Raw genomic sequence first — 57,671 nt, 5'->3', positions numbered from 1 at the left:
GCCGGCGGTCGACCGGCCCGACCCCGCCCGCCGGGTACGGCCACCGGGGCAGCAGGCTCGGCCGCGCCCCGGCCAGCTCGTCCCGCCAGAACCGCCGATGCGACGTGGACCGCGCGGCGGCCCGCTCGGCGGCGACGAAGTGCCGGTACTCCGTCCGGGGCGGCGACAGCTCGACCCCGCCGGCGCGGTCCGCTCCCGCGTAGTCGGCCAGGATCTCGGTCAGCAGGGTGGCGTCACACCAGCCGTCGAGCCCGAAGCTGCTCACCGTGAACCGGAACGCGCTGCCGAGGTCGTGCGCGGTGAACCTGACCAGGGGTCCGGTCGTCACCGCGAACGGCCGGTGAAGTTCGGCCCGAAGCCACCGGTCGACCGCGCTGCGGCGGGCCGGCTCGGGCAGTTCGGCCAGGTCGACCAGTTCCAGCGCGGGTGGCAGGTCCGCGTGCACGAGTTGGATCGGCTCCGGATAGGAGGTGAGGTCGAAGCTGGAGCGCAGGTAGGCGTGCCGGGCGACGGCGGCGCGTACCGCCCGGTCCAGCCCGACCCGGTCCAGCGGCGCCTGGACGGCCAGGCTGGTCAGGTACACCTCGTAGCCGGGATTCCGGTCGAGCTGGGACAGCAGGGCCCGCTGCCCCATCGAGACCGGGTACGCGTCGACCACTCCCGGCCGGTGCGCCGCCTCGGGGCAGAGGGCGAAGGCCGGCACCTCCGGTTCGGCCGCGACGGCGGCGTCCGCGTCGTCGACCAGCGCGGCCAGCGCCCGGATCGTCCGGTACCGCAGCAGGTCGGTGACGCTGACCGCCAGTCCCGCCTCCCGGGCGGCGCCGACCAGCCGGACGGCGACGATCGAGTCACCGCCGGCCGCGAAGAAGTCGTGGTCGATCCCCACCTCCGGCACGCCGAGTTGGGCCCGCCACAGCGCCGCGAGCCGGATCTCGGTCGCGGTTGCCGGTGGGCTCGGCACGGCCGGGAGGTCCGGTCCGGTCGGCACCGGAAGCGCCCGGCGGTCGAGTTTTCCGCTCGGGGTCGTCGGCAGGCGGTCCAGCAGCACCACCCGGGCCGGCACCAGATGGGCCGGCAGCACCTCCCGCAGCTGGTCCCGCAGTCCGGTGGCGTCGAGGGTGCCGGCCGGGGCCGCGTAGCCGGTGATGGTGAGGTGCCCGTCCGGGCCCGGGTGGGCGATCGCCACCGCGTCCCGTACGCCCGGCTGCCGGCGCAGCACCTCGGCGATCTCACCCGGTTCGACGCGGTTGCCGCCGATCTTGACCTGCTCGTCGGTCCGGCCGACGAACTCGAGCACGCCGTCGGGCCGGACCCGGGCCCGGTCACCGCTGCGGTAGAAGCGTGCGCCCGGCTCCGCCCACGGCGCCGGCCCGAACCGCTGCGCGGTCAGCCCCGGCCGGTTCAGGTAGCCACGGGCCAGGCACACCCCGCCCAGGTACAGCTCGCCGGGCACCCGGACCGGCGCCGGGCGGCGCCGCTCGTCCAGCACCCGGCAGGCCACGTTGGCGATCGGCCGGCCGATCGGGACCGGGCCGCCCGGGTCCGGGACGCACCGCCAGGCCGTCACGTCCACGGCCGCCTCGGTCGGCCCGTACAGGTTCTCCAGCTCGACCCCGAGCACCTCGACGGCGCGGGTCGCCAGCGACGCCGGCAGCACCTCGCCGCTGCACACCACCCGGCGCAACCCGGCCGCCGCGTCGGGCTCGGCGGCGGCCTCGGCGACGAACGGCGCCAGCATCGTCGGTACGAAGTGTGCGGTGTGCACCCGTTCGGCCGCCACCAGCCGCAGCAGGTAGCGCGGATCGCGGTGCCGTCCGGGCGCGGCCAGCACCAGGCAACCGCCGGTGGCCAGCGGCCAGAAGACCTCCCAGAGGGAGACGTCGAACGTGACAGGCGTCTTGTGCAGCACCCGGTCCCCGGGCGCCAGCCGGTACGCCTCCTGCATCCACCGGATCCGGTTGACGATGCCCTCGTGCGGCACCACCACGCCCTTCGGCACCCCGGTCGACCCCGAGGTGTAGAGCAGGTACGCCGCCTGCCCGGGATGCACCGCCGCCGGAGCCGCCGTACCACCCGCCCGGTCGAGCAGGTCCTCGACGAGCAACACGGATCCGCCGAGCCCGTCGAACCGCCCGCGCAGCCGCCGTTCGCTCAGGAGCAGCCGGGCGCCGCTGTCGGCGAGCATCGCCGCCAGCCGTACCCGGGGCTCGGTCGGGTCGAGCGGCAGCAGCGCGCAGCCCGCGTAGAGCACCCCGAGATAGCCGACGACCAGCTCGGCCCCGCGCTCGGCGAGTATCGCGACCGGCTCGTCGGGGCGGGCGCCCCGACGGCGCAGTTGCGCCGCGAGCCGGGACGCCGACCGGTGCAGCGCCCGGTAGCTGAGCTGGCGGCCGCTCGCCGGGTCGGTCACCGCCACCGCGTCCGGCCAGCGCCGCGCGGCGGCGGCGACCAGGTCGTGCAGCCCGTCGCGCCGGCCGTCCGGTCGGGACGGGCCGGCGGCCAGGGCGAGCAGCCGGCGCCGCTGGGCCGGGTCCGTCAGCTCGGCGTCGCCGACCGGGGCGGTCGGGCGCGCCGCCACCGCCGCCAGCAGCCGGGCGAGACCGTCGGCGAGCGTCGCCACGGTACGCCCGGTCAGCACGTCCTGCCGGTACTCCCAGACCCCGACCAGTTCGCCGCCGATCTCGGCCATGCTCAACGAGAGGTCGAACTGCGCCCACCGGCGAGGGACCGGCCGGATTTCGGCCCGGAACCCGTCGACGTCCAGCCGCCCGGGCACCCCGAGGGCCATCGCCCGGAACCCGTCCCCGCCGGCACCGTACTCCTGGTGCAGGGTGAACAGCGTCCGTACCGGCGCGGGCACCGCCCCGCTTCCGGCCCGCTGGTCGGCGACCATCTGGGCGTACGGATAGTCGCCGTGCTGCACGGCCTCCCGGAGCAGCCGGGCGGTGTCCTGAAGGAACCCGGTGAACGGCTGGGCAGCCCGGTAGCGCGACCGCAGCGGTACGAGATTCACCAGATAGCCCACGGTGTCGGCGAGTTCCGGGGCGTCCCGGGCGGCCAGCAGCGTGCCGAGCACCGCGTCCGGTTGGCCGGTGAACCGGTGCAGCATCAGCCGATATCCCGCGAGCAGGGTGCTGAACAGGGTCGACCGGTGCGCCGCCGAGAGTGCCCGCAGCCGGGCGGTCAGCTCGGCGGGCAACCGGAACTCGTGCGTGCCGCCGGCAAAGCCGACCCTGGCGGGGATCTGCCCGGCGGGGATCTGCCCGGCGGGGGCTGGGGGGTCGGTCGGCAGGTCCAGCCCGGAGGGGGCCTCGGCCAGGGCCCGCAGCCAGTGCCGCCGGCTCTCGGGATAGCGGGCGGCGGCGGTCAGCGCGCGCTCGGCCGCCAACTGCCGGGCCTGCCCTGTCCCGACCGGTGCGGTCGTCGCCTCCGGGCCGTCCTCGGCACAGCCGTCGACCAGCTCCCGGACCACCAGCACCATCGACCAGAAGTCGGCCACCAGATGGTGCGCGACCACCAGCAGCACCTGCTCGGCCGGGCCGCGGCGGAACAGGGTCAACCGGACCGGCAACTCCTCGGTCAGCTCGAACGGTCGTTCCGCCTCCGCCGCCAGCCGGGCCTCGAACCGCTCCTCGGGCAGCGCCGTGGCGTCCACCCGGAGCAGCGCCGGTCCGGCCGGGACGACGGCGCAGCGCGGTTCCCCGTCGCGCAGCGCGAACCGGGTACGCAGCGCCGGTTGGCGACGGACCAGCCGGGTCACCGCCCGGTCGAGCCGCTCCGCCGGTACGCCGGTGATGGTCAGCGCCCGGGCCAGGTGGTACGCGGCGGCGGTCGGCGCGAGTTGCTGCTCGAACCAGATCGCCTGCTGCCGCAGGGTGAGCGGGAGCCACTGCGGGGTGGCCGGGTCGGTGCCGTCCACGTGCACGCCACCCGGCGAGCGGTTCTCGGCCACCGGTCCGGCCGGCGACCAGTCGTCCAGTCCGGCCGGCGGGTCGTCCAGTCCCCCCGGCGGGTCGTCCAGTCCGGCCGGCGACAGGTCGTCCGGTCCGGAGCGCACGTCCGCCAGCTCGGCCACGATCCACCGCGCCAGGTCCTCGGCGGTGGCGGCGCCGAGCAGCCAGGTCAGCCCGGGATCCACCGCGTATCCGCGCCGGACGGCGTGCCGCAGTTCCAGGGCGACCAACGAGTTGACGCCCAGCTCCACCAGCGGCCGGCCGGGGTGCGGGGCGGCGGTGGGCGGATCGGACCCGAGCCGGCCGACGACCGCGTCGAGCAGTGCCTCCGCCAGCCGCTCGATCGCCGCCGGCCGGCCCAGTCGACGCAGCTCCTCCGCTCCGGGCAGCGCGGGCAGCGTGGCCAGCCGGTCCAGCGCGATCTTGCGGTAGACCGGCAACCCGCCCGACCGGTACGCGTCCCGGCAGGCCTGCCGGCGCACCTTTCCGCTGGTCGTCTTCGGAGTACCGCCCCGGCGCAGCAGCACCAGCGTGTGCGGCACGATGCCGTGTTCCCGGAGTACCCGCGCGCGCACCGCGCCGGCTATCGCGGCCGGGTCGGCCCGGTCACCGTAGCCGCGCAGCTCGCAGCAGAGCACCACCCGCTCGGCGCCGTCGGTGTCGACGGCGAAGGCCACCACGCTGGCCGGCCGGACCGCCGGATGGGCGCGTTCGACAGTCTGCTCAAGATCCTGCGGGTAGTGGTTCTGGCCGTGCACCACGAGCATGTCCTTGTGGCGACCGGTCACGTACAGCTCGCCGTCGAGCAGGCAGCCGAGGTCGCCGGTACGCAGGTAGCGGGTGCCGGATCCGGCCAGCCGGGCGCCGAAGGTCGCCGCCGACTCGGCCGGCGCCGCCCAGTAGCCCTGGGCCACCCCGCCGCCGGCGACCCAGATCTCGCCGACCGCACCGTCCGGGCAGGGCTGCCCGGTCGCCGGATCCACGATCCGGATCTCGGTCCGCAGCCCGGGCCGTCCGCAGGCCACCAGCGGTACGGCCGGACCCGCGGCGGGGGCGACCACGCCGGCCCGGAGCCGCCCGGCGTCCACCTGCCGGACCCGGGGCGGCTCGTCGCGGAGCGGTCCGGTGACCAGCAGCGTCGCCTCGGCCAGCCCGAAGCAGGGAAAGTGCGCCTCCTCGGCGAAGCCGTACCGGCCGAACGTCTCGGCGAACCGGTGCAGCGACTCCGCGCGTACCGGTTCGGCGGCGTTGAACGCGACCCGCCAGGACCGCAGGTCCAACCCGGCCCGATCCTCCTCGGTGCTGTTCGCGACGCAGAGGTCGTACGCGAAGTTGGGGCCGCCACTGGTGTGCGCCCGGTACCGGGACACCGCCCGCAGCCAGCGCACCGGCCGTTGCAGGAAGGCCATCGGCGGCATGAGTACCGACAGCGACCCGAGGAAGAGCGGCTGCATGATGTTGGCTACCAGGCCCATGTCGTGGAAGAGCGGCTGCCAGCCGACGAAGGCCGAGTCCCGGTCGTGGCCACAGGCGGCGGCAATCAGCCGCTCGTTCTCGACGATGTTGCGGTGGCTGACCATCACCCCCCGGGGAGTGCGGGTGGATCCCGAGGTGTACTGGAGGAACGCGAGGTCGTCCAGGTCCGTGCCGGGGTCGGTCCAGTCCTCGGCAGCCTCGTCGGGCACGGCGGTGACGTCGATCGGGGGCAGCCCGGCCAGCTCGGCCGGTTCGGTCTGCGACGGCGGTGCCAGCACGGCGGCCGGAGCGCAGTCGGCGCGGATGGTTCGCAACCGGGTCCGGCCCGGCCCGGCACCGGGCGCGTCGCAGGGCACCGCGACGGCACCGGCGTACAGGCAGCCGAGGAACGCCTGCACGTACGCCAGGCCCGACGGGTACGCGATCAGGACCCGCTCACCCGCGAGCCGGCGCTGCCGGAGTACCGCCGCGATGGCCCGGGACCGTACGTCGAGTTCGGCGAAGCTGCACCGGTCGCGTTCCGTCTCGCCGTCGGGCAGGAAGACGTACGCCGGTCGCTCCGGTGTGCCGGCGGCATGCTCCCGGGCGATCCGTACGATCGTCCGGTCGGCTGCTATCGACGGCCCCATGCGTCCTCCTCGGCCGTTCCGGTCACCTCGGCGAGTGCGCTGCGGATCGCCTCGTCTTCCCGCCGCGCCACCAGCTCGTCCACCGTCGCCGCCAGGGAGGCGATGTCCAGCGCCTGGTAGATCCGGCGGACCGGGGTGTCCACCCGGAACGTCTCGACGATCCGGGCGTGGAACTGGGTCACCAGCAGGGAGTCGCCGCCCAGGTCGAAGAGGTTGTCCCGGACCCCGATCACGTCGACCGAGGGGAATCCGAGCAGTTCGGCCAGGATCGTCGCGAGGATCCGCTCGGTCTCGGTGCCGGGCCGGTCCCGCCCGGTCCCCTCCGGCGCGGGCAGCGCACGTCCGGCCAGTTCGGCCCGGTCGACCTTGCCGTGCCGGGTCAGCGGCAGCGCGTCGAGCAGCACCAGCCGGGCCGGCACCATGTACCGGGGAAGCCGCTCCGCCAGGTACCGCCGCAGGCCCGGCTCGTCGAGGTCGGGGCCGCCGGCGTCCGGCACGACGTACCCGGTCAGGTGGGTACGCCGGGCGGAGCCGGACAGCACCACGGTTGCCGCCCGTACCCCGGGATGGGTGGTCAGGGCGGCCTCGATCTCACCCGGCTCGATCCGGTAGCCCCGCAGCTTGACCTGGTCGTCGATCCGCCCCAGATAGCGCAGCTCACCACCGGGCAGTTGCCGGCCGCGGTCGCCGGAGCGGTAGTGCCGGACCCCGGGTACCGCACCCGGACCGGCCGGGACGAAGCGGTCGGCGGTCAGCCCCGGACGCCGGTGGTAGCCCCGGGCGAGCCCGACCCCGCCGACGAAGAGTTCCCCGCTGCCGCCGTCGGGCAGCGGCTCCCCCCGGCGGCCGCGGACCCGCACCGACTGGCCGGGCAGCGGCCGGCCGATCGGGCTGCCCGGCGCGCCGCCCGGCCGGTCCGCCGCCGCGACGTCCGACGGGTCGAGCCGGCGGAACGTGGCGTGCACGGTCGTCTCGGTGATCCCGTACAGATTCGCCAGCACCGGCCGGCCCGGTGCGGTCGCGGTGAACCAGCCGGCGAGCTGGCCGACGTCGCAGTTCTCCCCGGCGAGCAGCACGGCATGCAGTCCGCCGGTCGCGCCCGCGGCCAGCGCGACCGGGGCGAGCTGGCCGAAGGCGGCCGGGGTCTGGCTGAGCATCGTCACCCGCTCGGCGACGAGGTACCGCCACAGCTCGTCGGGGGTACGCGCGCTGCCGGCCGGGGCGACGACGAGCCGGTCCCCGGCGGTGAGTGCGCTCCACATCTCGAAGACGGCGACGTCGAAGGTCGGTGCGTGGGTCATGGACCAGGTCCGCGCCGCCGTGGACGCCGGCAGCGCCGAACGGACTCCGGCGAGTACGCCGGTGAGGTTGGCGTGGGTGACGACGACCGCCTTCGGCATTCCGGTGCTGCCGGAGGTGAAGATGGCGTAGGCGACGTTGGCCGGGCTGACCGGTGGGCCGGGCCGGGGTGGCGCCGGGGCTGTCCAGCGGGCTGGCTCGGCGGCGGGTAGCTGGTCGACGTCGGGTCCGAGCAGGCCGGGTCGGGTCACCGCGACGCGTATCCCGGCGTCGCCGCAGATCCGGTTGCGCCGCTCGGCGGGCTCGCCCGGGTCGATCGGAACGTAGCCGGCACCGGCCTTGACGATGGCGAGCGCCGCGACGACCAGGTCGAGCGACGGTTCCAGACAGAGACCGACGAGGGACTCGGGCCCGACGCCCCGGGCCCGCAGTGCCCGGGCCAGCCGGCCGGCGCGGACGTCCAGGGCTCGGTAGCTGAGCTGGTCGCCCCGGCAGGTGACGGCGATCGCGTCCGGTTGCCGGGCGGCGACCCGCGCGACGAGTTGGTGCAGACAGCCTGGCACGGCCGGGTCGGCGCCGGACCCGGGGATCGGCGCCCCGGCGCCGGTCCCCGTCCCGGCGCGCGCAGCGCCCGACGTCGCGCCGTCGGCGGACTCCGGACCGGCCGACTCCGGACCGGCCGACTCCGGACCGGCGGCGTTCTCGGGCGACTGTCCCGGGCTGGTCGGCGCCGGCAGGGCGGGCCGGGCGGGGGCGTCGGTGAGCACCGTCGCGGTCAGCTCGACGATCCGGGCCGCCAGCACGGGCGCCAGCCGCCCGGGGTCGTACTCCAGCTCCAGGTCGAGGCCGTCGTCGGCCGGGGTCGCGGTCAGGGCCAGCGCGAACTTGGGCATCACCGGCGTCGACGGCGCCACCGTGACGTGCAGCTCCGGCAGCCGGATCCGGGGTGCCGGGGTGTTCTGCAGGGTGAAGGCCACCGCGAAGAGCGGGTTGTCGCTGAGCGTACGTTCCGGCCGGAGCGCCTCGACGAGCCGCTCGGTCGGCACCTCCCGGTCGTCCAGGGCCGCCCGTACCACCTCGTGTACCCGCTCGACCAGCTCGCCGAAGCTCGGCCGCCCGCCCAGTCCGAGCCGCAGCGGCAGCATCGTCGCGAAGGGACCGATCAGCGGTTCCAGTTCGAGTCGTCCCCGTCCGGCGACGGCGGTACCGACCACGATCTCGGGCTGCCCGCCGACCGCGTGCAGCGCCCAGGCGAAGCCGCTGAGCAGCACGGTGAAGAGGGTCGTACGCCGCTGCCGTGCCGTCTCGATGAGCCGGTGCACGGCCGGCCCGGCCAGCGTCAACCGGGCCGTCCGGACCGGCACCGCCGCCGTGTCGGGCGCGGCCGACGCCAGCAGATCGAGACCGAACCGGGCGCCGTCCAGCCGCCGTGTCCAGCGCCGTACCGCCGCGTCCTGGGCCGACCGGTGCGCCGGCTCCCGCTGCCATGCGGCGAAGTCGGCGTACTGGATCGGCAGTTCGGGCAGTCGGTGCGGTACGCCGCCGAGCAGCGCGGTGTAGACCTCGCTCAGTTCACCGAACAGCACCCCGAGCGACCAGCCGTCGCTGGCGATGTGGTGCCGGGTGACCAGCAGGACGTGCCGGTCCCCGCCGAGCCGCGCCAGCAGGGCCCGCAGCACCGGCCCGGCGGCCAGGTCGAACGGGCGCCGGGCCTCGGCGACGGTGAGTTCGTCCAGCGCCCGCTGCCGGACGTCCTCGGGCAGCGCGCCGAGGTCGACCAGTGGCAGCACCGCGCCGGCCACGGACTCGACCACCGGATACGGCCGACCCCGCCGGGTGCGGTAGCGGGTCCGCAGTACCTCGTGCCGGCGCAGCACTTCGGAGAGCGCCAGCCGCAGCGCCGCCGGACGCAGCGGTCCGGCCAGCTCCACCCGGATCGGCAGGTTGTACGCGTTGTCGCCCGGCCGCAGCACCGCCTGCAACCACAACCGCTCCTGAGCGTACGACAGCGCCGTCGGCGGCGCGTCGAGCCGGGGTATGCCGGCACCGGCCCGCAACGCCGCGAGCAGCTCGGGTTTGCGGGCCCGCAGCTCGGTGACGAGTTCCTCGGTGAGCACTCCGGGCGGGGCGGTGCAGCGCAGTTCGTCGCCCTCGGGCACCAACGTCACCTGCCGGCGGCGCAGGTCCGACAGGAGTTCGTCGATCGGTCCGGCGGTCACAGCACCACCTCCTCGCGACCGGTGGCGAGCGGCGGCCGGGACCGCTCCAGCAGCTCCGCCAGCCCGGCGAGGGTCGGGTTGTCGAACACCCGGGCGACGGAGAGTTCGACGCCGTACTCGGCGCGCAGCATCGAGAGCAGCCGTAGTGCGAGCAGCGAGTCGCCGCCCAACTCGAAGAAGTCGTCGGTGGGTGCCACGTGCGCCACGCCGAGCAGCGTCGACCAGAACCCGGCGAGGGTGCGCTGTACCGGGGTGGCCGGACCGGGGCGGCCCTTCCCGCCGTCGCCGTTCCCACCGTCGCGGGCCGCGCCGGGGCTCACCCGGAGCCGGTTGACGGCGGCGAGGTGGTCGGCGGTGCTGAACGCCTCGTGCCGGACGAGCAGCTCGGCAAGGTCCTGTGTGGAGACCACCGCGCGCGGGACCGGCCCGTGCGCCAGGATCCGGGCGAACACCTCGGTCCCCTCCGAGCGGGTGATCCCACCGAGCAGGTCGTCGGCGGGGCCGAACCCGGCCGCCGGATCCGGGCTTCCGGCGGCGTACCGCTGCCCGAGCCGGCGCTGGGCCTCCGCCCACATGCCCTCGTCCAGCCAGTCGCTCCAGGCGATCGCGACTGTCCGGCCGGGGCGGCGGGCGGACCGGTACTCGGCGAAGGCGTTCAGGAAGTCGTTGCCGGCGACGTAGCCGACCTCACCGAACTTCAGTTTGTGCAGCACGCTGCCGATGGACGAGCAGAGCACGAAGAAGTCCAGCGGACGGTCGCCGAGCACCTCGTCCAGCACCAGCGCACCCCGGGTCTTCGCGGCGGTCGCCGCGTCGGTGTCGGCCGTGCTCCGGCGCTGGATCATGCCCGCGGTGTCCGGGACACCGGCCGCGTGCACGACGCCGGTCAGCGGGCCGAACCGCTGTTCCGCCCGGGCCACGACGTCACGCATCCGGGCCGGGTCGGTCAGGTCGGCCTGGCGCACCATCACCCCGGCCCCGCCGGCGCGCAGCGCCAGCAGCCGGCGGACCAGCCGGCCCGTCGGGTCGGCGGCCGACGTCCGGTACGACTCCCACTCCGACTCTGGCGGCACCGGTCGCCGGGCGGTGAGCACCACCGACCCGCCCGACCGGCCCAGCCACTCCGCCAGGGCGGAACCGATGCCGCCGAGACCGCCGCAGACCAGGTACGTGCCGTCGGGGCGGGGCGCCAGGGCCGGACCGGCCGGCGGTACGTCCAGCGGGTACGGCTGGTAGTCGGGGGCGAAGCGACGCCGTCCCCGGTACGCCACCACTGTCGACTCCCGCGCGCCGAGCAGTTCGTCGACGATCCGGCCGGCCGCCTCGGACGGATCGTCCCGGGTCGGGTCCTCGGCGGCGAGGATGTCCGAGGACGGCACCGCCGACGGCAGGTCCAGAGCGGTGCAGGCGATCCAGGGGTATTCCCGGGGGATCACCTTCACCGCCGAGGCGACCGTGGCGTGCTCCGGATGGGTGCAGTCGTCCCCGAGTACGTCCTGCGTCCCCGTGGTCACCGCGACCATCCGTACCGGCCGGTGGTCCTGCTGCCCGCCCAACGCCCGGGCCAGTCGGAGCAGGCAGTGCAGGCCGTACGCCTCGGCCTCGCCGATGGTGGCCGACCCGGCGGCCGCGCCCCGGTCGGTGGACTCCTCCAACGCCCAGAGATGGACGACGAGCCGTACCGGGCTGCCGGCCTCGGCCAGTTCGCGGACCAGGTCGTGGTACCGCTGTCCGGCGCCCGGATCCAGCACCCGCGCGCCGTGCGGACCGGGTGCCGCGCGGACCGCCCGCAGCACCGGAACTCCCCGCCGGGTCAGCAGGCGGGCCACCTCGGTGCCCAGCGGTCCGTCCGAGAGCAGCAGGCAACCGCCCCGCTCCGCCGGGGGCTGCGGACGGACGGGCGGAACCTGTCGCCAGCCCGGCTGGTAGCACCAGGTGGCCAGGTCGGCGCGCTTGGCGGGCCAGCCGCCCGGGCCGGGCACAGGGGCCGGCTCGGTTGCCGGTCCGTCCGTCGCGCGGCCCGCCCGCTGCCCGAGGAGCAGCGCGGCGTCACGCGGCCCGCGTTCCGGCACCACCACCTCGGTCGCCTGGAAGCCCTCCCCGGCAAGCAGGTCCCGCCAGCGGTCGGCGTCGAGCAGCGGTCCGTCCCGCCGGTCGTCGGTGTAGGTCCACCAGTCGGCGGCGAGGCCCCAGACGAGCGGGAGCCACGGGTCAGCCGCGGTGGTCTCGATCAGCGCGAGGATCCCGCCGGGTGCGAGCAGCGATCGCAGGTGGCTGAGGCTGCGCCGGACGTCGGGGGTCGCGTGTACCACGTCCAGGCCGCAGACCAGGTCGTAGCGGTGCCCGGCGAGGCCCTGCTCCGCCGGGTCCCGGTCGATGTCGAACAGCCGGGCCCGGAAGCCGGCCAGACCCCGGCGGCGGGCCTCGGCGGCGAGGCCGTCGGTGAACGAGCGGGAGATGTCCGAGGCGTGGTAGACGAGCCGGTCCGGACCGAGACGGGTGGCCATGGCCCGGGTGAGGGCCCCTTCCCCGGCACCCACCTCCAGTACCCGGATCGGTCGGTCCAACCGGTCCGCGAGCCGGTCCAGCAGGGTCCCGGCGGTCGCGACCAGGCCACCGATCGCGCGGTGTTCGACGGTCCGTTCGGTCAGCGCCGTCCTGAGCAGGTCGGCCCGGCCGTCCGGATAGAGCAGCCGGAGGGCCTCGCCCGGTTCGGTGAGACCCCGGGGATAACCCGTCACACAGTGCCGCAGCAGTTCGACGAGGCCGGCGAAGCCGGGATGCTCGGCCGCCAGCCGGGCCGCCGAGGCGTCGACGGTGGAGCGGTCGACGGCGCCGAGTTCCGGCGGCGGCCGGAAGGTGACCTCCGGGCCGTTCCGCGCCAGCACGCCCTGCCGGGCGAGCAGGCCCAGCAGGTGGTCGACGAGCCGTCGGAACTGCGGCAGCACACCGAGCCGGCGCCGTATCCCGGCGACGGTGTGCCGCTGGCCGGGGCGGGTGTCCACGCCACCGGTACCGAGGTACCAGAGGGTCAGCTCGGCACAGAAGCGGTCGAGTCCGGCGCGCAGCCCGGGGTGCTCGTCGATCGCGGCCGGCGGCTCGGCGGTGGCCAGCTCGGCCCGGGTCCCGGCGGCCAGCTCGGGCAGCGGCGCGAACGGTACCGGTTCGGCCGGTGGCTCGACCCAGTGTCGCCGCCGGTCCAGCCGTCCGCCCGGCAGCGGCACCCGGCGTGGCGCCTGCGGTGCGTGGAACTCGGCCCAGTCCACCGGGCAACCCGCGGCCCACAGCTCGGCGACCGGCGACGCCAGCGACACGAGCTCCGGTCCGGCCACCGGCACCGGTTCGGTCGCCCGGTCACCGGACATGACGTCACCGCCCAATTCCGTCGCCCGGTCGCCGGACGCGGCGTCACCGTCCAATTCGGTCGCTTGGTCGCCGGACGCGGCGTCACTGCCCGGTTCCGTCGCCCGGTCGCCGGACGTGACGTCACCGTCGGTCGGCGCGGATGGCATGGCCCGGACCACCCGGTGGTCGGGGCCGAACCTCGGGTGCCGGCGGGCGAGGCCGGCCAGCCCGATCGGCGGGCCGGTCTCGACGACGGCGACCGGGCCGAGTTCCAGGCACCGGCCCAGGGCGTCGGCGAAGCGCACCGGCCGGCGAAGCTGCGCCAACCAGTACTCCGGCCGGCACACCTGGTCGGCCACCACCCAGTCGCCGGTGAGGCTCGACACGTACCGCCGGTCCGGCGGGCGCAGTCGCACACCGGAGAGCGCGTCGCGGAACGGCTCGATCGCCGGGTCGACGGCGGCGGTGTGGAAGGCCCGGTCCACCGCCAGCGGTCGCCAGGGCACGGCCAACTCGTCGAGCCGCGCCGTCAGGATTCGCACGGCGGCCTCCGGCCCGGCGACGACGCAGCGGTCCGGCGCGTTGACAGCGGCCGTCTCGGCCCCGTCCGGGAGCAGCGGTGCCAGTTCGGTGGCGGCGAGCGACACCGCCACCATCCGGCCGGGTCGAAGCGCTTCGCACAACCGCGCACGGACCACGACCAGGGCAAGCGCGTCGGACAGCGACATCACGCCGGCCAGGGTCGCGGCCGCGTACTCACCGACGCTGTGCCCGACCATCGCCGCCGGCTCGATCCCCCAGCCCAGCAGCGTGCGGGCCAGGGCGTACTGGACGGTGTAGAGCGCCGGCTGCGCTACCGAGGTGGGCCAGGGCCGCTCCCCGGCCGGGGGCCGGCGCAGCGCCGCCGCCAGGTCGTAGCCGTGTCCGGCCAGCAGCCGTGCGCACTCGTCCAGGTGCCTGCGGAACTCCGGCTCGGCGGCACCGAGCGACGCGGCGGTACCGACCGGCGAACCGCCCTGACCCGGGAACGCGAACACCACCGGCCGGCCGGACACCGCCCGCTCCGCCCCGGACACCTCGTCCAGCCGCCGGGCCAGCTCCGCCGGGTCCCGGCCGACGGCGGCGAACCGGTACGGCAGGCCACACCGGTCGGCCAGGGTGGCCGCCACGTCGGCGAGATCGGGTTCCGGCCGTACGCACAGCAGGGCGGCGAGCCGCCGGGCCGTGCCGGCCAGGACGTCCGGCGAATTGGCCGAGAGGAGCAGTGCCTGCTCGCCCCGGAGCGTCCGGGACCGGGGCGGCGGCGGGGGCGGCTCTTCGAGTACCGCGTGCGCGTTCGTGCCGCCGATGCCGAACGAGCTGACCCCGGCCCGGCGTGGTCCCGGGGCGCCGCCCCAGGGCCGGGTACGGGTCGGCACCGTGAACGGGCCGGTCGCGAAGTCGATCTCCGGATTCGGCCGGTGGAAGTTGGGGCTGGCCGGGACGACCCCGTCGCGTACCACCAGCGCCGCCTTGATCAGCCCGGTCACGCCCGCCGCCGCGTCCAGGTGGCCGACGTTGCCCTTCACCGAGCCGAGCGCGCAGAACTGCCGGCGCTCGGTGCCGGCCCGGAACGCCTCGGTGAGTGCGGCCACCTCGATCGGATCGCCGAGCCGGGTGCCGGTGCCGTGCGCCTCCAGGTATCCGATCGAGTCGGCGGGGACGCCGGCCACCGCCTGCGCCTCGACGACCACCTCGGTCTGCCCGGCCGCGCTGGGTGCGGTGTAGCCGACCTTGGTCGCGCCGTCGTTGTTCACCGCCGAGCCGAGGATCAGCGCGTGCACGTGGTCACCGTCACGGCGCGCGTCCGACAGCCGCTTCAGCAGCACCATGCCCACGCCGCTGCCGCCGACCGTACCGTCCGCGTCGGCGTCGAACGGGGCACAGCGGCCCCGCCCGGAGTAGATGCCGTCGTCGGTGTGTACGTAGCCCTGGCCGTGCGGCACCTGCACGAACGCGCCGCCGGCCAGCGCCAGGTCGCACTCGTAGCCGAGCAGACTCCGTACGGCCAGGTGCACCGCGACCAGCGACGAGGAGCAGGCCGAACCGACCGCGTAGCTCGGCCCGGTCAGGCCCAGCCGGTACGAGACCGTGGTCGCGGCGAAGTCCTTGTCGTTGTGCATCAGCAGGTACATGCCGTCCTGCCGTTGCCGGGCCCGCCGCTGCGCCGGACCGCCGCCGAGCAGGTTGCGGACCAGATAGGCGCTGAGTCCGGTGGAGAGGAAGACCCCGGTCGGCACGTCCAGCCGGGCCGGGTCGTAGCCGACCGCGTCGAACGCCTCCCAGGCCACCTCCAGGCAGGCCCGGTGCTGCGGGTCCATCACGCCCGCCTCGTGCGGCGAGTAGCCGAAGAAGGCGGCGTCGAACCGGGCCGGATCGGCAAGCATCCCCTCCGCGCCGACGAAGCGGGGATCCAGCACGTGCGCCGGGTCGTGGCCGGCGGGGAGCAGGTCCGCTCCGTGGAACCGGCTGATCGACTCGATGCCGGCCTGGATGTTCGCCCAGAAGTCCGCGACACTCTCCGCGCCGGGGAAGCGACCGGCCAGCGAGACGATCGCAACCGGATCGGCCTCCGGTGGGGCGCCCGGTTCAGCCATGCTCTGCACCTCCTCGCCCCGGTCCGGCAAAGCGGGCCGGCCGGGCGGCGGCGACGGCCAGCCGGCGGCGCTCGGCGCGGGCGACGGCCCGGGCCGCGCTGGCCCGTGCGGTCACCCGGCTGGCCGCGCCGTCGGTCAGGTGCTCGGCCAGGGCGGCCACGGTGGGGAAGTGGAAGAGTTCCCGGACGGTCAGCTCGGGTGACACCTCGGCGACCAGCCGGCGGTGCAGCCGGAGCAGCGCCAGCGAGTCGCCGCCGGCGTCGAAGAAACCGTCGTGTACGTCGATCTCCGGCACGCCGAGCACCGCGCACCATACGGTGGCGAGCCGCCGCTCCAGTTCGGTACGCGGAGCCGTACCGACGATCGGCCGGGGTGTGAGTTCCGCTGCCAGCCGGCCCAGCTCGCGCAGGTCGGCCTTGCCGTTCTGGGTCACCGGCAGCCGGGGCAGGAACTCCACGAACGCCGGCACCAGCTGGGCCGGCAGTTCCGCGCGCACCCCGGCCAGCAGTTCGGCCCGGTCCGGCGCCGCGCCCCCGTCCGCTACCACGAACGCCGCCAACTGGTTGCCCCGGAGCACGACGGCGGCGTCGACTATCCCGCTCTGCCGGCGGAACGCCTCGCTGACCTCGCCCGGTTCGACCCGGCGGCCCAGGATCTTGACCTGCCGGTCCTGGCGGCCGACCAGGTGCACGACCCCGTCCGGGTCGCGGTAGCCGAAGTCGCCGGTGCGGTAGAGCCGGCGCCCCGGGCCGCCCGAGGGGGCGGGCAGGAAGCTGGCGGCGGTCATCCCCGGCCGGTGCAGGTATCCCCGGGCCACGCACTCCCCGCCCAGGTGCAACTCGGCGACGGCGGCCCGGGGAACCGGGCGGAGGCGCTCGTCGAGCAGGTGACACTCGGTGTTGGCGATCGGCCGGCCGAGTGCCACCGGGTACCGGCCGGACGGGTCGCAGCGCCAGTGCAGCACCTCGACGGACGCCTCGGTCGGCCCGTACAGGTTGTGCACCTCGGCGTCGAGCAGCGCGCCGGCCCGCTGGCTCAGCTCGTCCGGCAGCGCCTCGCCGCTACAGGCCACCAACCGCAGCGCCGGCAGGTCGGCACCCCGCGACTCCGCCTCGGCGAGGAAGGGTGCCAGCATCGACGGTACGAAATGGGTGTACGCGACGCGCTCGGCGCGGAGCGTACCGAGCAGATAGCCGGGGTCCCGCTCGCCTCCCGACTCGGCGACGACCAGGCATCCTCCGGCACTGAGCGGCCAGAACAGCTCGGGCACCGAGACGTCGAACGAGATCGAGGTCTTGAACAGCACCCGCTCCCCCGGCGTCAGTGGAAGCGTCTCCTGCATCCACCGGACCCGGTTCACGATGCCCCGGTGCGGCACCGCGACCCCCTTGGGCTCACCGGTGGACCCGGAGGTGAAGAGCACGTACGCGGACTGCTCCGGGTGGGTGCTGCGCCCCGCTCGGGGTACACCGGCCGCGCCGCTGCCCGGTGGCGTCAGGAACTCCGCCACGGCAATCGTCGGCAGGCCGAACCGCCCGGCACGGTCCCGGGACTGCTCGTCCGCGATGACCAGGGCCGCCCGGCTGTCGGCGAGCAGTCGGGCCAGTCGCGCGTCGGGGTCGTCCGGGTCCAGCGGCAGGATCGCCCCACCGGCCAGCAGCACCGCCAGGTAGCTGACCGGCATGCCGACGCCACGCCGCTGGAGTACGGCGACCGGCCGGTCGTCCAGCGGGCCGTGCCGACCGAGCCGCCCGGCCAGCGTGGCCGCCGCGCGGCACAGCATGGCGTAGCTGAGCTGGCGGCGGTCGCCGTTCGCGTCCACGGCCAGCACGGCGATCGCGTCCGGGTTGTCCCGGGCGGCGGTGCAGACCAGGGCCGACAGGCTCGCCGGGTCGGGGCGCGGCACCGACGGCCCCACCGCGGCCCGCAGTGCCGCCAGGCGCTCGTCCGCGTCGACCAGTTCGAGCCGGTCGACCGGTGTGTCCGGGTGCCGGCCGGCGGCCCTGACCAATGCGTCGAGATGGCGACCGCAGGCGGCGAGGTCGACCGGGGTGGCGTGCCGGTCGTCCGCCTCCAGGTCCAGGGCGAGTCCCTCGACCGATTCGGTGGCGGTCACCGTGAGCTGGTATTTCGGCGCCGCGGCGGGAATCGGCCGGACCGCGCTGCGCAGCCCGGGCAGCCGGGGCGGCACGGCTGCCCGCTGGTAGGCGAGCAGCACCTGGAACAGCGGTGCCTCGTCCGCCGATCGTGGACCGCCGACGGCCCGCACGATGTGCGGGAGCGGGATCTCGCGATGGTCGAAGGCGTCGAGCAGGACTTCGCGGGCCTGCCGGAGCACCGACCGGAACGACATCCGCCCGTCCAGGCGCAGTCGCAGCGGCAGCACGTTGACCAGCAGTCCGACCACGTCGGCCCGCTCGGTCGGCAGGGCCACCGGCGCGCCGACCGGCACGTCGCGCTGCCCGGTGTAGCGGTGGACCAGGCAGGCCAGTAGGGCCAGCAGGGCCATGAACGGGGTGGCGTTCTCCGCCGCGCACACCGCCGCCAGATCCCCGAGGTCGTCCCGGCGGTGCCGCGTCCCGTACCGCACCGCGGCCGCCGGGCGGCCCCGGCCGGCGGCGGCCCCGGGCGGCGCGAAGAGCCGGATCGGTGGGCCCGGATCGGTTAGCGTCGCGCGCCAGTACCGCAGCCCCGCCTCACTGTCGCCCTGCGGCGTCCAGGCCCGGGCGACCGCCCGTACGTCGCCGTGCCGGGGTGCCCGGTCCGGGCCGGGCCGCCCGGCGGCGTACCCGGGGTAGGACTCGGCGAGGTCCCGGCAGACGGTCACCAGGGAGTCGCGGTCGAAGGCGATGTGGTGCACGTCGAGCACCAGCACGTGCCGCCGTACGGCGCACCGGACCAGTACCCACCGCACCGGTGGACCGGCGCGCAGGTCGAACGGCTGCGCGGCGAGACGGCGGAGCAGCCGGTCCAGTTCGGCGTCCCGAACCGGCGGCGGCAGTACGCCGAGGTCCACCAGGTGCAGCGGCGGCGGCTCGGTGCCGACCACCTGCCGGGGCTCGCCGTCGACCTCGACGAACGCCGTTCGGAGGGTGTCATGCCGAAGGCCGACGTACCGGACGGCCGCACGCAGCGCCGCCGGCTGGAGCGGGCCGGTCAGTTCTATCGCGGTGCAACTGTTGTACGCCGGGTCCCGGGGCTGGATCTGGTGCAGGAACCACAGCCCGCGCTGCCCCGGGGTGAGCGGCGATGACCGGTCCCCGTCGCCGGGCTCGTCGACCGGCACACTCATCCGGCGCTCCCGGCCGGCTCGGCGGCACACGGCTCCGGCGCGCCCGTGGCTTCCCCGGCCAGTCCGTCGGCGGCTCTCCCGGCGGGCCCGTCGGCGGCTCCCCCGGCCGGCCCGTCGGCGGAGCGGGCGGCACCGACCTCGGCGGCGAGTTCCCCGATGGTGGGCGCGTCGAAGAGCCGGCGCACCGACAGCCCGATCCGGAAGACCTTGTTGGTCTCGGCGATCACCTGCATCGCCCGCAGCGACTCGCCGCCGATGTCGAAGAACCGGTCGTGCACGCCGACCCGGTCGAGCTGCAACACCTTGCACCAGATTGCGGCAAGCGTCCGTTCCACGTCGGTCCGGGGCGCGGTGTAGCGCGGGGTGCCGGCGAGCTGTGCGGCACTGGGCGGCGGCAACGCGGCCCGGTCCACCTTGCCGGTCGGGGTCAGCGGCAGTGATTCGAGGATCACCACCGCGGCCGGCACCAGGTAGCGGGGCAGCCGGTCCCGGACGTACTGTCGCACCTCGTCCGGCTCGACCGCCTGCCCCGGCTCCGGCAGCAGGTACGCGACCAGGACCCGCTCGTTCACGCCCTCGCCCCGGGCGAGCACGATGGAGCGCTGGATCGCCGGATGGGCGTCCAGCAGCGCCTCGATCCCGCCCAGCTCCACCCGGAAACCCTGGATCTTGATCTGGTGGTCGGTACGGCCCTGGAACTCCAGGTCGCCCGAGGGCAGCACCCGGCCGATGTCGCCGGTGGCGTAGCAGCGGGCGCCGGGACGGTCGGCGAACGGGTCCGGCAGGAACTTCTCCGCCGTCTCGGCGGCACGCCCGAGGTAGCACCGGGCCACACCGGCGCCGCCGACGTGGAGCTGCCCGGAGACGCCGACCGGGACGAGTTGGCGGTGGTGGTTGAGCGGTACGACATGGGCGCCGGCCACGGGGCGACCGATGGGCGCCTGGAGTCCCGCCGGGGAGGAGCCGTCCACCCCGAACCATCCGGTCGCCCACACCGTGGTCTCGGTCGGCCCGTACTCGTTGACGAACGTGCGGCCGGGAAGTCGTTCGGCGTACCCCCGGGCCAGCTCGGCCGGGCAGGACTCGCCGGCCGAGATGACCACCCGCAGCGAGTCGAGCTGACCCGGGGCTGCCTGGTCCAGCAGGAGCTTCAGCAGGGACGGCACGCCGAGGGTGTGGCTGGGGCGTTCGGCGCGGATCAGGTCGAGCAGGTGCGCCGGCTCGCGCTGCGCCCCCTCGGGCGGCAGCAGCAGGGTGCCGCCGTCGGCCAGCGTCCAGAAGATGCCGGCCACCGAGCTGTCGAAGGCGAACGAGGAGAGCAGCAGGTAGCGCCCGACCCGCGCCGGATAGCCGCCCCGGCGGGCCAGGGTGGCGGCGACGACGTTCCGGTGCGCCACCACGACGCCCTTCGGCTGGCCGGTGGAGCCGGAGGTGTAGATGACGTAGGCGGGGTTGTCCGGCCGGACCGCGGAGCTCGGCGCCGTACCCGGATATCCGGCCGCCACCGACAGCGCCGGATCCACGGCCACGACCCGCACTCCGGCCGGAGCCCGCCCGGCCAGCCGTTCCTGGGCGAGCAGCAGGTCGCAGCCGGCGTCGTCGAGTACCGCCCGGATCCGCTCGTCCGGCTGCACCGGATCCAACGGCAGGTAAGCGCCGCCGGACTTCAGCACGGCCAGCAGCGCGACGATCTGCTCGATCGAGCGTTCGGCGAGCACACCGACGACGCGTTCCGGCCCGGCTCCACCGGCCCGCAGCAGGTGGGCGAGCCGGTTCGCCCGGCGGACGAGTTCCCGATAGGTCACGACCGCGCCGTCGTGCCACACCGCCGGTGCGTCGGGCCTCCGCCGCGCCTGCTCGTCGACGAGGTCGTGCAGGCAGCGCCCGTCCGCGGCGCCGGCCGGGCCCCAGCAGACCTCGCGCAGCCGCGCCTGGTCCCGGGGCGGGGCGAAGGAGCGGGTGTCGTACCGCAAGTCGGGGTCGGCCGCCAGCGCCGTCAACGCCTCGGCGTAACTGTCCCGCACGCCGTCCATCAGCTCGGTGGAGAACTGCAGGCTGTCGTACTCGAGCCGGACCTCCAGGTGGCCGGTCTCCCGGTTCAGCCGGAAGATGGCGCAGAACGGGAAGGTGGACTCGCCGTAGAGATCGGTCGCGACGTGGCTGACCCCACGGTCGGTCCACCGGTCGAGCACCCCGAAGACGTGGTAGTTGGTGAAGAAGAAGAGCGTCTCGGCCAACGGCTCGTTGCCCTGGTGCCGTTTCAGCTCGGCCATCGGCAGCCGGCGGTACGGCATCGACGCCCGCTCGGACTCCAGCCCGGCCGCCATCAGCTTCCGCCAGGTGCCGCCGGTGGTACGCACCCGCAGCGCCAGACTGTTCACGAAGAGCCCGATCGCCGAGCTGCCGTCGGCGCTCTCCGGCCGTCCGTTGCCGACGGTGTAGGTGAGCGTGTCGGCGTGCCCGCCGTAGGCGGACATCACCGCCAGGTGCGCCGCCATCAGCACGTTCTTCATCGGCATCGCGCTGGTCAGTGCCACCTGCTTGAGCCGGTCGGAGAGTTCGACCGGCACCGGCACCTCGATCCGGACGATCTCCCGGGCGCCCTTGTCGGCGACCGGCGTCCCGTCGAACCGTGGCAGCCGCATCATCGTGGCGTCCGCCAGGTAGCGCTCCCAGAACTCGTAGTTGCCCCGGTCCCGCAGCGCCGCCAGCTCCAGCGCCACCGCGTCCCGCATCGTCGAACTGGGCGCCCGCAACGCGATCGGCTCGTCGTAGATGGTCGAGAAGTAGTGGCTGAACAGCTCGGCGATCATCAACGCCTCGCTCCAGCCGTCCACGATCTCGTGGTGAAAGCCGTACGTGAACTGCCACTCCTCGTCGGTCAACCGCTGCACCATGAACCGGATCAGCGGGTACTCGTGCAGTTCGAAGCCGCGGGCCTTCTCGCCGTCGATCCATCGGCGGACCCGCTCCTCGCGCTGCGGCGGCGGCAGTTCCCGCAGGTCCTCCAGGTGCAGTGGCGACTCGAACCGGGCATGCACCAGTTGCATCGGCTGGCTGAACGTGGTCATGTCGAACGACGTACGCAGCATCGGGTGCCGTTCCACCAGCTGCGTCACGGTCATCCGCATCACGTCGTGGTCGTACGGCGCCCGCAGCCGGATCGAGGCGATGGCGTGGTAGACCGCCGACTTGGCGGCGAAGTCCCGGTGGAAGATCATACCTTCCTGGAGGAGGTTCAGCGGGAAGGCGTCCTCGACGTCCTCGGGTACCCGTGTCCGGTCCTCGGCGGAGATCAGCGAGAACGGCCGGGTGGTCGGTGCCGGCTCACCCTCGGACCGCGCCCGGAGGTATTCGGCACAGTCCCGCACCGTGGGGTGGGCGTGCAGGTCGGCCACGGTCACGTCCACGCCCCGGGCCCGGGCCCGGCTGGTCACCATGACGCTGCGGATGGAGTCGCCGCCGAGCACGAAGTAGTTGTCGTCGATGCCGACCGCGTCGAGGCCGAGCACCTGGGCGATGGCCCCGGCCAGGATCTCCTCCGCCTCGGTGCGCGGCGGCACCAGGTCGGCCTGGCGGCGCAGCCGCACGTCCGGCTTGGGCAGCGCGGCCCGGTCCAGCTTGCCGTTGACCGTCATGGGCAGCGCGTCGAGCGTGACGAACGCCCGGGGGACCAGTTGTTCCGGCAGCCGGTGCCGGCAGTGCCGGTCCAGCGTGGCGGCGTCGAGCCGCGCCCCGTCACCGGTCCGCTCCGGCACCACGTACGCCACCAGGGTCGGCGTGCCGGCCAGCGGCGAGGAGTTGCCCGGATCCTCGTCCCGCCGGACCACCACCGCCGCCCGGGCCACGCCGGCACAGTCGAGCAGCACGGCCTCGACCTCCGCCGGCTCCACCCGGACGCCCTGGATCTTGACCTGCTCGTCGACCCGCCCGAGATAGCCCAGGTTGCCGTCGGGCAGCCACCGCGCCAGGTCGCCGGTGCGGTACATCCGCCCGCCGGTGCCGAAGTCCGGCTCGGGCCCGAAGCGCCGCGCGGTGAGTTCGGGACGGTGCAGGTAGCCGATGGCCACCCCGGCGCCCCCGAGGTAGACCTCGCCGACCGCGCCGTCGGGGACCAGCGCGCCGTCGTCGGGGCCGAGCAGGTAGACGACGGTGTTCGCGATCGGCCGCCCGACCGGCACCGGCCCGGTGCGCGGAGAGTCGTCCTCCAGGGTGTACGCGACGCTGCCGACCACGGTCTCCGTCGGCCCGTACTCGTTGACCACCCGCACCCCGGCGGCGCGGAACGCGGCGACGGCCCGGGCGTCCAGCGCCTCGCCGCCGACGACCAGGGTCCGGACCGCGCCGGTCAGTTCGTCGACGGTCAGCAGTTGGCCGAGCGCGTCGAGGTGGGTCGGGGTCAGCTTGACCAGCGTCAGGTCCCGGGCCGAGCGGAGCACCGCGGCCAGCCCGGCGATGCCGGTGCCACCGGGCAGCATCACCACCCGCTGCCCGGTGAGCAGCGGACCGAGCAGCGTGGTCAGGGTGAAGTCGAAGCTGATCGACGAGTGGGTCAGCACTCCGGTGCCGGCCGACATGTGGTAGCTGTCGGCGCACCAGTGCAGATAGTTGGCGAGGCCGCCGTGCGCGACCAGGACGCCGTTGGGCACTCCGGTCGTGCCGGAGGTGTAGAGCACGTAGGCCGGGTCGTCCGGCCCGACCCGCACCCGGGGCGCCGCCGGCCGGGCCGCCACCAGCGGCAGATCCTCGTCGAGCAGCAGGACGTGCCGGGCCGGTACGGCACCGGAGCCGTTTGCGGCACGGTGCGCGGCGGAGCCGATCAGCACCTGCGCACCGGTGTCCGACAGCACGTACGCCAGCCGCTCGCGCGGGTACGCCGGATCGACCGGCACGAACACCGCGCCCGCCTTGAGTACCCCGAGTACCGCGACCAGCAGCTCGGCGGAGCGGTCCAGGCTGATCACCACGTGGTCGCCGGGTGCCACGCCGAGGTCGCCGAGCAACCCGGCGAGCCGGTCGGCGCGTTCGTCCAGCTCCCGGTAGGTCAGCTCGGCGTCCCCCACCGCCACCGCGACCGCGTCCGGGGTGCGCGACGCCTGGGCGGCGATCGACTCGTGCACCGGCGTGCCGGGGATCCCGACCACCTCGCCCCGGCCGCGTGCCAGGATCCGGTGGCGCTGCTCGTCGGGAAGCACTCGAAGCTGGCTGACCAGCGGCTCAGGGCGGTCCACCGCGGCCGAGAGCGCGGCCAGCAGACACTCGCCGAACGCGGCGGCGGCGTTGGCCGGCAGTGCCGCCGTCCGGTATCCGAGCCGGATCTCCAGCCGGCCGTCCCGGCGCCGGCAGGAGAGCCTGACGGGCAGTGCCGGGTCGGCCGCGTCGGCCAGGGTGGATTCGGCGACGACCCGGAACGTGAGATCGGCGGCGTCCATCGGGGCCGGGGCGTCGTCGTACTCGAACCCGATTCCGGGCTGGCCCGCGGGCGCGGCCGTACGGCCCGGATCGAGGTAGTCGATCCGCTCGGCCCAGCGCTGCCCGGCCTCGGCGAGCTGCCGTACCACGTCCACCAGCGGAGCTTCGGCCCGGATGTCGCAGCGCACCGGCACGGTCCGGGCGAACGGGCCGACCGCCTGCCGGGTCGCCGGCTGGTGCCGGGCCGGGTCGGCCAGCTCGACGACGACCTCGGAACCGGCCTGGAACCGGCCGCCGACCACGGCGCAGAGCCCGCCGAGGAGGTGCCGCACGGAGACCGCCCAGGAGGCGGCGAGGCTGTCGAGCGCGGCCAGCATGCCGGCGTCGAGGTGCCAGGAGAGCACGCGGGTCTCGTCCGGCCCGGCTCCCGGCGGGGCGGCCGACGGCGGGGCGGCGGGGGCCAGCTCGGCGAGGTGACCGGCCCAGGCGCGGCGTTCTCCGGCACCCTCGTCGCCGGTCAGGATGTCGTGGTGCCAGGCGGCGAAGTCGGCGTACTGCAGCGGAGGCGGGTCGGCCGGCGTACCGGGCTCGGCGTACCGGTGGACCAGCTCCCGGGCCACCAGGCGCAGCGCCTCACGGTCCGCGACGGCCGGGTGCGCGGTCAGCACCAGCTCGGCCGGACCGGCGGGGGTGGTGACCAGCAGCGCCCGGAAGGTGGGGCCGGCGATCGGGTCCAGCCCCTCGCGCTCGCGCCGGTAGTGCTGCCCGGCCGGCACGTCGCCGGACTCGACGACGGAGACCGTCGCCAGTGCCGGCCCGGTCGGATGGATCACCTGGGCCACCCCGCCGACCGCCTCGACCAGGGTGGTGCGCAACGCCTCGTGTCGCCGCACCACCTCGTCGAGCGCGGCGGCCAGCCGGGCGGGCCCCACCGCCGGGTCCACCAGCAGTCGGCACTGTACGGCGGTCGCCGGACCGCCGGCCGACAACCGCTTCCACAGCCCTTGCTGGAGCGGCGACGCCTGGAACGTGGAGGTGTGCAGTTCGGTGGTCGTCGTTCGCACAGATGCTCCCCGGTCTCGACTCGCTGCCGGTCTTCCGACGCAGCGTCGTAGGTAGCTGGGTCGTGCGATGCGCCATGCGGCGGGCAGGCTGGTGGGCTGCCCGGAATCGATCGGCCTGCGGGCCGCGTGGCGAACCCGACGTGTGCGTCGACACCGGCCGGGAAAGGCCGGCGGCGCGGCGGCGCCGTCAGGTCGAGGACACCCGGAGGATCAGCCAGTGAGAGGTATGCCTGGAATGATCGCCATGAGCGAAACCCCCGTCGCCGTCTTCGCCGGCCAATAAACCGCCGGCCGGACCCCATCTCTAGCGGTCGTGCGGTCACCGAGAAAAACGTGACAACTCGGGAGCCGCCTCCACGATGCTAGTCGATGCCCCCATTACAGGCAACGACTTCGATGAATTCGCCCGAGCGGGCTGCAAGTGAATACGAGTCCCTACGAGTCCCATTTAGATAGTCGCTTGTGGATTGTCACGGTGTACTCAGACGGCCAGCCCGTACGCCTCGTGCAGTGCCGACACGCTGCCGAGGAGATACAACACCCGGTCCTCGCCGGTGCTGATCGGACCGGATCCGCGTTCCAGCCGGCCGAGAAAGGCGCGTACGGCCGCCGGGTCGAAGAAACCGTCGCCGTCCAGATGCCCCCGGCCCAGCCACCGCCGCAGTTCACCGGCGGCCGCCGCCCTGCTGCCCGGCGCCGGAGCGAAGAACGGACGCTTCTCCCCCCGATAGACCTCGTCGGTGAGGTACCCGCGCATCGCGTCCCGCAGCACCTGCTTCACCTGCCCCCGGCGCAGGTCCGCGAGCGGCAGCACCCGGGTCGCCTCGAAGAGGCGGTGGTCCAGCAGCGGCAGCCGGACCTCCACCGACCGGGCCATGTCCAGCCGCTCCGCCGCGAGGATGTAGTTGCAGAACCAGGTCTTGAGAAAGAGATAGAGCGACTGGTGCACCGGCGCCCGGCCGACCAACTGGGCGGCGGACCGGTCGACCAGGGCACCCAGGCTGTCCCGGTCGGCGAACCGCACCAGCAGGTCGGGACGGAGCAGCGGGCGGGCCTGCATGGTCGTGGTCAGGCACCGGTCGACCAGCCAACCCGGTAGAAAGCCGAGCCGGTCGAGAGCACCGGTCAGGGTGGCGGGCACCCCGCCCGCCGCCACCAGCCGGTAGGACCGCCTGGCCCGGGCCAGCCGTTCGGCGGAGACGCCCAGCTCCAGGTCCGTCCGGAGATGCTGGTAGCCGAGGAACAACTCGTCGCCGCCCTCACCGGCGAGCACGACCCTCAGGCCGGCGTCGTGGATGGCCCCGGCCTGCGCCAACCGTGCGGTGCCGTGCCCGTTCTCCTGCAGCATCTCGCCGGCGGTCACCGCCGCCACCGCCGCCGGCCCCGGCAGTCCGTCCGGCACGCTGACCTCGTGGTGGCTGGCGCCCAGCGCCGCGGCCGTCCGGCCGGCCACCTCGCTCTCGTCCAGCGGACTGCCCGGAAACCGCACGGTGAAGGTACGCAGCGCGACGTGCCGGGCCGCGACGCCGACCACCGAGGAGGAGTCGAGCCCACCACTGAGGTGGAACCCGACCGGTACGTCGGCCGCGAGGCGGAGCAGGACCGCCTCCTCCACCCGCTCGCGTACCCGCTCGATCCCGGCCGGGTCGGCCGGCCCGTCGACCTGGTCGGCCAGCGGGAAATCCAGGTCCCAGTACGGGACGATCCGCACACCCTCGTCGTCGGCCCGGAGCATGGCACCGGGCGGCACCTGGCGGATGCCCTCGAACAGGGTCCGGTCCGGGGCGAAGCAGGAGTGCAGGTAGTCGTAGAACGACTCCGCGTCCCAGCGGCGTACCGCGCCGGCGGCGAAGAGCGCCTTCACCTCGGAGGCCACCACGAGCCGCCCGTCGATCCAGGTGTAGTAGAGCGGCTTGACGCCGAACCGGTCACGTACGGCGAGGAACCGGCCCCGCCGCTCGTCCCAGAGCACGAACGCGAACTCGCCACGCAGCGCCGCCACGAACCGGTCGGGGTCCTCCTCGTACAGGTGCGCGGTGATCTCGCTGTCCGAGTCCGTACGCAGCCGGTGACCCCGTTCGGCCAGCTCGCGGCGCTGCTGCCGGTAGCCGTACAGTTCGCCGTTGACCACCGCGTGCACCTCGCCGGACTCGTCACGGACCGGCTGGTCCCCGTTGGCCACGCCGACCACCGCGAGCCGCGCCTGGGCCAGGGCGGCGACACCGGACGGCGACACCCAGCGCGCCACGGCGTCCGGCCCCCGGTGCCGCAGCACCCCGATCGGCGCCAGGTCCTCCGCCGACAGCCGCCCGACCGGCGACCAGAGCGCCACGATGCCGCACACGTCCGGGCCTATCCGCCGGCGGTGTCGTCGGACCGGACCGCGGGGCGGGAATTCCCGGCGACGATCGCCAGCGCGTCCGCCTCGGGCAGCGACGCCAGTTGGTCGAGCAGGGCGCCGAGCAGCGCGCCCGTGGGCGTACCGGCCAGCCGTGCGTGGTCGACCTTTCCGTTGCCGGTGCGCGGCAGCACCGGCAGCGTCACCATCCGGCCGGGCACGCAGTATTCGGGCAGGCGTTCGGCCACCCGGGCCCGCAACGCCGCCCGGTCGAGCGCCACCCCGGGTTCGGCGACGAGATAGGCCACCAGCCGGAGGCGTCCGGCCGTCGGCAGCCCGCAGACCGCGACGTCCCGGACGCCGGGCGCCGAGCGCAGCACCGCCTCCACCTCGCCGGGCTCGACCCGGTGCCCGCGGATCCGCAGTTGTCGATCCACCCGGCCGTGGAAGTGCAGCAGACCGTCGCGATCCCGGCTGACCAGGTCACCGGTGCGGTAGCGGCGCCCGCCGCGCGCGCGGGGATCCGGCACGAACCGCTCGGCGGTGAGCCCGGGCCGGCCCAGATAGCCCCGGGCCAGGCCGGCGCCGCCGACCAGCAGCTCGGCGGGCTCGCCGTACCCCGCCGGTCGCCGCCCGTCGACCAGTACGGCCGCCGACGCGTAGGGCACCGGTGCACCGATCGGCACCCGCTCCGGGTCCCGGGCCGTCGTCCGGTGCACGCAGCAGCCGACCGTCGCCTCGGTCGGTCCGTACTCGTTGACCACCTCGGTATCCGCGAGCCAGGGCAGGGTCTGCCGCAGGTGCAGCGCCTCGCCCCCGACGACCAGCGTCCGGACGACCGGCGGGCGGTCCACGGGACCGGCCGGCACGGCGTCGAGCGCGTCCAGGTGCGAGGGTGTCAGCTTGAGCAGGCCGCAGGGCCGCTCGCGGAGCGCGGCGAGCAGCGCGGCCGGCCCGTCGCCGGCCACCAGCCGGACGGCGTCCCCGGCGAGCAGCGGAGCGAAGAGCCCGGTGACGGTGAGGTCGAAGGCGGGCGACGTCTGCACGACCGCCGGCCCGCCGCCCAGGTAGCGCCGGGCCGCCCAGCCCAGGTAGTGCGCGAGCGCGGCGTGGGACACCGCCACCCCCTTCGGGGCGCCGGTCGAACCGGAGGTGTAGATCACGTACGCGGTCTGTGCCGGATGCACGACCGGGGGCCGGATCCGGGGCGTGTCACGGGCCGGCCGGCTGGTCACCGGCACCACCGGCAGGCCGAGGTCGGCACCGCGGTCCACCGGCTGCTCCGTCACCGCCAGCAGGGCGCGGCTGTCCTGGACGATCTGCCGCTGCCGCAGCACCGGGTGGCCGGGCTCCAGGGGTACGAACGCCGCTCCGGACCGGACCACCGCGAGCAGCGCCACGAGCAGCTCCCGGCGTCGGCCGACCCGCACCGCCACGGTCCGCTCCGGTCCCGCCCCGGCCGCCAGCAGTACCTGGGACAGTGCGTCGGCGCGGCGGTGCAGTTCGCCGAAGGTGACCGCGCCGACGTCGTCCTCGACCGCGACGGCATCCGGGATCTGTGCGGCGCGCAGCGCGAACCGGGTGCCCAGCGGCGCCGGTGCCGTTGGGTCCGCCAAGGAGTCCGGTGCGGTCCGGTCCGTCATGGAGTCCGGCCCCGTCCGGTCCGCCGGGCGGGCCGGCGGGACATGGTCGGCCGAGGAGAAGCGCGGCATGACGTGACCCCCGGGTGCGTCGCCGTGCGCTGTCGCCGCCGGTCGCCCGGCGGTGGTGAGGAACGTACCACGGGTCCTCCGGCCCGGAAAGACATCGATATCTTGACATGGGTCGCCGCGTCCGGACAGCATCGGCGGTGACGACCGGCGATCTGGCTGGAGGCCGAATGCCACCACCGCCGTACGGCGACGACGGGTCGCACCCGTGGACGTTCGCCATCAGTCCGCGCAACCACGACCCGGACCGCGCCTGGCCGGAGATCGACGCGACGGTACGGCTGGCCGACGCGCACGGGTTCACCGGCGTACTCGCACACACCGGAAACGACACCCTGGTCGACCCCTGGCTGGTCGGGCAGCACGCGCTGGCCGTCTCCGACCGGTTGCGCCCACTGGTGGCGGTCAACCCGGTCTACCACCATCCGTTCGCCGTCGCGCAACTCGCCGCCTCACTGACCTACCGGTACGGTCGGCGGCTCTTCCTCAACTTCGTGGCCGGCACGTCCACCCCGGACCGGCTGGCGTTGGGCGACGAGACGGAACACGACCGGCGGTACGCCCGGCTGGCCGAGTACGGCCGGATCGTGCTGGACCTGCTGGGCAGCCCGACACCGGTGACCGCCGACGGCGAGTTCTACCGGATGCGGGGAGCCCGGTTGCGGCTGCCCGGTCCGCCGGAGCTGCGCCCGATCGGCTTCGTCGCCGGACAGTCACCGGCGGCCGAGACCTGTGCCGAGGCGTTACGGGCGGTACGCATCCGGATGTTCGGCCCGGAGGAGCCGAAGCCCGGTCACCTGCTCGGCGCGTACGCCGCGCTGATCGTCCGGGAGACCGACGAGGAGGCGTGGCGGGTGGCGCTGCGCCGCTATCCGCCGGACACCGAGCTGGAGGCGGCCGGCTCGGCCGCGCTGCGCTACACCGACGCGGTCTGGCGGCGCCAGGCCTTCCAACAGGTGGGCGGGGCGCCGTCCTGGTTCTGGACCGCGCCGATGCGCAGCATGCGTGCCGACTGCCCGTTCCTGGTCGGCGGGGTCGAGACGCTGGCGCCGGTGCTGGCCGGGCAACTGGCGGCCGGAACCGTCGCCTTCGTCCTGGACCTGGCGCCGGAGGAGCCCGACTTCGCCTGGGCCGCCCGGCTGACCCGGCGGGCCGGCGAGCTGGCCAACGGCGCCGGCTGACCGCGACGCGCCGCCGAGCCGTGCGGCGAGCCCGGCACCGCTCGGCCCCTGTGGCACCTGCCGCGCCGGTTGACCCGCTCGGTCCGCGCCACGACCACCACCATGGTGCCGAGCACGACCGCCACGCCGAGCGGGGTGGCCGGGCCCGGCTCACCGGCCGACCCGCTCGCCCGTGCCACGCCGGAAGCCGTCGGTTCAGCCGCGGACCACCCGGACCGCGAGGTGCGGATCGGCGGCGATGGCCCGCTCGGTGAAGCGGACCTCCCGCAGCCGCGCATCACCGAACAGCCTGGTCTGGTCGGCGAAGTGCGGCGAGGCGGGGTCGGCCGACTGTCCGAAGGTGAGCAGGGCGCGTGCGGCCGGTCCCCGGTCGGTGAAGCCGACCACCAACAGGAAACTGGTACCGAAGTTGACCACGTAACCCCGGTCGGTCAGGTCGGTGCCGGGCAGCGGATCACCGCCCTCGGTGACCGGCTCCAGGGACATCCCCGGACTGCTCGTGTAGCCGACCACGTTGGCGATGCCGAGTTCGTTGCTGGCGCCGGGCACGGCGATCCGCTGGTCGCCGCGGACCGCGTACTGCACGTCGCCGAGCCGCACGTCCGGGGCCAGGTCGAGGGAGCGCAGCCGGAGCAGTGCCCGGCCGAGACCGGTCAACAGCGGCACCGGATCGGCCGCCGGTGCCCGAGGGGTGTGTGCCGGGTCCGCCGGGTCGAACCCGACGCCGAAGAGCGCACCCGCCCCGGTCAGCGCCCCGGGGTGGCTGGCCAGCACGGAGCGGACCGTCTCCCGCCAGAGCACCGCTCCCCGGCTGTGCACGTCGAACCGGCGGTCCCAGCCGGCCAGCGCGGCGCAGCCGGCGGTGATGTCGACCGGAACACCGTCGACGTCCACCGGGCGGCTCCCCCAGGCCCGGCAGGCGGTCACCGCGGCGGCGGTGAGCTGGTCGGAGAGGAGCCCGCGGTCGGAGAGGATGGCCGCACCGAGCCGGGTCGGGTCGACCCGGCCCGGTGGTCCGGCGCCGTCGAGCAGCGCGATGTTCTGCCGGGTACGCGGGCTGCGCGGGGTGCCCTCGGTGCCCTGCAACGGCGAGAAGCCGGTCAGCAGCCGGTGCTCGTTGGCCAGCCAGTAGCTGTCGTTGGCGTTCATGACGTAGTCCCGCCGGGCGAGTCGCGGCTGGCGGGCGAACGGGATCAGGCCCGCCTCCCGGGCACCCGGCTCGGCCACCCAGGTGTTGGCGCTGTCGCTGCCGTCCAGCGGGGCGAACGGGTCGCGCCGCCACTGCTCGGTGGTGGCCGCCGAGAGGTTCGGGGTGGCCGAGGCGTCGGCGTACCAGGTGTCGCCACGATGGTCGGCGGCGATCGTGTTGACCCACGGAATGCCCTGGTGCCGGCTGATCGCCCGGCGTACGCCCGCGACGTCCCGGGCGCGGCTGATCTCCAGCCACTGCTCCAGCAGCCGGTCGTTGCCGAGGTTGGCGTCCCGGTAGGTGACGGCCCGCGAGGTCGACCAGCCGAGCGCCGGATCGGCGGCGGAGAGGTCGAGTACCGGGCCGTAGCGGGTGGACCAGATCGTCCGGTGCAACGGCTGTGGCCGCCCGTCGCCCCAGTCGACGTCGATGCTCACCTGACGGGCGGTCATCGGCTCGGCGACGCCGTCGACCAGATAGGAGGTGGGATCACCGGGCGGAAGGTCCACCGAGTAGAGGGTGTACCGGTAGCCGGTGGCGACGGTGTGGGTCCAGGCCACCGACGCGTTGAAGCCGATCTGCACTCCCGGGACGCCGCCGAGTCCCGCACCGTACACGTCGAGCCGGCCGGGCACCCGGAGCTGACTCTCCCAGAACCGCTGCTCGCCCTCCCAGGGAAAGTGTGGGTTCGCCACCAGGATGCCGCGCCCGGAGGCGGACCGGTCGCCGCCGACGCCCCAGCCGTTGCTGCCGGTGGGGGCCGCCCCGGTGGCCTGCCGGGCCAGTCGGCGCAGTCCGTCGGCGACCAGCGCGGGATCGACCGGCAGCGGCGCGGTCCGGGTGGCGCTGCCGGGCGGCTGGGCGAGTGCCGCCGGGGCCAACAGGTGGCGTCCGCTCGCGGAGATCGCGATGTCGCGCTGGTAGGCGAGCAGGTCCACCACGGTGATCGGGCCGAGCCACGGCTGGCCGGCGCACCAGCCCGGGACGTTCGCCGCGCCGGTCCGCGCCAGGTAGGCGTTGTAGCCCGCCACGTACCCGTCGAGCAGGTCCCGGGCGTCGCCGTGGAAGCGGTCGGCCTGCTCGCGTGCCCGGTCCAGCAGGCCCAGCGCCAGATAGCCGAGATCGGTGCCGAGGTTGGCGCCGCCGGGTCCGGGGCCGAACCAGCGGGAACGCTGGCTGCGGATCTTCACCACCTGGTCCGCCAGGTCGCAGAACCGGTCCTCGGCGTACGCCCACCCCTGGCCGAAGCCGGCGTCGCCGAGGCGGGCCGCGAGGATGTGCGGTACGCCGAAGCTGGTCCGCCGGATGACGGCCTGGTACCCGCCTCCGGCGACGGCCGTCGCCCCCACCGGTACGGCGGCACCGGAGAGCAGCAGCAGTGCCACCACCAGTACGGCGGCACACCGGCTGACGGATCTGGACATGCCGTTCACTTCCCTTCCGGACGGTGGTCGGCCGACTGCCAGTGCACCGTGCCGGCCCGCTCCTCGAGTACCCGCTGCCACATCAGCCGGCGGCGCGGTTTTCCGCTGGTGGTCCGGGCTATCCAGCCGGCCGGCACGGACCGGACCTGGACCTCGACCTGCGCGGCGTGGTTGGCGACCGACCGGCCGATCCGCCCGGCCGCGTCTCCGAGCTCGCCCTCCACGGCCACCACGGCGGTCACCCTGCCGTCCAGGTCGCCGAGCAGCACGACGGTCTTGCGCGGCCGGGGGGAGCGCGCCGCCGCCACCCGGTCGAGATCCTCGGCGAACAGCCACCGCCCGAACCGCTTGACGCTGTCGCCGAGCCGGCCGACGACGAACAGTTCCCCGTCCAGCAGGAAGCCCGCGTCGCCGGTCCGGATCACCCCGTCGAAGGACCCCTCGCCCTCGTCGGCGACGTAGCCGGCGGCGACCGAGCCGCCGCGCAGCTCGATCTCGCCGAGCACCCCGGCCTCGACCGGCTGACCGTCCTCGCCGACGATGTCGACCCGGACGTCCCGCAGCGGTGGTCCGCAGCCGACCAGGGTGACGTCGCTTCCGTCGGGCCCCTCGGCCAGGGTCACCGGCTTGCCGGGATAGAGCGAGGTCGGCGGCACCCGTACCGCGCGCAGGGCGGTGCCGTGCCGTCGACCGGCGACCGCCAGCGTCGCCTCGGCCAGGCCGTACGCCGGGAGCACGGCATCGGCGGCGAACCCGGCGGGCCCGAGCAGCCGGACGAGATCGTCCAGTACGCCCGCGTGCACCGGTTCGGCACCGACGATCAGGGTGCGCCAGCCGCGCAGGTCCATGCCCGCCAGGTCGGCCGGCCGGATCCGGCGGATCAGGTGCGCCAGGCCGAAGGTGGGGGTCACCGCGGTGCTGGCCCCGGAGACGGCGAACGGGTGCAGCCAGCGGCCCGGCGTCCGGACGAACTGCTCGGGTCGCATCAGCCAGACGTCGCTGGCGGCGGCCATCGGCATCAGCAGGCAGCCGACCAGTCCCATGTCGTGGTGCAGCGGCAGCCAGCTCACCATCGCGTCGTGCGGATCGTAGGAGAGCCAGTCCCGGATGGCCGAGATGTTGGTCCGCAGAGCCCGGTGCGGCACCCGTACCCCGCGCTGCGGGCCGGTCGACCCGGAGCTGAACTGGAGGATGGCGATCTCCCCCGGCTCCTGCCCGGGAAACGTCCCGTCGGCGGCGTCGAGGTCGGAGAGGACGGCACAGCCGTACCGGGCGGCGGGTCCGGCCACCACCCGGGCAACCTCGGGCGCGGCCACCATGACCCGGGCCCGGGCGAGCCGGAGTACCCGGGCCAGGTGCGCCGCGTACCCCTCGGGCTCGCCGTACACGGTGGGCGGGGCGAGTGCGCTCGGTGTGGCGCCGAGCAGCAGCGCGCCGTAGAGCGCCGCGACGAAGGTCGGCGACGTCGGACAGACGATCGGCACCACGTCCCCGGCACGCACACCGGCCCCGTACAGGCGCCCGGCGGCCGCCCGGGCCAGTTCGGCCAACCGGGCGTACGGACAGAACGTCCAGCCGGTACCGGTCTCGTCGGCGAACCGGAGACCACGGTCCGTCGGCGGGTCGGCCAACCAGCCGAAGATGTCACCGTCGCGGTGCTCCGTCGTGGCGTGGGCGTACCCGTCGCGCGCCTTCTCCACCAGGTCCTCCCGTCCCCGCTCCGATTTCAGTGCTGCCGGCGCGCCGGTCCGGCGGCGCCGTTCTCCCCGGGCCGGCCCGGACGCCCGGCGGAGTCCGCCTGATAGGCGCCGGCCTGGATCCGGTACAGGGCGGCGTACCGGCCGTCGTGGCGCATCAGCTCGGCATGGCTGCCCGTCTCGACGATCCGCCCGTCGTCGAGCACCACGATCAGATCCGCCAGCCGGACGGTGGAGAACCGGTGCGACACGAAGACGGTGACCGTCCCGTGCTCGGCGGCGAGCGCGGCGGCCTGTCCGGCGAAGCCGGTGAACAGGTCGTGTTCGGCCTGCGGGTCCAGCGCCGCCGTCGGCTCGTCCAGGATGGTGAGCAACGGCGCGGGACGCATCAGCGCGCGGGCCAGGGCGAGCTTCTGCCACTGCCCGAGCGACGGCTCGATGCCGTCGAACGCCGTGCCGAGCTGGGTGTCCAACCCGTGCGGCAGCTCGGTCAGCAGTTCTTCGGCACCGGCGCGGCGGACCGCGTCCCGTACCGCCGCCTCGTCGCGCAGCCGGGCCAGATCGCCCACGCCCACCGCCTCCCGGGCGCGGAACTGGAACCGGGCGAAGTCCTGGAAGACCGCGGTGACGCTGCCGTGCCAGCGGTTCGGGTCGATCCCGCCGAGTGAACCTTTCCTCCCGTGCGGTCCGTCGTGGCCGCAGGCGGACGTCGGGGCGCACCCGTCCCGCCGTTGCGGTGGAGAAAGGTTCAGTGGTCGGCCGTCCACCGTGATGCTGCCCCGGGTCGGGTGGTACAGCCCGGTCAACAGCTTGACCAGCGTGCTCTTGCCGGCTCCGTTGACACCGACGAACGCGACGGTCCGGCCGGGCGGCAGCCGGAGACTGACGTCGTCCAGCGTGTCCCGGTCGGCGCCGGGGTACCGGAACGACACCCCGGTCAGCACGATGCCATCGGTGAGCCGCCGCCCGGCTCCGTCCCCGCCGCCGGGCCGGGCGGCGTAGTCGCGCAGCCAGACGTAGTGGTCGATGACGTGCCCGGCCGCCGCCACCTCCGCCACGCCACCGACCACCTGTCCGAGTTGGGCCTGCAACTGGGTGGCCAGGGTGATCAGCAGGACCGCGTCCCCGAGCGTGGCGGTCCCCTCGGCCACCCGGCCGGCGAGTATCCACAGGGCGGTCAGGAAGCCGGCCGCGAAGCAGACCCAACCGGCCACCTCCCAGGCGGCGGCCCGCAACTGGGCCCGGACCAGCCGGGTGGTGACGGTCCGCCACAGCCCGGCGGCCCGGCCGCCGAGTTCCGGTCCCGCACCCGCGATCGCCAGCTCCTTCGCCGCTTCCGGCGCCAGGCAGAGTTCGTGCAGCCGCTGGTCCCAACGGCTCAGTTCGGCGGTCGAGTCGTAGGTGTCCCGCATGATCGCGGCGGACCGCCGGGTGGTCAGCAGCGACGGGACCGCGAACACCGCGAGCAGGCAGAGCGCCGGGTGTACGGCGGCCAGCAGCACCGTGGTGGCCAGCAGGCTCACCACGGCGGCAGCGGCGGCGACCGCCTGCCAGAACGACCCGGCCAGTCCCCAGGTGCCCCAGCGCAGCCGCTCCAGCCGATCCAGATAGTCCGCGCGTTCGAGGTGGTCCAGGGTCGGGATGACCGCCACGAACCGCAGTACCTCCTGACTGACGGCCACCTGCACCCGATCGGTGAGGTAGATCAGCATGTTGGTCTGGATCCGCCCGCCGGCCGTGCCGAGTCCGTACGCGAGCGCGCCCACCGCCACCGCGGCGAGTACGCCGCCGACCCGGCCGGTCAGGGCCGTGTCGATCAGCCAGCGCTGGCTGAGCCCGGTGCCGGCCACGATCCCGGCCTGGCCGACCATCAGGCCGAAGAGCGCGAAGACCGTCCGCCGGTCGGCCCGGAGGGAGAGCCGGAGCACGTGGCGCAGGACGCCCAGCCGCTCCCGGAGCACCCTCACTCACCGACCCGGGCGGCCGGAGCCACGTCGGCGAACCTGGCCGCCTGCAACGTGAACAGCCGGCGGTACTCTCCGCCGGAGGCCATCAGCTCGTCGTGGCTGCCCTCCTCGGCGACCACCCCGTCGCGGAGCAGCACGATCCGGTCGGCGGGGCGTACCGTGGAGAGCCGGTGCGAGATCAGCAGTACGGTCGCCCGGGGCACCTGCGCGACCACCCGCCGGTAGAACGCGGCCTCCGCGGCGACGTCCAGGTGCGCGGTCGGCTCGTCGAGCACCAGCAGCCGGCGGCCGTGCGCCGCGGCGAACAGCGCGCGGGCGATCGCGATCCGCTGCCACTGGCCGCCGGAGAGTTCGGTGCCGGCGGTGCCCTCCCGCCACAGCGAGGTGTCCAGCCCGTCGGCGAGCCCGGTCACCAGCTCGGCCGCGCCGGCCCGGCGTACCGCCTCGGCGACTCCCGCACGGTCGGTCAGCCACTCCGGGGCGGACATCGCCACGTTCTCCGCAACGGTGGCGGGATACCGGAGGTAGTCCTGGAACACCACGGTCAGTTCGCGCCGCCAGCCGGCCGGGTCCAACTCGGCCAGATCCCGGCCGTCCACCGTGATCCGGCCGCTGGTCGGCGGGTACAGCCCGGCCAGCAACTTGATCAGCGTGGTCTTGCCGGCGCCGTTCCGGCCGACCACCGCGACCCGTTCACCGGGCCGGAGCACCAGGGACAACCCGTCCAGCACCGGCGGGCCGTCCGGATATCGGAAGGAGACGTTCTCGAACCGCACCAGCCTCGGCCCGGCCTCCCCGGACGCGGTCGCCGGCCCGGGCTCCCGGACGGTGACCGGGGCGGTGCCGTACCGGGTGGTGAGCCGGTCCAGCGCGCGCACGCCGCCCAGCCCGTACTCGATGTCGAAGGCCTCGGAGCCCATCGAGCTGATCGCGAAGATGGTCCAGGCGGCGGCCACCGCGGTGACCAGTTGCGCGGAGCCGATCCGCCCGGCGACCGCCGCGAACGCCGGCACCGCCATCGCGAGCGCGACGGACCCGGTGCCGAGGCCGATGGCCAGCTTCTGGCTGCGCAGCACCCGCCACATCTCCCGCCAGGTCGGACCGTGCACCTGGTAGGCGAGTCCGAGCCGGCGGCGCAGCAGCCAGTGGCCGAGGCCGTACACCCGCAACTCCTTGGCCCCGGCGAACCCGGCCAGCTCGGACAGGTACGCCAGTCGGCGCTGCCCGGCGGCGTCCGCGTCCTTGACCGCCACCAGACGGATCCACTGCCGGCGCAGCCGGACCCGGATCACCAGCGACGCCACCAGCAGGATCCCGGCCAGCCAGACCGAGAAGGTGGCCAGCAGTACGGCGCCGGCCAGCGCGGAGACGAACCGGAACACCAGCACCACCTGGCCGACCGCGGCCGTACCCGGGGAGCGGATCCGGCCGATGCCGTGGCCCGGGTCGGAGGCCCGTACCGCGTCGTCGTGGAAGTCGGACCGTTCCAGGTGCACGACGTGTCTCGGCGTACGGGCCAGTGTGCGCAGCCGCTCCCGGACCGCCCCGTCGATCCGCCGGGCGAGTACCACACCGAGCAGGTCCCGGACAACCTCCGCGATCCGGGTGGCCAGCGCCAACCCGATCAGCAGCCCGATCGCGCCCAGCACCTCGTGGTCCGGGGCACCACCCGCCAGCATGCCGACGAACCGACCGGTGGCCACCGCGGTGAGCGGAGGCAGCAGGGCCATCACCAGGTAGCTCGCCGAAACCGCGAGCGCCGGTAACCAGCCAGCGCCGGCGAACAGGCGGAGGAGTCGCAGCCGTGCACGGACCAGCCGCAGCAGCGCGGATCCGGCGGGAGGGGGCGGGTCGGCCACGGTGGGCGACGGGTCGCCGGTCACGGCGCGGTCGGAGCCCCGGACGGGACCCCGGCGGCCCTCCCCCCGGCCGCCGCCCTGGCGACCACCGCCGCGAGGATGCCCAGCGCCTCGGAGAGTTCCCCGGTGCCGGCGACCAACGGTGGCATCAGCCGCAACGTGCCGGGCCGGCTCATGCAGGGCGACACCAGCAGGCCGGCCTGGGCCAACTGCACGACGAGTTCTCCGGCGAGATGCGGCGGGTCCAGGTCGATTCCCCACAGCAGACCGCGCCCGCGCACCGCCGTGACCGTCTCGGGATGCCCCCGGCGCAGCTCGGCCAGACCGTCCGCCATCGCCCCGGCGAGCACCGGCCCCCGGTCGGCGAGTTCCTCGATGGTGTCGAGCGCGGCCGGCACCGCCGCGCAGCCGAGCGGGTGGCCGGCGAACGTCGAGGTGTGCACGATCGGATCGGCGAGCAGCGGCGCGTACAGCCGTTCCCGACACACGGCGGCGGAGACCGGCAGCACCCCGCCGCCCAGCGGCTTGCCGACGAGTACGGCGTCCACCGGCAGACCGGCGGCGAGCGCCGGGGAGGGCTCGCCACAGCGCCGCAGGCCGCACTGTATCTCGTCGGCGATCACGAAGGTGCCGTGCGCGGTGGCCGCCGCGCACCAGGCCGCCAGCACGTCCGGATCCAGCGGGCGGACGCCGTTCTCCCCCTGGACGGGCTCGAACACGACCGCCGCGACGTCGTCCCGGGCGACCTCCCGGGCCACCGCGTCCGGGTCGTCGGCGGGCACGTGCACCACCCCGGGGAGCACGTCGAGCAGGCCGGTCCGATACCGCTCGTGGTGGGTCAGGGCCAGCGCCCCGAGCGACTTGCCGTGGAATCCGCCCTGCACCGCGACTATCCGGCTCCGGCCGCTGGCCAGCCGGGCCAACTTGACCGCCGCCTCCACCGCGTCGGCGCCGCTCACCCCGAAGCAGACCCGGGTCAGCTCGCTGTCGAAATACTCCACCAGCCGGGCCGCGGCCGCCGCGGTGGCCGGGTTCGCCAGGGTACGGGTGGCGACGGGCAGGGCGTCGAGCTGATCGCGTACGGCCGTGAGCACGGCCGGGTGGCGGTGCCCGAGCAGGGTCACCGCGTACGAGCCGAAGTCGAGTGCCGAGCGGCCGTCGGAAAGCCGGACCCGACAGCCCTGCCCACTCGTCTCCACCGCCCCCCGCCCGGCCAGCTTGCCGGTCAGGGCGAGGTACGGCGGCAGGTGGCGACGCATCTGCGCGAAGACGGTGCGGGCGGAGGGCCGCGACGGATCCACTGAGGCGGCACTGTCGTCCATCGTTGTACCCCCGTACGGACGCCGGCATCCATCGACAAGGTTCATCCTAACCGCGCCTCCGGTCCGGTGTAACGGTGCGCGTCCGGGGCGCCCGGACAACCCGCCGCCGACCGGCCGACCTGCGCCCGACCTCGTCTTGACCCGCTTCCCGGCCAGACCGTACGGTGATGGCGGCCGATGCGACGAGCGGTGCGACGGGATGGGCCGGGGATTCCGACACGATGCGGCCGACCGACAGACTCTCCGCCTGGCAGCGCCTCGCGCCCGCCGGATCGGCCGACTCCGCGCCGCTCGCGGCCGTCGAGGACCATCTCGACACACCGTCGACAGTGGAGGCCCTGGACCGCGCGGAGAGCAACGCCGACTATCCACAACGGATCCTCGACGAACTGCGCGACCGAGGGCTGGCACGGCTGTTCGCCCCCGCCGAGGCCACCCCGTTGCACCTCGGCGCCCTCGGGGCCGTCACCGCGCGGCGCAGCGGCAGCCTGGCCATCACCGTCGGGGTGAACGGACTGGCCCTGCTGCCGGTCTATCTGGCTGGCAGTCCGGCCCAGCAGGAGTACGTCACCGCCCGGCTGGCGGAGGGTGCGGCCGCCGCCCTGCTGCTCACCGAGTGGGAGCACGGCTCGAACCTGCTCCGCAACCAGGCCACGGCCCGCCGGGACGGCGACGGATACCGGCTGGACGGGACGAAGCACCTCATCAACGGCGGGAGCCGGCACGAGCTGCTGGTGGCGCTGCTCCGGACCGGCGACGCCGGATCTCGGCCCGGGCCGGGCGTACGCGACTTCTCGCTGTTCCTGGTCGAGCGGGACGCCAGCGTCACGGCGCTGCCGCGCCGCCGTACGCTGCCCGCCCGGGCCGCCGACATCTCCGGGGTACGGTTCACCGGCACCCGGGTCCCGACGAGCGCGCTGATCGGCGTGCCCGGCGAGGGCTTCGCGATCGTGCAGAAGACGCTGATGGTGTCCCGGGGCGGGGTCGCCGCCCTCGCCTCCGGAGCGGTCTCCGGGGCCTGGGACATCGCCGTCGGCTACGCCCGGCGGCGGGACGTCTACGGTGCCCCGATCGACACCCTCGGCGCGATCGGCGAGCACCTGGTCCGGCTGGCCGCCCTCGACACCGTCGTCGCCGCCATGGCGGTCAAGGCCGCCTGCGCGGCGAACCTGTTCGGCCCGGGCGCCGGATACTTCGCCGCGGTGGCGAAGCTGGTCTGCTGCCGGCTGGCCGAGGAGGCGGTGACCGAGGGGCGGTACGTGCTCGGCGCCCGGGCACTGCTGGAGGAGCTGCCGTACGCCAGGTTCGTCCGCGACGTGCTGCTCTACGGGGTCTTCGACGGCACCAGCCACCTGATGCTCGACGACCTCGCCGACCGGCTGCCCCGGTTCGCCACGTCGACGCCGAGCGGCCGTACCCTGGAACGGACCCGGCAGGTCTACCGCACCGGGCCCCGGCCGACGGCCGAGACCGCCCGACTGCCGTGGCGCCGCTACGCACCCGCACTCGCCGGCCGCTGCGCCGACCTCCACACCGCCTCGGGCTGCGCCCGGGCGCACCGGCTCGCCCGGGCGGCGGACGGATTGTCGGCCACGGTCCGGGCGGCGCGCGCGGCCGGCCGGTGGGACGGCGACCAGGCGCTGCGGTTCGCCGCGGCGACCGTGCTCGCCGAACTGGAGGCCCTGCTCGCCACGTGCGAGCTGGCCTGCCCCCGGTGCCGGCCCGCCGCCGGTCCGCCCGGCGAGGCGGCCGAGACGGACGTCGCCGCGCTGGAGTACGCGTTCGAGTGGCTCGGCGCCCGGATCGCCGGCCGGCTCGGCGAACTGGCCCGGGCCTGCGGCACCGGCGAGGCGGACGCGGCCATCGCCGACCTGGTCGGCGCGGGCACTGCGGGGCGGGCCCGAGACCGGCTGCGCGGCACGCTCGACGGGCGGGTCAGGTCGTGACCGTGGTGAGCCGGGTGAACTCGCGCAGCAGCTCGTAGCCGTCCCACACCGGCGCGAAGTCGAGCGCGCGTCCGACCGGGACGATCCGGTCCACACCCCGGCCGCCGCACGCCCGCGCCAACTCCGTCAGCTCGGCCGCGCCGAACCCGAAGTGGGTGACGGTCTGGTCCCGGCGCCGCACCATCCCGGCGAGGTCGGCGAGCCGGTCCAGCCGGGCCCAGGCGAAGGTGCCCGCGCCCAGCCAGTCCCGCAGCGGGCCGTCGGCGGCGCTGAGGTCCAGGTGGGTGACGGCGTTGCCGGCGAAGCGGATCCGGTCGGCGACACCCTCGGCGGCCAGCCCGAACGCGGTGACGTACTTGTGCAGCACCATCGACGTCGGCACCTGTGGTGCCCGGGCACCGACCACGGCGAGCAACTCGGCGGAGAGCTCCGCTCCAGCCCGCCGGGCGACCTCGGGCGTCCCGACCCAGAACAGGGTACGCGGCGACGAGCAGGCCGCCTGGTCGAACCAGTACACGTCGGTGCAGAGCCGTTCCGCCAGGGACCGGCGCTCGGTGGCCGGTGCCGCCAGCCAGCCGGCCGCCGACAGCACGCAGAACGAGGACCGGTCCGGAAAGACGAGGTCGCGTGCGCCCGGCGGCAGCGCAATCGCGCGCAGCCGCCGCACCGACTCGTCCCCGCCCCAGATCACCCGCAGGTCGCACGCGGCACTCAACACGGCGGTGACGGCGTCGTCCCGGTCGTACGTCACCATCCGCTGGCTGTGCGCGACGGCGGGATGCCCGTCGGCCAGCGTCTCGCGCAGCGCGTCCAGCACCGCCGCGGCGACGCCGCCGGAGCGGGGAGAGATCCGTACCACGTTGTGGTTGCCGGCCAGCGCGGCGAGCGCCCAGGCGTACACGAAGACCGTGTCGACGTTGGCCGGCGGCAGGTGGAAGACCAGCCCGCGCGGGAACCGGAGCGCACCGGACGGAGTGGAGAGATCCGCCAGGCTCCGGGCGAGCCCGCCGCGCCGCAGGAAGAACGCCAGTGACCCGAGTTCCGGATGCCGGCGGACGGTGCCGGGGGCGAGCAGCCGCCGCCCGAAGGCGGTCAGGAACTCGCTGACCCGCTCGTCGCCGACGGTCAGCGGACCACCCGGCGGCTCCGTGACCAGCGCCGCGACCAGCGCCGGGACGTCGACCGGCGCGTCGGCGGGAAACTCCTCGCGTACCTTCACCGGGCCCGCCCGGGGTAGCTGTCCGAGCAGCCGCGCGGCTCGGTCCGCGGCACCCGGCCGAGCACGCTGAACCGCCGGCCCGGCCAGTCGCCGTCGTCGACGCCGTGCACCACGCCGAGGTCCTCGGTCAACAGGACGTGCCCCGGGTACGAGCGGGGCAGCGTACTGAGTACCTGCACCACCCCCGGCTCGCCGACCGGCAGCACCCGCCAGCTCACCGGATCCCGGATCAACACGTCGGCGAAGTCCGGGCAGTACAGCCCGTCGCCGGAGGGGCCCTCCAGGAAGATCGTGCCCATCTGCTCGACCATGCCGTAGAAGTTGTGTATCCGCCGCAGGCCGGTGTCCGAGGTGAACCGTTCGCGGAACTCCCGGTTGTCCACCGCCCGGTCGGTCAGCCGCTTCCATCCGCCGGAATGGATCAGCAGGCCGTGCGACAGGTCCCAGCCGTGCTGCCGGGCGAGGTCGTACAGCCGGCTCCAGACCAGGAAGGTGAAGCCGAAGACGAGGAACGGCCGCCCGCCGTGCCGATGCAGGAACGCCGCCACCGCCGCCGGATCCGGCGCCTCGCGCTCGTCCAGCACGAACGCGTGGTCCCGGCCGAAGCCCATCATCCCGAGTACCCCGGCCGCACGCGCCGGCAGCGCACCGGGGTCGCGCAGCACCGCCCGGCTCTCCACCAGCAGCATCGGCAGCCGGGCGCGACCGACGACCGTGCGCATCGCGGCGGCGAGCGCCCGCTGCTGCGCCGCGGCCGCGGCCCGGTCCAGATAGACCCGGCTGACCTCGCCGGTGGTCCCGCTGGAGGTGAGCACCCGGAACACCTCCCCGGCCGGCACGCTGCGCAGGGTGTGCCGCTTGAACAGCCCGACCGGCAGCCACGGCAGCTCCGACAGCGTCCGGTACGCCCGGCCCGGGCGGTGGTCGAGGGCGGCGAGGATCCGCCGGTACTCGGCACTGTGCTCGCGGTGGTGCTCGGTCAGCTCCCGCAGCGCCGGTAGGAGGATCCGCTCCCGGGCCGGCTGGGGCAGGGTGAAGACTCCCGGCTCGCTCACCGTTGCGCCTCCGCCTCGAGGCGGCGGTAGTCGGTCTTCCCGTTGGCCAGTGTCGGTAGCCGGTCGATGCCGCGGACGTCGAGTCCGGACCGGTGCAGCCGCAGCCGGTCGGCCAGCGCGACACCGAGCGCGCGGGCCGACTCGTCGCCGATCCCCGCACACCACACCACCACCCGGTCCCCGGCCGAGACCGCCGCGACCGGCCCGGGAGCGTCGTCGACGAGCCGTTCGACGTCGTCGAGGTGGACCCGGGTGCCGAAGACCTTTCCGATCCGCTTGAGCCGGCCCGTCAGCCACAGGAAGCCCTCGTCGTCGAGCCGCCCCAGGTCACCGGTTGCCAGTTCGCCGCGCAGCTCGTCCCCCAGGGCGAGGTCCGCGGCGCCGTCGGCGTACCCGAGCATCACGTTGGGACCGGAGTAGACCACCTCGCCGGAAACCCCTGGCACCGTGCTCTGCTCGCCGGTGTCGGTACGTACGCACAGCCGCCCGCCCGGCACCGGGAGACCGGCCGAACCCAGCTTGTCGGGCAGCCGGTCCGGCGGCAGTACCGCGATCCGGGCCGTCGCCTCGGTCTGGCCGTACATCAGGAACAGCCGTCCACCGACGCCGGCCAACCGCTCGTGCAGGCGCCGGGCGAGCGCCGGACGCAGCGGGCCGCCGGCCTGGGTCAGGGTACGCAGGCGGGGCCGGCGTGCCGGGTCCCACCGCAGCCGGGTCAGCATCTCGTAGTGCCGGGGCACGCCGGCCAGTGACGTCGCCCCGTGCCTGTCGCAGGCCCGCCAGAAGCCGGCGGAGAAGACGTCTCCGTCGGCGACCACCACCGTCCCGCCGGCCACCAGGTGGCTGTTCAGCACCGAGAGGCCGTAGCTGTAGAAGAGCGGCAGGCTGGTCGGGGCCACCTCCCGATCGTCGATTTCCAACGCCTCGGCGATCGCCAGCGCGTTCGCCAGCACCGCCGAACGCGACAGCCGGACCAGTCTCGGGCTGCCGGTCGAACCCGAGGTGGCCAGCAGGAGGGCGAGCGATGGTGCGGGGAGATGCTCCGGGTCGGCCCGCCGCCGCCAGATGCCGCCGACCCCGGCCATCGAGGCGGCCTGGTATCCGGCCGGACGGTCGGCATCGGCGGGGCAGGGCGTCTCGTCCAGCCCGACCACAGCGGCCGGCTGGTAGGCGGCGACGAGCCGGCCCAGCAGGTCGGCCGGGAGCCGGGGGTCCAGCAGTGCGACCGGTCGGTCGGCAAGCATCGCGGCGAGGTACCGCAGTACCGAGTCGATCGTGGTGCAGGTGCGCGCGAAGAGCACACCCGGCGGCAGCGCGTCGTACGCCCGACGGATCGGGGCCAGCGCGGCGGCCAGGCCGGCGCCCGAGAGGATGCGGCCGGTCGTCCCCTCCACCAGCCGCGCCCCACTGCCGACGAGCCCGGTCACCGGCCCGGCCCGTCGCCCAGGGGCGGGGCCGTCAGTTCGGTCGCGAGCTGGGCCAACGACACGGGTCGGACGAAGTCGTCCGGCAGTAGGCCGGTGTAACCCTCGTCGGCCAGGGCCCGCAGGATCGCCGGTACGACCAGCAGCCGGCCCGTCGTCTCGAGGTAGGTGCCGGCCATCGAGAGCTCGGTCGCCCCGGTGAACCGGGTGACGGCCCGGTGCAGCGCCAGCTCACGGTCGCCGGTGGCAGCCCGGGCGGCCCGCCGCAGACCGGTTCCCTCCGCCAGGCGCGGCAGTGCCCGCCAGGCCGACGGGTCGTCCCGGTCCAGGGGCGGGCGGGCGTAGGTGACGAAGTGCTCCGGACAGGTCACGGCGGCGGTCGGGCCGATCCGGGCCAGGACGAAGTCCCGCAGCTCGGCCGGGCCCGGGCCGGTGTCCCCGACGGCCAGGAAGGCGACCAGCCGCTCGCCGTCGGGCGTCGGCTCCACCCACGGGTACGCCGCCCGCACGTCGGGATGCTCCTCCAGCAGCTTGCGCAACTGGTCGAGGTCGGTCAGGCGGTTGCCCAGCCAGCACCCGGGTGGGCGGAGCTGTCCGGCGATCCCGGTGGCGACCTCCACCAGCTCGGCGAAGCTCAGGTCGTGCCGCCGGAGCGCCTGCCGGAGTACGCGTTCCGGGCCGCGCAGCAGCACCTCCATCTCACCCGGTAGCAGGATGTTGCCGTTGAAGCCGCCCTGCACGTGCATGGAGTCCCGGCCGATCCGGACCATCAGGTAGGCGTCCATCCCGGTGTCGTTGTCGCTGATCTCCCGGGGGTTGAGCATGATCTCCGGCTCGGGCAGCCCGTCGAGTGTCGCCGGACCGTAGTCACCCCGCAGACAGAGCCGCTCGTACTCGTCCGACACACCGAAGTTGACGGTGGACCCCCAGGCGAACCCGGTCCCCCGGCGCAGGATCTCGGCGGCCTCCAGCTCGGCGAGCCGGTCCCAGCCGATCCGGTACTGCCGCTGCGCCCGCAGGATCTGCGTCGCCGCCCGTCGGACCAGTTTGCCGAGCGGCGCCCGGTCGGACACGTCGAGGCTGGTGAAGAGGATCCGGTGGAAGCAGCCGACCACCCCCTCCTCCGCCGGCCCCCGCCCGTGGTAGTGGAACCGCAGGACCGAGCGGTCCGCGCCGCTGAGGATGGCCAGCAGGATCGTCACCACGGCCGAGTAGAGGGCCGCCGGAGTCGTGCGGTACCGCCGGGCGGCGGCGGCCAGCACCTCCGGTGCGGTGGTCGAGACGATGGTGCCGGCGTACAACCGGAAGCTCGTGTGCGGGGTGCTGCCGAACAGCCGGCTCGGTGCCGCACGCAGCTCCGCGGCCCAGTAGCGCTCCGCCTCCGCCCGTTCGGCGTCCAGCTCCGGCGAGGAATCGAGCGCGACCGCGTCGAGCAGGTGCCGCCGTACCGGCGGGAGCCGGTGCGGTCGCCGTTCCCACCGCGCGAGGAGCAGCTCGGCCAGCTCGTCGTGGAGCAGCAGAGTCCCGACGGCGTCCATCGACACGTGCGAGAAGAACAGCACCAGTTCGGCGACGTCGCCGTCATCGGCGTGCAGCAGCAGGCCCCAGCACGGCCAGTGCCGCTCGACGTCGAAGTCGAAGCGGTCGACCCAGGCGGCGATCTCGTCTCCGGTCAGTCCGTACGGCTCCCGCCCGAGGAAGACCTCGCGCTCGCCGGGCGGGTGCACCAGCTGACGGGGCAGGCCCCGCTCGTCGTACCCGACGGTGCTGCGCAGGGCCTCGTGCCGGGCGACCAGCCCGGTCACCGCCGCTCGGACGTCAACCTCGGGAACCGGCCGGGGCAGCGGCAGCCGCAGCCAGACGATGGATCCGCGGGACGAGCCCCGGAACTTCCACCACTCGAAGACCTGTCCGGCGCCCAGCGGCCCGGACCGTCGTGCCCCCTCGACTGCCTCCACCTGGACCACGGCACCCCTCCCGGTCGACCCCCGCGGGTGGCCAGCGGACGGGGCAGCAGCCGACAGGGCCGGCCGACGACGGGATGCGGCGAGGCACACCCGCCCACCCCGGGGTGGGCGGTGCGGCGAGTGGGTGCCGACACGACGGCGACGAATTGTGTCACCACGACACCCCGTCCCCCGTTCGCCCAGATTCTTACATTGACGATCGGGGATGGCAACCGGGCCGTGGCCATCCTATGTGGAATCGTAGACGCCCAGGTCGTGCAGAATTTTCAGCGCACTCTGAAAGCTGTCCATGCCGATCAGCTGATCGCTGTCGAACTCGACGTCGAACTCCTCTTCGATCGCGATAACCAGTGCCAGGTGGCCGAGGGAATCCCACCGCGGGTGGACCCGGTGCTGCAACTCCGTCACATTCACCTCGGCGGGCAGGTCGAGCGCGGTGAGGAACACCGAACGCAGCCGCTCACGAACCAACATAGCTCTCGCGACCCTCCACTGTGGTCGGCGGCAAAGCGCCGGCCACGATGACGTCAATCCATTGACATCGACCAGAGCCGGCGAGGACGATGATACGGCACCGCCACCGAGCTTGGGGGATGACGATTCCGACCCTCGCACACTCGTCGAAGCGCATCCAGGAAGTCGTCGAGCGGCTCCGGCGGGTGCCGGACACCGCCCGGATGTTCTCGGAAAGCGCCGCCGAGGCGAGGCGACTGCACCGGGTCGACCAGTCGCTACAGGCCCGGTTGCTCGACCTCGGCATGCCGCACCGCGGCCCGGCCGCAGACCCGCACTTCGACAGCCTCGACCTGGCCAACGTCGGGCTGGGACTGGGCCTGCGCTGCCCGCGCTGGCTGGCCATGCGCTGGTGGTCGAAGTCGCTGACCCAGGTCGTCCCGGGCCAGCGGCTGGACTATCGGATGGAACTCTCCGCCTCCTGCCCCTCGCCGGGCCATGCCGGGGCATGCCGGTTCGAGGTGCATCCCCGGCTGCGGGCGGCGATGCGGGCCGGCACCTGCCGGGAGACCGGGCCGGGCAGGTACGCCTTCGAGGTCCGCCTCGACAGCGGCCGACATCTCTTCGGTGGGTCCTTCACCGAGCTGATCGACCAGATCCGCCCGGTTCAGTTCCACCTGCTGCCCTACCCGCTGAACACGGACCTCGGGTTCCTCCGGGACAGCGGCCTGGCCGACTGCCGACTGGCCGCGAACTACCTGCACCGGCTGGGCGGTTCACTCGGGCTGCCGGTCCGGTCCACGGCCGGATACTTCGTCGCACCGCCCTACGCCACGGTGCACGTGTGGCTGGAGTTCCAGGTCGACGGCGACTGGCTGCCGGCGGACCCGTTCCTGCTCAACGCGCTGAACAGGTGGGGCATCGTGGACCCGGGGCAGTGGCCGCCGCACCGCTCGCCGCAGGGCCTGTTGTGGTCGGTCCACGACGAGTTCATCGAGTTGCTCAGACACAACGGCCAGGACGTGCTGCTCTATCCCGCGATGGTCGTGACCGACCAGCACGCCAGCCCGCTCTGACGCCCCCGGCCGGCGACCGGCGGTCGGCGGCGACACCGCATTGACAGCTCTCGCTGATTGATTCAGAGTATCCGAGAGAGCGCTCTCCCATCCGATTGTCATCAGCCCGCAACCGGCCCGAAACCGACGCGGGCCTCACCTCAGGGAGCACTGATGGACAGCGCTCTGTCCCCACCCCGCCGCCGACCATCCCGGCCACGCCGGTGGCGTCTCCTCGCCGGGTCGGTCGTCGCGATCCCGGCCCTGCTCGCCGGCTACCTCGCCATCTCCGGTACGTCCGCCGGGGCGGCCGAGACCCTGCTCTCGCAGGGGCGGCCGGTCACCGCCTCCTCGGTCGAGTCCGCCGCCTACCCGGCCTCCGCCGCGGTCGACGGCAACACCGGAACCCGCTGGTCCAGCGGTTTCGCCGACCCGCAGTGGTTGCAGGTCGACCTCGGCACCGTCACCCCGGTCAGCCGGGTCCTGCTGAGCTGGGAGGGCGCCTACGCCCGCGCCTTCACCATCGAGACCTCGACCAACGGCTCGACGTGGACCACCGTGCACGGCACCAGCACCGGTACCGGCGGCAACCAGGAGATCAGCGTCACCGGCACCGGACGGTACGTCCGGCTGAACGCGAGCCAGCGGGGCACGGCGTACGGGGTGTCGCTCTGGGAGTTCCAGGTGTACGGCGAGACCGGTACCAGCGCCTGCGGCACCGGCAACGCCGCGCAGGGCCGACCGGCCACCGCCTCCTCCACCGAGTCCGCCGCCTATCCGGCCCCGGCCGCGGTCGACGGCAACACCGGTACCCGGTGGGCCAGCGCCGCCGCCGACCCGCAGTGGCTCCGGGTCGACCTCGGCAGCACCCGGTCGATCTGTGGAGTCACCCTGGTCTGGGAGGCCGCCTACGCCTCCGGGTTCCAGATCCAGACCTCGGCCGACGGCTCGACCTGGACCACCGTGCACACCAGCACCACCGGCACGGGCGGGACGCAGAACCTCACCGTCACCGGCACCGGCCGGTACGTCCGGATGTACGGCACCGCCCGGGCGACCGCGTGGGGCTACTCACTGTGGGAGTTCGCGGTACACACCGGCAGCGGGCCGACGACCCCGCCGACCACCACTCCCCCGCCGACCACCACCCCGCCGCCGCCGGGCGGCAGCGTGCTGCTGTCGTACCAGAAACCGGCGGTCGCCTCCAGCAACCAGAACGACGGCACGTGCTTCGAGTGCCTGCCGGCGCGGGCCTTCGACAACGACCCGGCCAGCCGGTGGGCCACCAGCACCACCACCGGATGGGTCGACCCGGGCTGGATCTACGTCGACCTGGGCGCCACCGCCACCATCACCCAGGTGGTGTTGCAGTGGGACCCGGCCTACGCCACCTCCTACCAGATCCAGGTCTCGGCGAACGCCAGCACCTGGACCCCGATCTACTCCACCACCAGTGGCCGGGGCTTCAAGGAGACGCTGAACGTCACCGGCACCGGCCGGTACGTCCGGATGTACGGCACCGCCCGGGTCGGACCGTACGGCTACTCGCTCTACGAGTTCAGGGTCTACGGCACCGGTGGCAACCCGACGGCACCGCCGGCGATGCCGCCCGACCCGACCTTCCCGGCCAACAACCTCGTCTGGAGCGACGAGTTCAACGGTGCCGCCGGCAGCAAGCCCGACCCGGCCAAGTGGACGATCGACCCCGGCACCGGGCAGAACAACGAGATCCAGTACTACACGAACAACAACAACGCCTCGATGAACGGCACCGGTGCCCTGGTGATCGAGGCCCGCCGGGAGACCGCCGGCGGGCGTGACTACACCTCGCACCGGATGAACACCGGCAACAAGTTCCACGTCCAGTACGGCCGGATCGAGGCCCGGATCCACGTACCGAAGGGCAACGGCCTGTGGCCGGCGTTCTGGATGATGGGCGCAGACTTCCTCACCGGACGGCCGTGGCCGTACAACGGGGAGATCGACATCATGGAGGTGCTCGGCCGGAACACCCTGGAGGGCTACTCGACGCTGCACGCACCGCAGTACAACGGCGGTGCCGGCTACGGGCAGAAGTACCCGGCGCCGGGCGGGGTCGACTTCTCCGCCGGCTTCCACGTCTGGGCCGCGGAGTGGGACAGCTCGGGCATCACGTTCAAGGTGGACGGCCAGACGGTCTTCTACGCCAGCAAGGAGACGGTGGAGTCGACCCGTGGCCCGTGGGTCTTCGACCACCCCTTCTATCTGATCCTCAACCTCGCCGTCGGCGGTGACTTCCCCGGACCGGTCGACCCGAGTACGCCGTTCCCGTCCCGGATGCTCGTCGACTACGTACGCGTCTACCGCTGAACATCGGATGGCCGGTACGGCGGACCGGCCACTCCGCGGCCCCCTTCCCGGGCGCCGAACGCCCGGACGCCTGCGGCTGCCGACATGTCGGATGACCGCTACCGGTATCGAGCCCCTTGCCACGGTTTCACCCGCACGCCACCCTGTTAGGCATGGGGGCTGTTGGCGGCGGGCGTGTCGAGCATCCTTCGCGCTCTTTGATCCGCAACGATGCCGTCGAAGCCGCCCTCGGGGACGGGCCGGCGTGAGGATGACCCAGGCGTACCGGTTGGCCCTGGACCTCACCCCGGGCCGGGAATGTGACGTGCTCGGGCACGCCGGTGCAGACCCGGGTACCCCGGGCAGGTGGCCGTGAGGCGTGAACCCGGCACGGCACCCGCCGGTCAGACCGGGACCGTCCCCCGCAAGGCGGGACTGCTGATCGTGTGCTCGTCAGAGCGCACCGAAAGGTAACAGCGGCATGGTCGTAGCTCGCGAGAGCGCATACGGTGTCAGCGCTTTCCGCGACTCCGACGGGGGCGTCGACACGGTACGGCTGGAGATCCTCGGCTCGGTACGCGCCTGGCGCGGTGAACACCAGATCGCCTTCTCCTCGCCCGGGCAACGGGCCGTACTCGGACTGCTGGCGCTGGCCGCCGGCCGGCCGATGCCCCGGGCCGAGATCATCGACGCGCTCTGGGAACACGGCGAGCCGCCGCCGACCGCCACCAACGTGATCCAGACGCACGTCAAGAACCTCCGTCGACTGCTCGAACCCGACCGGCGCACGCACACCGCCAGCGCCGTCCTGCCCCGGGTCGGCGACGGGTACGCCGTCGGCGTACCGGCCCGCAACCTCGACGTGTGCGTGTTCCGTGAACTCGCCGGTGCGGCGGCCGAGGCGCACCGCCGGGACGACCTGACCGGTTCGGTCCGGCTCTGGCAGCGGGCACTCGCGCTGTGGCGCGCCGCCCCACTGGTCGACGTCCCCTCACTCGCCGGGCATCCGAAGGTCGTCGCGCTGGCCGAGGAGCGCCGGGCGGCGGTACGCCGGTACGGCGAGGTCATGATCGCCCTCGGCAGGACCGCCGACGTGCTGCCGGCGCTGGAGGAGGTGGCCGCGAGCAGCCCGCTGGACGAGACCGCCCAGGGACTGCTGATCCGGGCCTACCACGCACTCGGACGCCGGGACCGGGCGGTCGCGGTCTACCGCCAGGCCCGGACGCGGCTCGTCGAGGAGCTGGGGGTCGAACCCGGTCCCGAACTCGCCAGCGCCTACCGGGATGCGCTGCGGGCCGCCGAGCCCGCGACGGCGACCCCGGCCATCGCGACCGGTGCCCGCACCGGGCCGGACGACCCGCCGGCCGTCCCCGCGCAACTGCCCGCCGACGTACCCGGATTCAGCGGCCGCTCGGCCGAACTCTCCACCCTGGACAGGCTGCTGGTGCGGTCCGGGCAGCACGACCGGCCGGCGCCGTCCACCGTCCCCGTCGTCGTGCTCGCCGGCACCGCCGGAGTCGGCAAGACCGCCCTCGCGCTGCGCTGGGGGCACCACGCCCGGCACCGGTTCCCCGACGGGCAGCTCTACGTCAACCTGCGCGGCTACGACGTCGACCGGCCGATGCCGCCGCAGGAGGCACTGGCCGGGTTCCTCCGCGCGCTCGGCGTACCCGGCACCGAGGTGCCGTTCGCACTCGACGAGTGCGCGGCACGGTACCGCAGCCAACTGGACGGCCGGCGGATGCTGATCGTGCTGGACAACGCGGCGTCGGTGGAGCAGGTCCGCCCGCTGCTACCGGGCAGTGCCTCCTGTGCGGTGCTGGTCACCAGCCGGGACACCCTCGCCGGGCTGGTCGCCCGGGACGGCGCCGAGCGGATCGAACTCGGGCTGCTCTCCGGCGCCGACTCGGTCGAACTGCTCTGGCGCACCCTCGGCGAGCGGGTCGCCCGGGAACCCGCGGCCGCCGCAGCGCTCGCCGAGCGCTGCGCCCACCTGCCGCTGGCCCTGCGGGTCGCCGCCGAACTCGTGCTCACCCGGCCGACCGCACCGCTGGCGGTACTCGTCGCCGAACTCGCCGACCAGCAGCACCGGCTTCGGCTGCTCGACGCCGGCGGTGACCCGCGCACCGGGGTACGGGCCGTGCTGTCCTGGTCGTACCAGCAACTGCCGCCGGCCGCCGCACGCGCCTTCCGGATGCTGGGGCCGCATCCCGGACCGGACATCGACCGGTACGCCGCCGCGGCGCTCTTCGACACCGGGCCGGAGCCGGCACGGCACCTGCTCGACACGCTCGCCCGGGCGAACCTCGTGCAGCCGGCCGGCGACCACCGGTACACCTTCCACGACCTGCTCCGGGCCTACGCGGTCGAACGCTCCGCAGCCGACGAGCCGGCCTCGACCGCCGACGCCGCCCTGGACCGCCTCTTCGACTACGAACTGGCCGCCGCGACGGCGGCGATCAACACGCTCTATCCGGCGGAGCGGCACCGTCGGGCGCCCGTCCACCGGCCACCGGTGCCGCCGCCGCCGATGCCGGACCCGCAGGCGGCCCGGGAGTGGCTGGACGCCGAACGGCCGACCCTGGTGGGGACGGCGGTCCGGGCGGCCGAACGCGGCCGGTCGGCACACGCGGTACGGCTGACCCTGACCCTGCTGCGCTATCTGGAGAGCGGCGGATACTTCGGCGAGGCCGAACGGATGCACACGCATGCCCTGGCCGCGGCCCGGGAGGCCGGCGACCGGGTCACCGAGGCGCACCTGCTGACCGGGCTCGCCGTGATGTACGTCCAGCAGGGCCGGTACGCCCCGTCGATCGCCCGGCTGCGCGAGGCGGTGGCGCTGAGCCGGGAGAACGGCGACGGCGCCGGTGAGGCGCGGGCGCTGGGCAACCTCGGGCACGTCCAGCAACGCCAGGGCCGTTACGACGAGGCCGCCGAGGCGCTGCGCGCCGCGCTGCTGCTCTGCCGGCGGGCAGGTGACCCGGCCGGCGAGGCCCGGGCCGGCGGCAACCTCGGGCACGTACTGCTGCGGCAGGGCAACTACCGCGAGGCAGGGGTGCACCTGCGTACCTCCATCGTGCTCTGCCGGCGGATCGCGGACGCGACCGGGGAGGCGTATGCGCTGACCAGCGTCGGGGACCTGCACCTGCGCGGTGGACGGCTGCTCGCCGCCGCCGGCCGGCACCGGCGCGCACTGGCCCTGTTCGAGGCGGTCGGTGACCAGGCCGGCAAGGCGCTCGCGCTGGACGGCCTCGGCCGGGTACGCCTGCGGCAGGGCGACCACGAGTCCGCGCTGGATCTCGTGGAGCAGGCGCTCAGGTTGCTGCGCCGGGTCGGTGAGCGGGCCGGCGAAGCCTCGTCCACCAACAGTCTCGGCGAGACACTGCACCTGCTGGGGCGGCTCGGCCCGGCCCGGACGCAGCACAGCACCGCGCTCAGCCTGGCCACCGAAATCGGGGACGCGTACGAGCAGGCCCGGGCGCACGCCGGGCTGGGCCGGGCGTACCAGGCGGCCGGTGACGGCGGGCGCGCCGAGACGCACTGGAGTGCGGCCGAGGCCCTCTACCGGATGCTCGGGGTACCCGAGGCGGCCGAGTCCCGGGACCAGTTGGCCCTCCTCGGCCGGCCGTCCTGACTCCGCCGTCCCCGGTCGGCCGGCCCGGCTGTCCGCGTTCTGCCGCCCTCGACCGGCTGTCCGCGTGCCGCGCCTTGCCCGGCCGGCCTGGCTCAGCGGGCTCGTACCGCCGTCACGACCGGTCCGCCGAGGCGGGGACCTCGGGGGTCAGCGGTTCGGGCCGGTCCGCGCCCCGACTTCGCCGCCGGTGCGACAGCTCGGCGTGATGATGGTCGCCCGGGTGGCTGGCCGGGTCGGTGTGCACGGTGGCACCGCGCAGTCGTGGCACAGCGTGACCGAGCTGGTGTTCGGCATCGGCGGCGACCTCGTGGGCCTGGAGCAGGGTCAGCTCGGCGTCGACCACGAGGGTGGCCTCCGCGTGCAGCCGGTGACCGATCCAGCGCAGCCGTACCCCGGCCACCTCCCGGACGCCGGGCACGGCCCGCAGGGTCGCCTCGGCCCGGTCGACCAGGTCCGGATCGACGGCGTCCATCAGCCGCCGGTAGACCTCCCGCGCGGCGTCCTTGAGTACCAGCAGGATCGCGGCGGTGATCAGCAGTCCGACCGCCGGGTCCGCCCACCGCCAGCCCAGGGCGGCCCCACCGGCGCCGAGCAGCACCGCCAGCGAGGTGAACCCGTCCGCGCGGGCGTGCAGTCCGTCCGCGACCAGGGCGGCGGAACCGATCCGCCGTCCGACGGCGATCCGGTACCGGGCGACCAGCTCGTTGCCGACGAAGCCGACAAGCGCGGCGGCGGCGACGTACGGCAGGTGCCGGACGTCCTGCGGGTCCAGCAGCCTGCGGACGGCCTCGTAGCCGGCGAAGGCCGCCGAGGCGGCGATGGTCGCGACGATGGCGATTCCGGCGAGGTCTTCGGCCCGGCCGTAGCCGTAGGTGTATGCCCGGGTCGCGGCCCGCCGGCCGAGCAGGAAGGCGATGCCGAGGGGCACTGCGGTCAGCGCGTCGGCGACGTTGTGCAGGGTGTCGCCGAGCAGCGCCACCGAACCGGACAGCGCCACGACGAGTGCCTGCAGCCCGGCGGTGGCACCGAGGACGGCCAGCGAGATCCACAGTGCCCGCAGCCCGGCCCGGGAGGTCTCCAGCGCGGTGTCGACCTTGTCGGCGGTGTCGTGCGAGTGCGGGGTGAGCAGATGCCCGAGACGGTGCCGTAGTCTGCGCCACCGGCCGGTGTGATCGGGCTCGTGCGGGTGGTGCCCGGTCGGGTCGTGACCGTGGCCGTGGTGCTGCGGGTGCTGCCCGGGGTGCTGCTGGTGGCGGTGCGGGGTGTGCGGGTGCTCGTGTCCGGGACCGTGGTCGTGGCTGTCGCTCATGCGCCCCTGCCCCCCTCCCTGCCGGACCGGCTGGCCGGCCGCGGTGGCGGCCCTCGACGCGACCGCCTCCGCAGAGGTTACGTGCTCATGTACGCACGCGACAACGAAGCAGGTGCCAACCCGTCGCAACAGCGACCGCCTGGCGGTCCCCGGACGCTCGGGCCTCGCCCGGCTCGTCGATGCCGGCCTGGTGGCCTGGTCCTCGATGGCGCCGTTGGCCGGTGGCTTGACCTTCGATGCCGCCGCCGACCTGGTGGCCTACTCCTCGATGGCGCCGCCGATCCGGCGTAGGTGTCGGCGGAAGCTGTACGCCGGGTCGGCGGCGCGTCGGGTTAGGTAGTCGGCGAAGCGGGTCTGCTCGCGCAGGGACTGCCCGGCCCGGATCCGGTCGGCCTGGTCGCGTTCGGTCCGCCGGATCTGGTGCGCGGTCGCCAGCACCTCCTCGGTCCGCTCGGCGGCCACGAACAGCACCCCGTCGTCGTCGGCGAAGACGACGTCCGCCGTGCCGACGGAGTGCGTACCGAACCGGGCGCTGAGCAGCGCCGCCGGCTCGGGTTCGTCCAGGCGTACCGGGCCGGGTGGATGGCTGCCGTAGCTGAAGACGGGCAGCCCGATCTCGACCAGTTCCGGCGTGTCGCGGTGCAGGCCCCAGACCACCAGGCCGGCCAGCCCGGCCGCCCGGGCCTCCAGCACCACCAGGTCGCCGACACACGCCTCGTCCAAGCGCCCGCCGTTGTCGACGACCAGGACGTCGTCCGGGTCGGCACCGCCCAGCGCCTCCAGGAACACGTCCACGCTGCCGTAGTGCCGGGCCGGCAGCACGCGCCCGGCGAGCCGTTGCCCGGGTACGACCGCGGCGACGCCGGGCGGGGCGCTCCGCAGCGGCACACCGAGGCGTACACAGGCGTCGGCCACCAGCGGGGTGGACAACTCGGCGAAGGCGTCGCGCACGGGTTCCTCCCTGGTCAGATGTGGTCGGTGGCGGTGTTGCGCCGCCGACGGGCGGCCCGATGCTACCGACGGTCGCGCCGGTGCCGGCCGGGCCAATTCGCCGCTGGTGGCCCCTGGTCCAGGGCAGCGTCGACCGGGACGACGGCGAGTGACACGGCGACGGCGACGGCGAGTGGTACGGCGGCGGATGGTGCCGCGGTGGCCGGCGGCGACGAAGGCGGCGGCATCGCGGGGGCCCGGGTGGTGGGCCGGGGCGGGGGGGGGGGGGGGCGGGGGGGGCCTGGTGTTTACAACCCCCCCCCCCCGCCGGCCCCGCCCG

The 57,671-nt window shown here is 74.5% G+C and carries 24 protein-coding genes (1 of these 24 running past the window's edge); 5 read left to right on the top strand and 19 right to left on the bottom strand.

Annotated elements, in window-relative coordinates:
* The 7 genes from R6Y94_RS13515 to R6Y94_RS13485 all read right to left on the bottom strand — a co-directional run.
* A protein-coding gene (locus tag R6Y94_RS13515; protein WP_318396168.1) for a non-ribosomal peptide synthetase crosses the window boundary here: on the bottom strand, positions 1-6,058 show its 5' portion. The gene continues 785 nt to the left of window position 1, outside the view; only the first 6,058 of its 6,843 coding nucleotides appear in the window; it begins with the start codon at positions 6,056-6,058; its stop codon lies beyond the left edge, outside the window.
* Entirely contained in the window at positions 6,043-9,576 is a 3,534-nt protein-coding gene (locus R6Y94_RS13510; protein WP_318396167.1) for an amino acid adenylation domain-containing protein, read from the bottom strand. Before R6Y94_RS13510 ends, R6Y94_RS13515 begins: the two co-directional genes overlap by 16 nt.
* Positions 9,573-15,557, bottom strand: coding sequence for a type I polyketide synthase (locus R6Y94_RS13505; RefSeq protein ID WP_318396166.1), 5,985 nt, complete (start codon positions 15,555-15,557; stop codon positions 9,573-9,575). The genes R6Y94_RS13510 and R6Y94_RS13505 overlap by 4 nt, the downstream gene beginning before the upstream one ends.
* Positions 15,550-18,849, bottom strand: coding sequence for an amino acid adenylation domain-containing protein (locus R6Y94_RS13500; protein WP_318396165.1), 3,300 nt, complete (start codon positions 18,847-18,849; stop codon positions 15,550-15,552). Before R6Y94_RS13500 ends, R6Y94_RS13505 begins: the two co-directional genes overlap by 8 nt.
* Positions 18,846-25,325, bottom strand: a complete 6,480-nt coding sequence (locus tag R6Y94_RS13495; RefSeq protein ID WP_318396164.1) for a non-ribosomal peptide synthetase — start codon at positions 25,323-25,325, stop codon at positions 18,846-18,848. Before R6Y94_RS13495 ends, R6Y94_RS13500 begins: the two co-directional genes overlap by 4 nt.
* A gap of 481 nt (positions 25,326-25,806) precedes the next feature.
* Positions 25,807-27,669 carry an asparagine synthase (glutamine-hydrolyzing) gene (asnB, locus tag R6Y94_RS13490; RefSeq protein WP_318396163.1) on the bottom strand — a complete coding sequence of 621 codons (1,863 nt, stop codon included), beginning with the start codon at positions 27,667-27,669 and terminating at the stop codon, positions 25,807-25,809.
* 8 nt (positions 27,670-27,677) lie between these two features.
* Positions 27,678-29,375: an amino acid adenylation domain-containing protein gene (locus R6Y94_RS13485; protein ID WP_318396162.1), complete on the bottom strand. Its 1,698-nt coding sequence runs from the start codon at positions 29,373-29,375 to the stop codon at positions 27,678-27,680.
* 167 nt (positions 29,376-29,542) lie between these two features.
* On the opposite strand from R6Y94_RS13485, the gene R6Y94_RS13480 reads away from it, so the two are divergent.
* Positions 29,543-30,553 (top strand): LLM class flavin-dependent oxidoreductase, encoded by a 1,011-nt coding sequence (locus tag R6Y94_RS13480; protein ID WP_318396161.1) that lies wholly within the window; start codon positions 29,543-29,545, stop codon positions 30,551-30,553.
* Between the two features lie 195 nt (positions 30,554-30,748).
* On the opposite strand, the gene R6Y94_RS13475 is transcribed toward R6Y94_RS13480, so the two are convergent.
* The 5 genes from R6Y94_RS13475 to R6Y94_RS13455 are packed head-to-tail and all read right to left on the bottom strand — an operon-like array spanning position 30,749 to position 40,011.
* Positions 30,749-33,166, bottom strand: coding sequence for a penicillin acylase family protein (locus R6Y94_RS13475; RefSeq protein WP_318396160.1), 2,418 nt, complete (start codon positions 33,164-33,166; stop codon positions 30,749-30,751).
* Positions 33,167-33,171: 5 nt separating this feature from the next.
* Positions 33,172-34,866, bottom strand: a complete 1,695-nt coding sequence (locus R6Y94_RS13470) for an AMP-binding protein (RefSeq protein ID WP_318396159.1) — start codon at positions 34,864-34,866, stop codon at positions 33,172-33,174.
* A gap of 26 nt (positions 34,867-34,892) precedes the next feature.
* Positions 34,893-36,830: an ABC transporter ATP-binding protein gene (locus tag R6Y94_RS13465; protein ID WP_318396158.1), complete on the bottom strand. Its 1,938-nt coding sequence runs from the start codon at positions 36,828-36,830 to the stop codon at positions 34,893-34,895.
* Positions 36,827-38,713 carry an ABC transporter ATP-binding protein gene (locus R6Y94_RS13460; RefSeq protein ID WP_318396157.1) on the bottom strand — a complete coding sequence of 629 codons (1,887 nt, stop codon included), beginning with the start codon at positions 38,711-38,713 and terminating at the stop codon, positions 36,827-36,829. Before R6Y94_RS13460 ends, R6Y94_RS13465 begins: the two co-directional genes overlap by 4 nt.
* On the bottom strand, positions 38,710-40,011 hold the full coding sequence (locus R6Y94_RS13455) for an aspartate aminotransferase family protein (RefSeq protein ID WP_318396156.1): 1,302 nt from the start codon (positions 40,009-40,011) through the stop codon (positions 38,710-38,712). Before R6Y94_RS13455 ends, R6Y94_RS13460 begins: the two co-directional genes overlap by 4 nt.
* A 221-nt stretch (positions 40,012-40,232) precedes the next feature.
* Between R6Y94_RS13455 and R6Y94_RS13450 the strand changes: the two genes are divergently transcribed.
* Positions 40,233-41,957, top strand: coding sequence for an acyl-CoA dehydrogenase (locus tag R6Y94_RS13450; RefSeq protein WP_318396155.1), 1,725 nt, complete (start codon positions 40,233-40,235; stop codon positions 41,955-41,957).
* Here the strand turns inward: R6Y94_RS13450 and R6Y94_RS13445 are convergent.
* The 5 genes from R6Y94_RS13445 to R6Y94_RS13425 all read right to left on the bottom strand — a co-directional run bounded on the left by R6Y94_RS13445 (position 41,947) and on the right by R6Y94_RS13425 (position 48,096).
* Positions 41,947-43,176: an acyl-CoA reductase gene (locus R6Y94_RS13445; protein WP_318396154.1), complete on the bottom strand. Its 1,230-nt coding sequence runs from the start codon at positions 43,174-43,176 to the stop codon at positions 41,947-41,949. The two genes, R6Y94_RS13450 and R6Y94_RS13445, sit on opposite strands and share 11 nt — an antisense overlap.
* Positions 43,173-44,231 (bottom strand): acyl-protein synthetase, encoded by a 1,059-nt coding sequence (locus tag R6Y94_RS13440; protein WP_318396153.1) that lies wholly within the window; start codon positions 44,229-44,231, stop codon positions 43,173-43,175. The genes R6Y94_RS13445 and R6Y94_RS13440 overlap by 4 nt, the downstream gene beginning before the upstream one ends.
* Positions 44,228-45,658 (bottom strand): AMP-binding protein, encoded by a 1,431-nt coding sequence (locus R6Y94_RS13435; RefSeq protein ID WP_318396152.1) that lies wholly within the window; start codon positions 45,656-45,658, stop codon positions 44,228-44,230. Before R6Y94_RS13435 ends, R6Y94_RS13440 begins: the two co-directional genes overlap by 4 nt.
* Positions 45,655-47,613: a condensation domain-containing protein gene (locus tag R6Y94_RS13430; protein WP_318396151.1), complete on the bottom strand. Its 1,959-nt coding sequence runs from the start codon at positions 47,611-47,613 to the stop codon at positions 45,655-45,657. The genes R6Y94_RS13435 and R6Y94_RS13430 overlap by 4 nt, the downstream gene beginning before the upstream one ends.
* Before the next feature lie 237 nt (positions 47,614-47,850).
* Positions 47,851-48,096: an acyl carrier protein gene (locus R6Y94_RS13425; RefSeq protein ID WP_318396150.1), complete on the bottom strand. Its 246-nt coding sequence runs from the start codon at positions 48,094-48,096 to the stop codon at positions 47,851-47,853.
* 119 nt (positions 48,097-48,215) lie between these two features.
* On the opposite strand from R6Y94_RS13425, the gene R6Y94_RS13420 reads away from it, so the two are divergent.
* The 3 genes from R6Y94_RS13420 (at position 48,216) to R6Y94_RS13410 (ending at position 55,092) form a co-directional block, all read left to right on the top strand.
* Positions 48,216-49,151 carry a transglutaminase domain-containing protein gene (locus R6Y94_RS13420; RefSeq protein ID WP_318396149.1) on the top strand — a complete coding sequence of 312 codons (936 nt, stop codon included), beginning with the start codon at positions 48,216-48,218 and terminating at the stop codon, positions 49,149-49,151.
* Between the two features lie 153 nt (positions 49,152-49,304).
* The gene (locus tag R6Y94_RS13415; RefSeq protein WP_318396148.1) at positions 49,305-51,479 is read left to right on the top strand and encodes a discoidin domain-containing protein; all 2,175 of its coding nucleotides are present in this window, start codon (positions 49,305-49,307) and stop codon (positions 51,477-51,479) included.
* Positions 51,480-51,939: 460 nt separating this feature from the next.
* Positions 51,940-55,092: an AfsR/SARP family transcriptional regulator gene (locus tag R6Y94_RS13410; RefSeq protein ID WP_318396147.1), complete on the top strand. Its 3,153-nt coding sequence runs from the start codon at positions 51,940-51,942 to the stop codon at positions 55,090-55,092.
* A 112-nt stretch (positions 55,093-55,204) separates the two neighbouring features.
* On the opposite strand, the gene R6Y94_RS13405 is transcribed toward R6Y94_RS13410, so the two are convergent.
* Together R6Y94_RS13405 and R6Y94_RS13400 are read right to left on the bottom strand one after the other, a co-directional pair.
* Positions 55,205-56,401, bottom strand: a complete 1,197-nt coding sequence (locus tag R6Y94_RS13405) for a cation diffusion facilitator family transporter (protein ID WP_318396146.1) — start codon at positions 56,399-56,401, stop codon at positions 55,205-55,207.
* A 258-nt stretch (positions 56,402-56,659) separates the two neighbouring features.
* A complete protein-coding gene (locus R6Y94_RS13400) occupies positions 56,660-57,352 on the bottom strand; it encodes an RraA family protein (RefSeq protein ID WP_318396145.1) in 693 nt (230 codons plus the stop codon).
* Positions 57,353-57,671: the final 319 nt, after the last annotated feature.

The organism is Plantactinospora sp. KLBMP9567, assembly GCF_033446045.1.
GTDB lineage: Bacteria > Actinomycetota > Actinomycetes > Mycobacteriales > Micromonosporaceae > Plantactinospora.
Note: the sequence above shows the minus strand (reverse complement) of the source record. Positions and strands in the feature narration are given on the sequence as shown.

Coding starts and splice junctions, on each gene's coding strand:
- R6Y94_RS13415 (WP_318396148.1), top strand. CDS start 49,305: ATGGACAGCGCTCTGTCCCCACCCCGCCGCCGACCATCCCGGCCACGC.
- R6Y94_RS13405 (WP_318396146.1), bottom strand. CDS start 56,401: ATGAGCGACAGCCACGACCACGGTCCCGGACACGAGCACCCGCACACC.
- R6Y94_RS13455 (WP_318396156.1), bottom strand. CDS start 40,011: ATGGACGACAGTGCCGCCTCAGTGGATCCGTCGCGGCCCTCCGCCCGC.
- R6Y94_RS13450 (WP_318396155.1), top strand. CDS start 40,233: ATGCGGCCGACCGACAGACTCTCCGCCTGGCAGCGCCTCGCGCCCGCC.
- R6Y94_RS13475 (WP_318396160.1), bottom strand. CDS start 33,166: ATGTCCAGATCCGTCAGCCGGTGTGCCGCCGTACTGGTGGTGGCACTG.
- R6Y94_RS13485 (WP_318396162.1), bottom strand. CDS start 29,375: ATGCCGCGCTTCTCCTCGGCCGACCATGTCCCGCCGGCCCGCCCGGCG.
- R6Y94_RS13410 (WP_318396147.1), top strand. CDS start 51,940: ATGGTCGTAGCTCGCGAGAGCGCATACGGTGTCAGCGCTTTCCGCGAC.
- R6Y94_RS13500 (WP_318396165.1), bottom strand. CDS start 18,849: ATGAGTGTGCCGGTCGACGAGCCCGGCGACGGGGACCGGTCATCGCCG.
- R6Y94_RS13505 (WP_318396166.1), bottom strand. CDS start 15,557: ATGGCTGAACCGGGCGCCCCACCGGAGGCCGATCCGGTTGCGATCGTC.
- R6Y94_RS13480 (WP_318396161.1), top strand. CDS start 29,543: ATGCCACCACCGCCGTACGGCGACGACGGGTCGCACCCGTGGACGTTC.
- R6Y94_RS13420 (WP_318396149.1), top strand. CDS start 48,216: ATGACGATTCCGACCCTCGCACACTCGTCGAAGCGCATCCAGGAAGTC.
- R6Y94_RS13425 (WP_318396150.1), bottom strand. CDS start 48,096: ATGTTGGTTCGTGAGCGGCTGCGTTCGGTGTTCCTCACCGCGCTCGAC.